58 protein-coding genes (2 of these 58 only partly in view) are annotated in these 55782 nt (G+C 68.3%); 26 read left to right on the plus strand and 32 right to left on the minus strand.

Features of this window, described 5'->3' with window-relative positions; all coding sequences use genetic code 11:
- Positions 1-268, plus strand: partial view of a molybdopterin-dependent oxidoreductase gene (locus GC106_RS01490; protein ID WP_173123506.1) — the end only. It extends 1946 nt beyond the left edge of the window; the window shows 268 of its 2214 coding nt (coding positions 1947-2214); its start codon lies beyond the left edge, outside the window; its stop codon occupies positions 266-268.
- 45 nt (positions 269-313) lie between these two features.
- The gene (locus tag GC106_RS01495) at positions 314-745 is read left to right on the plus strand and encodes a hypothetical protein (RefSeq protein ID WP_173123508.1); all 432 of its coding nucleotides are present in this window, start codon (positions 314-316) and stop codon (positions 743-745) included.
- A 140-nt stretch (positions 746-885) separates the two neighbouring features.
- Here GC106_RS01495 and GC106_RS01500 read toward each other — a convergent pair whose 3' ends face one another.
- The 5 genes from GC106_RS01500 to GC106_RS01520 form a co-directional block, all read right to left on the minus strand.
- Entirely contained in the window at positions 886-1635 is a 750-nt protein-coding gene (locus GC106_RS01500; protein ID WP_173123510.1) for an SDR family NAD(P)-dependent oxidoreductase, read from the minus strand.
- Between the two features lie 63 nt (positions 1636-1698).
- Positions 1699-2565 carry an RNA polymerase subunit sigma-70 gene (locus GC106_RS01505; RefSeq protein WP_173123512.1) on the minus strand — a complete coding sequence of 289 codons (867 nt, stop codon included), beginning with the start codon at positions 2563-2565 and terminating at the stop codon, positions 1699-1701.
- Between the two features lie 9 nt (positions 2566-2574).
- Positions 2575-3612 (minus strand): NAD-dependent epimerase/dehydratase family protein, encoded by a 1038-nt coding sequence (locus GC106_RS01510; protein WP_173123514.1) that lies wholly within the window; start codon positions 3610-3612, stop codon positions 2575-2577.
- A gap of 81 nt (positions 3613-3693) precedes the next feature.
- Positions 3694-4941 carry an MFS transporter gene (locus GC106_RS01515; protein ID WP_173123516.1) on the minus strand — a complete coding sequence of 416 codons (1248 nt, stop codon included), beginning with the start codon at positions 4939-4941 and terminating at the stop codon, positions 3694-3696.
- Positions 4938-5477: a TetR/AcrR family transcriptional regulator gene (locus GC106_RS01520; RefSeq protein WP_173123518.1), complete on the minus strand. Its 540-nt coding sequence runs from the start codon at positions 5475-5477 to the stop codon at positions 4938-4940. Before GC106_RS01520 ends, GC106_RS01515 begins: the two co-directional genes overlap by 4 nt.
- Positions 5478-5556: 79 nt before the next feature.
- On the opposite strand from GC106_RS01520, the gene GC106_RS01525 reads away from it, so the two are divergent.
- Both GC106_RS01525 and GC106_RS01530 read left to right on the plus strand, forming a co-directional pair.
- Entirely contained in the window at positions 5557-6402 is an 846-nt protein-coding gene (locus GC106_RS01525; protein ID WP_312872340.1) for a helix-turn-helix domain-containing protein, read from the plus strand.
- 18 nt (positions 6403-6420) lie between these two features.
- Positions 6421-6654, plus strand: a complete 234-nt coding sequence (locus tag GC106_RS01530) for a DUF397 domain-containing protein (RefSeq protein WP_173123522.1) — start codon at positions 6421-6423, stop codon at positions 6652-6654.
- Here GC106_RS01530 and GC106_RS01535 read toward each other — a convergent pair.
- Both GC106_RS01535 and GC106_RS01540 read right to left on the minus strand, forming a co-directional pair.
- Positions 6649-7551 (minus strand): NAD(P)H-binding protein, encoded by a 903-nt coding sequence (locus GC106_RS01535; RefSeq protein ID WP_173123524.1) that lies wholly within the window; start codon positions 7549-7551, stop codon positions 6649-6651. The two genes, GC106_RS01530 and GC106_RS01535, sit on opposite strands and share 6 nt — an antisense overlap.
- A complete protein-coding gene (locus GC106_RS01540; RefSeq protein WP_173123526.1) occupies positions 7548-9137 on the minus strand; it encodes a metallophosphoesterase in 1590 nt (529 codons plus the stop codon). The genes GC106_RS01535 and GC106_RS01540 overlap by 4 nt, the downstream gene beginning before the upstream one ends.
- 78 nt (positions 9138-9215) lie before the next feature.
- On the opposite strand from GC106_RS01540, the gene GC106_RS01545 reads away from it, so the two are divergent.
- Positions 9216-9677, plus strand: coding sequence for a GtrA family protein (locus GC106_RS01545; RefSeq protein WP_312872341.1), 462 nt, complete (start codon positions 9216-9218; stop codon positions 9675-9677).
- A gap of 79 nt (positions 9678-9756) precedes the next feature.
- Here the strand turns inward: GC106_RS01545 and GC106_RS01550 are convergent, their stop codons facing one another.
- From GC106_RS01550 to GC106_RS01570, 5 genes are read right to left on the minus strand one after another with little or no spacing between them, the layout of a single operon-like run.
- Positions 9757-10551 carry an SDR family oxidoreductase gene (locus GC106_RS01550; protein ID WP_173123528.1) on the minus strand — a complete coding sequence of 265 codons (795 nt, stop codon included), beginning with the start codon at positions 10549-10551 and terminating at the stop codon, positions 9757-9759.
- Between the two features lie 58 nt (positions 10552-10609).
- Positions 10610-12205, minus strand: a complete 1596-nt coding sequence (locus tag GC106_RS01555; RefSeq protein WP_173123530.1) for a thiamine pyrophosphate-binding protein — start codon at positions 12203-12205, stop codon at positions 10610-10612.
- Complete coding sequence (locus tag GC106_RS01560; protein WP_173123532.1) at positions 12202-12963, minus strand: cyclase family protein; 762 nt, start codon at positions 12961-12963, stop codon at positions 12202-12204. Before GC106_RS01560 ends, GC106_RS01555 begins: the two co-directional genes overlap by 4 nt.
- Entirely contained in the window at positions 12950-13543 is a 594-nt protein-coding gene (locus tag GC106_RS01565) for a GNAT family N-acetyltransferase (protein WP_173123534.1), read from the minus strand. Before GC106_RS01565 ends, GC106_RS01560 begins: the two co-directional genes overlap by 14 nt.
- A 3-nt stretch (positions 13544-13546) precedes the next feature.
- A complete protein-coding gene (locus GC106_RS01570; RefSeq protein WP_312872342.1) occupies positions 13547-14350 on the minus strand; it encodes a PaaX family transcriptional regulator in 804 nt (267 codons plus the stop codon).
- An 86-nt stretch (positions 14351-14436) separates the two neighbouring features.
- Here GC106_RS01570 and GC106_RS01575 point away from each other — a divergent pair, with 86 nt between their 5' ends.
- From GC106_RS01575 to GC106_RS01605, 7 genes are all read left to right on the plus strand, one after another.
- On the plus strand, positions 14437-15318 hold the full coding sequence (locus tag GC106_RS01575) for an SDR family NAD(P)-dependent oxidoreductase (RefSeq protein ID WP_173123536.1): 882 nt from the start codon (positions 14437-14439) through the stop codon (positions 15316-15318).
- Positions 15315-16187, plus strand: coding sequence for an amidohydrolase family protein (locus GC106_RS01580; protein WP_173123538.1), 873 nt, complete (start codon positions 15315-15317; stop codon positions 16185-16187). The genes GC106_RS01575 and GC106_RS01580 overlap by 4 nt, the downstream gene beginning before the upstream one ends.
- Positions 16184-16642: a MaoC family dehydratase gene (locus GC106_RS01585; RefSeq protein ID WP_173123540.1), complete on the plus strand. Its 459-nt coding sequence runs from the start codon at positions 16184-16186 to the stop codon at positions 16640-16642. Before GC106_RS01580 ends, GC106_RS01585 begins: the two co-directional genes overlap by 4 nt.
- 10 nt (positions 16643-16652) lie before the next feature.
- Positions 16653-17933, plus strand: coding sequence for an MFS transporter (locus GC106_RS01590; protein ID WP_173123542.1), 1281 nt, complete (start codon positions 16653-16655; stop codon positions 17931-17933).
- The gene (locus GC106_RS01595) at positions 17930-19369 is read left to right on the plus strand and encodes an acyl-CoA synthetase (protein ID WP_173123544.1); all 1440 of its coding nucleotides are present in this window, start codon (positions 17930-17932) and stop codon (positions 19367-19369) included. Before GC106_RS01590 ends, GC106_RS01595 begins: the two co-directional genes overlap by 4 nt.
- 145 nt (positions 19370-19514) lie before the next feature.
- Positions 19515-20327 (plus strand): class I SAM-dependent methyltransferase, encoded by an 813-nt coding sequence (locus GC106_RS01600; protein ID WP_173123546.1) that lies wholly within the window; start codon positions 19515-19517, stop codon positions 20325-20327.
- Positions 20327-20899, plus strand: coding sequence for a TetR/AcrR family transcriptional regulator (locus GC106_RS01605; protein WP_173123548.1), 573 nt, complete (start codon positions 20327-20329; stop codon positions 20897-20899). The genes GC106_RS01600 and GC106_RS01605 overlap by 1 nt, the downstream gene beginning before the upstream one ends.
- On the opposite strand, the gene GC106_RS01610 is transcribed toward GC106_RS01605, so the two are convergent.
- A complete protein-coding gene (locus GC106_RS01610; protein ID WP_312872343.1) occupies positions 20892-21881 on the minus strand; it encodes an alpha/beta fold hydrolase in 990 nt (329 codons plus the stop codon). The genes GC106_RS01605 and GC106_RS01610 overlap by 8 nt on opposite strands.
- Positions 21882-21976: 95 nt before the next feature.
- On the opposite strand from GC106_RS01610, the gene GC106_RS01615 reads away from it, so the two are divergent.
- Positions 21977-22585 carry a class I SAM-dependent methyltransferase gene (locus tag GC106_RS01615; protein ID WP_173123550.1) on the plus strand — a complete coding sequence of 203 codons (609 nt, stop codon included), beginning with the start codon at positions 21977-21979 and terminating at the stop codon, positions 22583-22585.
- Between the two features lie 96 nt (positions 22586-22681).
- On the plus strand, positions 22682-23524 hold the full coding sequence (locus GC106_RS01620; protein WP_173123551.1) for a spermidine synthase: 843 nt from the start codon (positions 22682-22684) through the stop codon (positions 23522-23524).
- 89 nt (positions 23525-23613) lie between these two features.
- Here the strand turns inward: GC106_RS01620 and GC106_RS01625 are convergent, their stop codons facing one another.
- From GC106_RS01625 to GC106_RS01635, 3 genes are all read right to left on the minus strand, one after another.
- Complete coding sequence (locus GC106_RS01625; RefSeq protein WP_173123553.1) at positions 23614-24300, minus strand: SDR family NAD(P)-dependent oxidoreductase; 687 nt, start codon at positions 24298-24300, stop codon at positions 23614-23616.
- 63 nt (positions 24301-24363) lie between these two features.
- Positions 24364-24756, minus strand: a complete 393-nt coding sequence (locus GC106_RS01630) for an ester cyclase (protein WP_173123555.1) — start codon at positions 24754-24756, stop codon at positions 24364-24366.
- 127 nt (positions 24757-24883) lie between these two features.
- A complete protein-coding gene (locus GC106_RS01635) occupies positions 24884-25492 on the minus strand; it encodes a TetR/AcrR family transcriptional regulator (protein ID WP_173123557.1) in 609 nt (202 codons plus the stop codon).
- A gap of 186 nt (positions 25493-25678) precedes the next feature.
- On the opposite strand from GC106_RS01635, the gene GC106_RS01640 reads away from it, so the two are divergent.
- The 4 genes from GC106_RS01640 to GC106_RS01655 all read left to right on the plus strand — a co-directional run bounded on the left by GC106_RS01640 (position 25679) and on the right by GC106_RS01655 (position 29275).
- Entirely contained in the window at positions 25679-26131 is a 453-nt protein-coding gene (locus GC106_RS01640; RefSeq protein WP_312872344.1) for a L,D-transpeptidase, read from the plus strand.
- 206 nt (positions 26132-26337) lie between these two features.
- Complete coding sequence (locus tag GC106_RS01645; RefSeq protein ID WP_312872345.1) at positions 26338-27333, plus strand: FecCD family ABC transporter permease; 996 nt, start codon at positions 26338-26340, stop codon at positions 27331-27333.
- Positions 27330-28334 (plus strand): FecCD family ABC transporter permease, encoded by a 1005-nt coding sequence (locus GC106_RS01650; protein ID WP_173123561.1) that lies wholly within the window; start codon positions 27330-27332, stop codon positions 28332-28334. Before GC106_RS01645 ends, GC106_RS01650 begins: the two co-directional genes overlap by 4 nt.
- Before the next feature lie 14 nt (positions 28335-28348).
- Positions 28349-29275: an ABC transporter substrate-binding protein gene (locus GC106_RS01655; protein WP_173123563.1), complete on the plus strand. Its 927-nt coding sequence runs from the start codon at positions 28349-28351 to the stop codon at positions 29273-29275.
- Between the two features lie 25 nt (positions 29276-29300).
- On the opposite strand, the gene GC106_RS01660 is transcribed toward GC106_RS01655, so the two are convergent.
- On the minus strand, positions 29301-30200 hold the full coding sequence (locus GC106_RS01660; protein WP_312872346.1) for a Rossmann-fold NAD(P)-binding domain-containing protein: 900 nt from the start codon (positions 30198-30200) through the stop codon (positions 29301-29303).
- Positions 30201-30208: 8 nt separating this feature from the next.
- Positions 30209-30556 carry an AfsR/SARP family transcriptional regulator gene (locus GC106_RS01665; protein WP_173123565.1) on the minus strand — a complete coding sequence of 116 codons (348 nt, stop codon included), beginning with the start codon at positions 30554-30556 and terminating at the stop codon, positions 30209-30211.
- Between the two features lie 39 nt (positions 30557-30595).
- Here GC106_RS01665 and GC106_RS01670 point away from each other — a divergent pair, with 39 nt between their 5' ends.
- Positions 30596-31105, plus strand: coding sequence for a transcriptional regulator (locus tag GC106_RS01670; protein WP_173123567.1), 510 nt, complete (start codon positions 30596-30598; stop codon positions 31103-31105).
- A gap of 47 nt (positions 31106-31152) precedes the next feature.
- Here GC106_RS01670 and GC106_RS01675 read toward each other — a convergent pair whose 3' ends face one another.
- Complete coding sequence (locus tag GC106_RS01675; RefSeq protein WP_173123569.1) at positions 31153-31719, minus strand: snapalysin family zinc-dependent metalloprotease; 567 nt, start codon at positions 31717-31719, stop codon at positions 31153-31155.
- Positions 31720-31859: 140 nt separating this feature from the next.
- On the opposite strand from GC106_RS01675, the gene GC106_RS01680 reads away from it, so the two are divergent.
- Entirely contained in the window at positions 31860-32705 is an 846-nt protein-coding gene (locus GC106_RS01680; RefSeq protein ID WP_173123571.1) for an ADP-ribosylglycohydrolase family protein, read from the plus strand.
- Here the strand turns inward: GC106_RS01680 and GC106_RS01685 are convergent.
- Positions 32700-33281: a LuxR C-terminal-related transcriptional regulator gene (locus GC106_RS01685; protein WP_173123573.1), complete on the minus strand. Its 582-nt coding sequence runs from the start codon at positions 33279-33281 to the stop codon at positions 32700-32702. The two genes, GC106_RS01680 and GC106_RS01685, sit on opposite strands and share 6 nt — an antisense overlap.
- Before the next feature lie 22 nt (positions 33282-33303).
- Between GC106_RS01685 and GC106_RS47465 the strand changes: the two genes are divergently transcribed.
- On the plus strand, positions 33304-34251 hold the full coding sequence (locus GC106_RS47465) for a sensor histidine kinase (RefSeq protein WP_173123575.1): 948 nt from the start codon (positions 33304-33306) through the stop codon (positions 34249-34251).
- Here GC106_RS47465 and GC106_RS01695 read toward each other — a convergent pair.
- The 8 genes from GC106_RS01695 to GC106_RS01730 are packed head-to-tail and all read right to left on the minus strand — an operon-like array spanning position 34239 to position 43622.
- Positions 34239-34985 carry a polysaccharide deacetylase family protein gene (locus GC106_RS01695; RefSeq protein WP_173123577.1) on the minus strand — a complete coding sequence of 249 codons (747 nt, stop codon included), beginning with the start codon at positions 34983-34985 and terminating at the stop codon, positions 34239-34241. The genes GC106_RS47465 and GC106_RS01695 overlap by 13 nt on opposite strands.
- Positions 34986-35032: 47 nt before the next feature.
- The gene (locus GC106_RS01700) at positions 35033-36373 is read right to left on the minus strand and encodes an alpha-amylase family glycosyl hydrolase (protein ID WP_173123579.1); all 1341 of its coding nucleotides are present in this window, start codon (positions 36371-36373) and stop codon (positions 35033-35035) included.
- Positions 36370-38118 (minus strand): GH39 family glycosyl hydrolase, encoded by a 1749-nt coding sequence (locus GC106_RS01705; protein ID WP_173123581.1) that lies wholly within the window; start codon positions 38116-38118, stop codon positions 36370-36372. The genes GC106_RS01700 and GC106_RS01705 overlap by 4 nt, the downstream gene beginning before the upstream one ends.
- The gene (locus GC106_RS01710) at positions 38115-39617 is read right to left on the minus strand and encodes a glucoamylase family protein (protein WP_173123583.1); all 1503 of its coding nucleotides are present in this window, start codon (positions 39615-39617) and stop codon (positions 38115-38117) included. The genes GC106_RS01705 and GC106_RS01710 overlap by 4 nt, the downstream gene beginning before the upstream one ends.
- Positions 39618-39621: 4 nt before the next feature.
- Positions 39622-40440, minus strand: coding sequence for a carbohydrate ABC transporter permease (locus GC106_RS01715; RefSeq protein WP_173123585.1), 819 nt, complete (start codon positions 40438-40440; stop codon positions 39622-39624).
- Positions 40437-41324, minus strand: a complete 888-nt coding sequence (locus GC106_RS01720) for a carbohydrate ABC transporter permease (RefSeq protein ID WP_312872347.1) — start codon at positions 41322-41324, stop codon at positions 40437-40439. The genes GC106_RS01715 and GC106_RS01720 overlap by 4 nt, the downstream gene beginning before the upstream one ends.
- Position 41325: 1 nt before the next feature.
- Positions 41326-42561: a sugar ABC transporter substrate-binding protein gene (locus GC106_RS01725; protein ID WP_173123587.1), complete on the minus strand. Its 1236-nt coding sequence runs from the start codon at positions 42559-42561 to the stop codon at positions 41326-41328.
- Positions 42562-42602: 41 nt separating this feature from the next.
- Positions 42603-43622 (minus strand): LacI family DNA-binding transcriptional regulator, encoded by a 1020-nt coding sequence (locus tag GC106_RS01730; protein ID WP_173123589.1) that lies wholly within the window; start codon positions 43620-43622, stop codon positions 42603-42605.
- A gap of 281 nt (positions 43623-43903) precedes the next feature.
- Between GC106_RS01730 and GC106_RS01735 the strand changes: the two genes are divergently transcribed.
- The 3 genes from GC106_RS01735 to GC106_RS01745 are packed head-to-tail and all read left to right on the plus strand — an operon-like array spanning position 43904 to position 48620.
- Positions 43904-44890 (plus strand): hypothetical protein, encoded by a 987-nt coding sequence (locus GC106_RS01735; protein ID WP_173123591.1) that lies wholly within the window; start codon positions 43904-43906, stop codon positions 44888-44890.
- On the plus strand, positions 44887-48111 hold the full coding sequence (locus tag GC106_RS01740; protein WP_173123593.1) for a LamG-like jellyroll fold domain-containing protein: 3225 nt from the start codon (positions 44887-44889) through the stop codon (positions 48109-48111). Before GC106_RS01735 ends, GC106_RS01740 begins: the two co-directional genes overlap by 4 nt.
- A complete protein-coding gene (locus tag GC106_RS01745; protein ID WP_173123595.1) occupies positions 48111-48620 on the plus strand; it encodes a hypothetical protein in 510 nt (169 codons plus the stop codon). Before GC106_RS01740 ends, GC106_RS01745 begins: the two co-directional genes overlap by 1 nt.
- 6 nt (positions 48621-48626) lie before the next feature.
- Here GC106_RS01745 and GC106_RS01750 read toward each other — a convergent pair whose 3' ends face one another.
- Positions 48627-49886: an extracellular solute-binding protein gene (locus GC106_RS01750; protein ID WP_173123597.1), complete on the minus strand. Its 1260-nt coding sequence runs from the start codon at positions 49884-49886 to the stop codon at positions 48627-48629.
- Between the two features lie 6 nt (positions 49887-49892).
- Positions 49893-51827 carry a vWA domain-containing protein gene (locus GC106_RS01755; protein WP_173123599.1) on the minus strand — a complete coding sequence of 645 codons (1935 nt, stop codon included), beginning with the start codon at positions 51825-51827 and terminating at the stop codon, positions 49893-49895.
- A gap of 135 nt (positions 51828-51962) precedes the next feature.
- Here GC106_RS01755 and GC106_RS01760 point away from each other — a divergent pair, with 135 nt between their 5' ends.
- The gene (locus GC106_RS01760; RefSeq protein ID WP_173123601.1) at positions 51963-53375 is read left to right on the plus strand and encodes a flavin monoamine oxidase family protein; all 1413 of its coding nucleotides are present in this window, start codon (positions 51963-51965) and stop codon (positions 53373-53375) included.
- Here GC106_RS01760 and GC106_RS01765 read toward each other — a convergent pair.
- Both GC106_RS01765 and GC106_RS01770 read right to left on the minus strand, forming a co-directional pair.
- Complete coding sequence (locus GC106_RS01765; protein ID WP_173123603.1) at positions 53372-54376, minus strand: lysyl oxidase family protein; 1005 nt, start codon at positions 54374-54376, stop codon at positions 53372-53374. The two genes, GC106_RS01760 and GC106_RS01765, sit on opposite strands and share 4 nt — an antisense overlap.
- Before the next feature lie 202 nt (positions 54377-54578).
- Positions 54579-55385, minus strand: coding sequence for an NADP-dependent oxidoreductase (locus GC106_RS01770; protein WP_173123605.1), 807 nt, complete (start codon positions 55383-55385; stop codon positions 54579-54581).
- A 77-nt stretch (positions 55386-55462) separates the two neighbouring features.
- On the opposite strand from GC106_RS01770, the gene GC106_RS01775 reads away from it, so the two are divergent.
- Positions 55463-55782, plus strand: partial view of an AraC family transcriptional regulator gene (locus GC106_RS01775; protein ID WP_173124626.1) — the 5' portion only. The gene runs 547 nt beyond the window's last position; 320 of the gene's 867 nt are visible here — the first part of the coding sequence; its start codon is at positions 55463-55465; its stop codon lies off the right edge, out of view.

Below are 55782 nucleotides of genomic sequence, written 5' to 3' on the forward strand. Positions count from 1 at the left end.
GAAACTGTCGGTGACCACCGGCCAGCGAGTGCTCGTGATGTCGCGGACCGGCTCGATCGAGGTGGACGCCGAGCCGACCGACAAGATCATGCCGGGCGTGGTGAGCCTGCCGCACGGCTGGGGCCACGACCAGCCCGGCATCAGGCTGTCCGTCGCCACGAGGACCAACGGCGCGAACGTCAACACCGTGACCGACGAGTCCATCCTGGACGTCCTGTCCGGCACGGCGGTGTTCAACGGCGTCCCGGTCGAGGTCAAGGCGATCTGACCGGTGCCGGGAGGGCTCCCGGCACCGCACGGTTATCGTCCGCGTATGTCCGAACTGGAGGACTTCCTGGCCGCTCTGGTGCCCGGCGAACCCGTGACCTTCGACGGTCCTGGACGTGAGCGGCACCATGCGGCGGCGCGCCTGGCCGCGTCCGCCTTGCGCGACGACCACGAGGCGCTGGCCGTGGAGCTGGCCGGCGCGATGGAACGCCGCCGCCGCTGGCGGACCACCCGGCAGCAGCTCACCCGGTCCATCCGGCAGATGGGCAAGCGTCTCGGTGCCGAAGGCGGCGGCTTCCTGATGGTGCTCGTCGCCCAACGCGCGCAGTACGTGCACGACCCGGAGTGGAAGGCCAAGCAGGACGAGTACATCGCCAAGGTTCGAGCGATCGGCGCCGCGGCCATCGTCAGCGCGGGCGGACCGCTGGTCGGTCAGATCGAGAAGGTGTGGGCCGGGATCTGCGGCTGGGAAGCCTGACTGACGGCCGCCCAGCCGCGAGCGTTCCGGCTACGGCGTCCCCACGATGTGCGCGCGGGGAATTTCATGGTGCCGGAATGGTGGACACGGCGTGCCGGAATGGTGGACACGGCGTGCCGGAATGGTGGACACGGCGGGGGTCAGTCGAGGGCGGCGCCCGCGGTCATGTTGATCTCGGTGCCGGTGATCGTGCGGGCCTGGTCGGAGGCCGCGAACGCCGCCACGTTGCCGACGTCCTCCAGCGTGGCGGCCTTGCCGGTGAGGGTCTGTACGAGGATGCTCCGGGCGATCTTGTCCCGGTTCTCGTAGCCCTCGGGGATGGTGTCGATGATGCCGCTGGTGCGGAGGCTGAGCACCCGGATGCCGTACCGGCCCAGTTCGATCGCGAGCTGGCGGCGCATGGACTCCACGGCGTCGAACGTGACCTGGATGCCGCCGAAGTTGTAGTCGTGCATCAGCGGGCTGCGTTCGACCGAGCCGCCGAAGGCCAGGATCACGCCGCCGCCTTGCTTCATCATGTGCCGCGCGGCCGCGCGGGACGTGAGGAACTTCGAGCTCAGCGCGGTGATCACCGGGCGGATGTAGTCGTCCAGCGTCATCTCGACCATCGGTGTGCCCTGGACGTCGGTGTCCGAGATGACGTTCATCGAGATGTCGATGCTGCCTGCCTGCGCCACCACGGCGTCGGCGTGCGCGTTGACCTGGTCCTCGTCGAGGGCGTCGACCTGGGCGGCGTGCCCGTCGATCTGCACGGCGACCTTCTCCAGCGTGGCCATGGTCCGCCCGGCCAGGAAGACCCGGGCGCCCTCGCGGGCGAAAGCCCTGGCCACGGCGCTGCCGACCGAGCCACCGCCGCCGTAGATGATCGCGTTCTTGCCTTCGAGCAACATCGTCGTGCCTCCTGCTAGGGGTTTTGCCCCTGTAACCCGGCAGGCGGCGCGAACTCATCGCGGTCAGGCGGGAATTTTCTCCGGCAGTCCGTAGCGGCTGAAATCGGCGGTCAGGAACGAGACGACCTCGGCGATCCTGGTGCCCTCGAACCGCAGCAGGTCCAGGCCGGTCGGGACGTACAGGCCGGCTTCGAGGCGGTACGTGCCGAACGCCAGCTGGCCGTTCACCCGGGCGGGCACGAACTTCCAGCGGAAACGCATCGGCGTCGCCAGGAACTCGCGGATGGCGTCGTGGCCCTGGTACCACTCAGGCAGCGGCGGCATGGCGTACCTCGCGTCTTCGGTCAGCATGGCCACGATCGCGTCCACGTCACCGAGTTCCCAGGCCGTCGCGTACTGGTCGGCCACTTTCCGCAGCTCAGGGCCGGGCGTGACGTACTTGCGCGGCGTCACGACCTTGCGTGCTCGTTGCAGCGCGCTGTTCACTGCCGCGACCGTCGTGTCGAGTTGCTCCGCGACCTCCTGCGCGGAGAACCCGAGGACCTCACGTAACACGAGCACAGCCCGTTGCACGGCGGAAAGGTTCTGCAAGGCCGCGACAAAGGCCAGCTCGATGCCTTCCCGCGCCAGGTAACCGGCCTCGGGATCGTCCGGGTAGGGCTCCAGCCAGGCCGGGTCGCCGGTGCCGGTGAGGTCGGTGGGCAGTTCCCGTTTCGCCCGGTTCTCCAGCACCGTCAGGCATCTGTTCGTGGCGATCTTGTACAGCCAGGCCCGGACGTTGGTCCCGTCGAACCGGTCGATCGCGCGCCACGCCCGGATCAGGGTCTCCTGCGTCGCGTCCTCGGCGTCGTGCACCGAGCCGAGCATGCGGTAGCAGTGCGCTTGCAGTTCCCCTCGCAACGGGTCGACCAGGCGCCCGAAATCCTGCACCCGGCCAGCCTAGTCCTTGGTGCCGACGCCGGTCGCGACCTCTTTGGCCCGCCCGCCCGGGACGTCCGCCTGAAGCGGTGGCGTGTCCTCGCCCGCGCGGTGCTCGATGCCTTCGAGCAACTCGCTGATCGCCTCCTTCGCGGTTCGCTGGGCGCGCCAGCCGAGTTCGGTCCGTGCCCTGGTGGTGTCCATGATCGGCACTCGCAGGACGGTCTCGAACAGGCCGGGAGTCGCGGGCAGCAGGTGCAGCTTCCACGCCGCGGCGACCGCGGCCTTGACCGGCCACGCGGGGATCTTCACGACGCGCGCGTCCATCAGGTCGGCGAGCAGGTCCGGCCCGACGACCGGGTCCGCGGCGATGTTGAACGCACCGCTGACGTCCCGCATCGCGGCACGGTGGAACGCGTCGGCCGCGTCCTCGGTGTGCAGCGCCTGGAACCGCAGCCCAGGCAGGTCGGGGACGATGCCCGGCCGGAGGGGAACGTTCGGCAGGAACGGACCGGCGAACAGGCGCCGCTGATGGCCGGCCGCCGACCGCTTGAAGATGAACCCGGGCCGCATCCGGACGACCCGCACGGACGGGTTGTTCGCTTCGAACGTGTCCAGCACCCGCTCGACATACGCCTTCTCGACGGGGTAGGCGGCCTTCGGGTAGCCGTGGGTCGGCCAGGTCTCGTCGACGGGCGTCTTCTTGTCGGCGGAGGAGTACGCGCCGACCGAGGACGAGTACACCAGCGCGGGCACGCCGGCCTGCGCGACCGCCTCGAAGACCCTGATGCTGCCCTTGACGTTGTTCTCCCAGGTGACGACCGGGCTGTGGGTCGGCTGGAACAGCCAGCCCAGGTGGATGACGACGTCCGCGTCCTTGAAAAGGCTGACGAGGTCGTCCGTTCTGATGTCGGCCGACGCCCAGGACGTGCCTGGCGGCGTCTCCTCCGGCGCTCGCCTCGCGACGCCCAGCACCGACGTGACCTCGGGGTCCTCGGTGAGGCGACGGACCAGGCTGGTTCCGATGTTTCCGGTGGCTCCGATGACTACTGCTCTCATGTAGTACCGCCTACCCAGCGGCAGCGCGTCCCATGCAGGCGTGTGTGCTGGAGTCGCACGGCTTCGCCGCCCGCGCGATGCTCAGGCCCGGCGCGTCCGAACAGGACATTGCGGGTCCGGATGCGCCTGGTCGTCCGGGACGAACTCGTTGCCGGGCAGGCCGGTTCGCGCCTCGATGTCCCGCAGCGCGTAGGCCGCGTACACCGCCGCGAGCACACAGCCCGCGCCCATCACAACGAACGCCACGCTTGTGCTGGTGCCTTCAAGCAGGGTGCCGACGAGCGAGACGCCAATCGGTCCGGCGATGAGGGCGAGCGACGACACGCTGCCGATCACCCTGCCGCGAAGGCGTTCCGGCGTACGCTCCTGGATGAGCACGGCCGTGATCGGGTTGATCGGCGCGGCCGCGACGCCCACGAACGCCGCCAGCACGGCCATACTGATCCCGGCAGGGAACAGCATGATCCCGATTCCGCAGATCACGAGTCCCCACACCAGGACTGGCCGGCGACGCAGCTTGGTCGCGACGGCGCCGTAGGCGACCGCCCCGAGGACACCGCCGACGCCGAACATGGTCATCACCAAGCCGAGCAGGCCGGGGTTGCCGAGGCTTTGCGCCTGAGCCGTCAGTACGATCGTGAACGGTGCCACGAACATGATCAGCAACATGGCGGTCAGCCCGGCGCCCCGCAGGACCGGTTCGCGCCAGACGTACCGGAAGCCTTCGACCACGGACCGGAAGTAGTGGTCCGGGGCGGCATGGCGGGTGTCACGCGGGACCGTCAGCCACGTCAGCAGGACGGCCCCGAAGAACATGCCGACCGTGACCCACAGCGTGCTGGTCGCGCCCGCGAGGGCGATGAAGATGGCGGCGATGCCCGGCGCGACGAGATTTCCGAGTCCTTCGAGTGCCTCGCCCCACGCGTTCACCCGTTCGAGCGGAATCTTGGCGTGCCGCGCGACGTCCGGCCGGAGCGCTTCCCGCGCCGCCATGCCCGGACCGTCGAACAGGGCGCCCAACGCGACCAGAACGGCGATCAGGGCAGTGTTCAGGCCGGCCGTACTGTCCAGAATGGGCAACGCGGCCACGGCGAGCGCACTGAGGATGTCCGCGATGATGCTCAGCCTCCGACGACCCCAGCGGTCGATCAGCGCGCCGCCGAAGAACGTGGAGAGCGCGAGCGGACCGAGCGCCGCCGCGGCCAGCAACCCGGCGAGAGCGGGGCTGCCGGTGCGTTCGAGGACGAGCCACGGGATGGCGATGGCGGTGATCGCGTTGCCCGCCACCGACAGCCCGGTCGCGCCGAGCAGGCCGATGACCGCGATCATGTCCCGATGCCCCGCATGACGGTGGTCATCACCAGTTTCGGTGCGTCGAGCGGCGCGAGCCTGCCGAACGAGATGGCTTCCCACGCGGTGTAGAACGACCCTTCCAGGGTGGCCAGAATCCACCAGTCCGGGAGGTCTGCCCGCAGCTTGCCCGCCTCCTGGCCGCGCTGGATGAGCCGGAGAAGGTGTTCGCCGGACTGCTCGTAGCGCGTCACCAGGTCGGGCACGTCGTCCAGGCCGATCTGCCGGTACATGAACTCGATGCGCGGGCCGAGCGGGATGAGAGCGGTGATCGCCCGCTCAAGCCCCGCGACCACGTCTTCGCCAGGCACATCGAGTTGCGCGTCGGTCATCGCCTTGTCGACACGGTCGTAGGCATCGTGCGCCAACGCGACCAGGAGGTCATGCCGGGTCGCGTAGCGTTTGTGCAGCGTCGTACGGCTGACTCCGGCCGCCTTCGCCACGTCCCCCAGGGAGGCACTCGGGTCGGCCAGCAGCACCTTGATGGCCACATCCAAGATCGAGTGAACACTCATGTTCAGAAGTGTACAGGGATGTTCACGCGGGTTCCGGGATTCCCAAGTTTGTGGTCCCTGCCTGTAAGGATGACGCGCTGTGAGGACTCCGATACGGCCCCCGTTCCTGCGGAGACGGCTGGGCGCGAAGTTGCGGCGGATGCGCGAACAAGCAGGACTCACCCTCGACGAGGCCGCCGCCAAACTGGACAAGGCGCGAAGTGCGCTGAACCGGATCGAGACCGGGGAGACGAAGGCGGACGTCCACCTGGCCCGCTCGATCATGGACATCTACGACATCTTCGACGCGAACCTCCTGGACGAAGTGCGGGAGGCAGCGAAGACACCCTGGTTCCGCGCCTATGGGTTCAAAGACCTGGGGTATGTCGATGTCGAGACCGCTGCCGCACGAGTCAGCGAGTTCTCGACCTCGGTGATTCCTGGCCTCCTGCAGACCGAGGCTTACATCCGCGCGCTGTTCCGCTTGCGGCCCAACCAGGACCCGATTCGGCTGAAGAACGACACGAGAGTCAGGATCATTCGCCAGGCCCGGTTGACCGATCAGAACTGGCCGCTGGAGTTGAGTGCTGTGGTGGATGAGGGAGCCTTGCGCCGAGAAGTCGGCGGTGTGGCAGTGATGCGGGAACAGCTGAGACATCTCATCGCAGTAGCGGAGCTGCCAACGGTCACCCTTCAAGTGCTCCCACTGAAGCGCGGAGTACACCACTCAATGGATGGCGCCTTCGCCATCCTGCGGTTTCCCGACCCAGAGGACCCCGAACTGCTCTATGTCGAGTATCCGGGTGGAGCTCTTCACATCGAGGAACCGGAGAAGGTTGAGGAGGCTAAACTTTCGTTTGACTGCTTGCGGTCTGATGATGCGCTGAGCCCGGCCGACTCAGTGGCGTTGCTCGACCGGATGGCGAGCGAGTTGCATGGCCCCTAACGAGCGAGGGCGTTCACGGTGGATGGACTGGTCTGGCGAAAGAGCAGCCGCAGCGGAACCGGAACCAACGGAAACTGCGTCGAGGTGGCTCCCTGGCGGAAGAGCAGCTTCAGCGGCGGCAACGACAACGCCGCCTGTGTCGAGGTGGCGAAGATGCCTCCGGCGTTCGCGGTCCGTGACTCCAAGAACCCCGCCGCAGGCATCCTCACCTTTCCCCCTCTGACCTGGCGTGAGTTCTGCGACCGGCTATGACCCTGCCGACACCGTCTCGGCGATCTCCGCGTCGAGCGACCTCGGTGTCTTCGGCTCCAGGTACATCTCGTGCATGTACAGGTCGTCCATGTGGCCGATGTCGATCATCTCGGGTGGTCTGCGGGTCAGGCGCATCAGCGCACCACTGAACTGCGCCAGTTTCCGGAGCACGGGAGCCGGGATCTCACGCACCTTCCGTGGCTTGCCGGCCGCCGCGGCCATCCGGCTGACCATGTCCTTCCACGTCAGGTTCTCTTCCGCTACAGGGATGTTGGCGTTCGAGCCGTCCTCCAAGGCCGTCACCGTCGTCTCCGCGACGGCTCGGGCGCTGGTCACGGCCGTGCCACCAGTGGGAACAACCAGGGGGACAGGGGAGCGGACCCACTTCACGTACGGCGTCGACCAGTTTGGCACGCGGCCGGGTGCCACGCCGACCACGTAAGGGATCTCGACGATGGCCAACGGCAGGTCGGGCCCGACGGCCTCGCGTGCCAACGACGCCTGCTCCAACCGCGCACGCACATACGGATGCCGCGCGGACAACTTCCACTCCGGTCGGACCCGCTCGAAGTACGCGTAATACGACCCCAGCATCGCCGCCCGGCTGCAACCCGCTTCCCGAGCCGCACGCATCACCGCCACCGCGGGATCGACGTACCCGTTACGCAAGCGCGTTTCCATGCTGCCTGAGGCTGTGCGGTCGTACACGCCACCGGCGAACACCACGCCGTCGTAACCCTTCAGCAGCTCGGAGGTTACGTCCGTACCTTCAATGGCGTGGTCCACGCCAGGACGGTGAGTCCGTGCCACGACGGCGACTTCGTGTCCTCGGGCTCGTGCCTGTTCCACCACGTGGTACCCCAGGAGGCCAGTGCCGCCGACCACCATGATCCTCATATCGACACCCTGATCACGTCTTCGATCAACTCCGCTGTCAGTTCTTCGTCCGGCACCAGGCGTGGCGTCCCTGGGTTCGGCCGCCAGGAACGGCAGATCCGTGGCACCTTCACCGGGTAGATCTCCAGCTCACCGGTCCGCGTGATGTGCATCCGGAGGAAGCTCTTGTAGTCCTCGATGCCCTGCCCGGCGAACGCCTCGTTCGTGTTGATGTCCCAGCGGCTGGCCACCAGCAGGTACAACGCCACCAACTCCGCGTCCAGGAACCCGATCAACATCGGCGTCACCAGCAGAGCCATCCATACCGCAGCCGCACCGCCCATCCACAGCAAGACCGCCGCCCACAACGCGGCCAAAGCCAGGTGAGCCACCGTATGCAGCACACTGGCCAAGGCCCGGCCTGGTCGCGGCGGGCCCAACCGGGCGAAGGCGAATGCGGCGAACGCCACCAGCACGACCATGAACGCCGTGGGCGCCCACGTCGCCAGTTCACCGAAGGCGCCGTCCAACTCCACTGTCAGTCCGAATTGGAGGAACACGGCGAGTATTGTCTGCAGTACCCCTGTCAGGCCCCAGAGGCCCGGGTTGGTGAACGGCAGCCGAAAGATCCCCGCGGCGAGCTTCGCGGACTCCGTGCGCGAGGGGTAAGTCGCCTCCAGCGAGAACGTCTCCACAGGGGCAGGGATGCGGGCTTCCTGCGGGGGAAGGTCAAGTTCCTCAGGCAACAGGTGCGTAGCCGAGGTGTACGCGCCGCCACCGCCGCACGTGATGCGTTCGTCAGACCCCGAATACCGGGCGTAGTGATGTGAGTCGCCGGAGAGCATCACACGGATACGGGCACCCGTGGGGCGGATGATTTCGCGGTCGAAGAACTGGATGACGTCGTAGCCACGGTGGTCGTCCGGCGCGTAGGCCCAGGCAGGTGTGGGCGTGCACAGGATCACCGCGTCGCCGCCCGCGAGGCGTTCGGCGGCTGCGCGGAAGTACTCCAACTGCGGCGTGTCGATGTACTCGCCGAACTGGGTGTCGACGGCGAACAGCCACCAGCGGTGCGGCAGTTCGACCGCGAAGTAGCTGCGGGCCTGCTCGGTCCGCCAGCCGCCGATCGCGCGTTGCTGCGCGAAAGTCCGTAAGAACGAGGTCAGCCCGTCGTACCAGTCGTGGTTGCCGGGTAAGGCGAACAACAGCGGGGGATCGTCCGCCGAGGGCAACGCCGTTCGGTACGGTCCTTTGGTGTGGTCCTCGTAGGCCTGGTACGTCGCCGCGGGATAGACCTCGTCACCGCCCATTACCAGCATTTGGCCGCGGGGCAACGTGTGCCCGTCGATCTCCAGGTGCGGTGCGGCGAGCAGGAACGCGACCGAGTACGTGGCGTCGAAGCCGTCGCCGAGATCGGCGACGAAGTCGAACCACACCTCGTCGTCGCCGCAGGCGTGCACCGGTGACGGCAGGCTTTGTTGCAGTTCGCGCTTGTCGGCATAGGATCCGAAGATCCCCGCGAGCATCGACTTGATCCCGGTGCTGATCAGGACCCTCGGGGTGAGCCAGCGCACCGGGCGCCGGCGCTGGAAACCCAGCTGAGACATTCGGGCAGTTTACCGAGTTTTCCCGGCACGTTGATCGGCAGTCGCCTGGCGTACACCTGTCCTTGCCAGGCTGCGGCCGTGCAGACGACTGCGGCCGAGCGGGGCCGCAAATTCAACGCCGCCATGGCCACGATCGCCGCCCGGCTGCCGTTCGGGCTCAACAGGATCGTGCCGCCGAGCCTGCTGGGCTTCGCCGTGATCAACAGCTTCACCTTCGGCGTCGACCTCGTGCTGCTGAGCATCCTGCATGGGCTGCTCGACGTCGTGCTGTGGCTGAGCATCACGATCGCCTACGCGTGCGCGTTCGCGTTGAGCTACTTCCTCAACCGGGCGTTCAACTTCCGGTCGCACGCTCCTGTCGGCCCGCAGTTCGGCATCTACGTGGTCGTCGTGATCGTCAACTACCTCGCGTGGATCCTCGGTGTCGGCAGTGGCCTCGCCGCACTCGGCGTCGACTACCGCATCGCGCGGCTCGCGGCCGGTGCGTGCGAGGCCGTCTACATGTACGCGGCTATGCGGTGGGTCGTCTTCCGGAAGTGAGCACCGGCAACGAGACCAGTGCAGCTCCACCTCGTGAGTGTTTATCCGTGTTCTAACCCTGATAAACACTCACGAGGGTTTAGCTGCGTTGGGCCGCGAACCACAGCTCCTGCATCGCTTCCAGGTAGACCTCGGGTTCCACGGCGCGCAGCCGGGCGGCCGGGACGATGGCGTCCGGGTGGGTCTGGATCAGGAAGCGTTCCTCGATCAGGCCGCGGACCGCGATGTCGGCCACGACGGTCGGGTCCAGGCCGTGTTCGCCCATGCCCATGCGGACCGCGCGGCCCACCGGGTCGTCGTCCACGGTTTCCATCAGCGGTGTCTCGACCAAGCCCGGGCACAGGCACGAGAAACGGACGCCGGTGTGGCTGTACATCACGGCGTACGACTCCGCGAGCGCCAGTGCGGCGTGCTTGGTCACGGTGTACGGCGCCGCGCCGGGCGTCATGACCAGGCCCGCGGCCGAGGCCGTGTTGACCAGGTAGCCCTCGCCGCGTTCGATCATCGCGGGCAGCAACGCCCGCATCGCCCAGATGTGGGCCATCACGTGCACGTTCCACAGCGACTGCCAGCCGTCGTCCGGCACATCGACGCCGCCGACCGGCAGCGGGACGCCCGCGTTGGAGAAGAACAGGTCGATCGGGCCGGACCGGTGCTCCGCCTCGGCGATCACGCGCCGGATCTCCGACTCCCTGCCGACGTCGGCCTCGATGGCCAGACCGTCCACACGCGACGCTGTCTCCCGCACACCGGAAAAATCCTTGTCCACGACGGTGATCCCGCGGGGACCCTCTTTGGCGAACCGGTCGGCCAGCGCGGCTCCGATCCCGCTGGCGGCGCCGGTGATCAGGACATGCCTGCCGCCGAACTCCATAGCGTAATTCTAGTGACGTCCACTTGTCGTGACCTGTCTACTTCTTGCCAGAATCCGCTCACCCGAACGCTTCGTGCAGCCACCAGGACCCGCCGTCCGAGGCGATCCGCGCGTCGACCACCAACGGCCGGTCACGGCCGGCGGTCAGCCAGGCGGACACGTCAGCCAGGTCGTCGGCGGTCCGGACAGTCACGGCGGCGCATCCGAAACCACGTGCCATCTCGGCGATTCCGGGATCTGGAAAGGACACAGTGGACAAATCGGCGTCCGGTCCGAAGTGGTGGATCTCGGCGCCGTACGCCGAGTCGTTGTACACCACGATCACCATCGGTATCCGCAGCCGGACCGCGGTTTCCAACTCCGCTATGCCCATCAGGAACCCGCCGTCGCCCACCGCGGCGACCGGCAGCCGGTCCGGCCGGGCCAGTGCGGCGCCGATCGCGGTGAACAGCCCGAGCCCGATCGACTGGAACGCCTGGGTGAAACAGAACCCGGACTCGTCCGGCACGGACAGGTAAGCGCTGGGGTAGCCCATGAAGTTGCCGGAGTCCACGGCCACGATCCGCTGGCGGGGCAGTATCCCGTCCAGCCGCGCGCTCAGTTCCCGCGGATCGATGTGGGTGCCGGTCGACAGGTCCGGCACCGGCCAGCCCGGACCGGCGGCGAGCCGTGCCTCGACGTCCGGTGTGCGGTATCCCGTGCGGACAGTGACGAGGCCGGCGACGTCCTTCGCGGTTTCGCCCGCGTCGCCGTACACCGCGAGATCGACGGGCTGATGGGCCTGCCCGCCGATGTCGACGTGGGCGACTTTGCCGGTGAGCAGCTTTCCCCGGCGTGTCGTCCACTTGGTGAACGCGCAACCCCAGCCGACGACCAGGTCCGCGCCCGAGATCAGGCCGGCCGCCAGCGGTGAGGAGAAGCCGCCGGAGATTCCCAGTGACCACGGATCGTCATGGAAAAGGCCGTGCGCCACAGCCGATGTGGCCAGCAGGGCGCCGGTCTTCGCGGCGAGTTCACGGATTTCCTTCGCCGCGCCCCGAGCGCCACGGCCCGCGATGAACACCGGGCGGGTGGACGCGTTGATCAAGGCGGCCAGGTCTTCGACCGCCTTGTGGTTCGGCCGGATCGGCAACAGCGGTCGCACCGATGGCACGGTCGACGGCTCGGCCTCCATTGACTGAACGTCGAGGGGCACGTTGAGCACAACCGTACGGCGCTCGTGCACGGCTGTCCGATACGCCCGAACCGTGTCCGCGACAGCGGTTTCGGCGCTGTGCACGCGTTCCGGCGTCGCGCCGAGAGCCGTGACGGCCGCGTGCTGGTCGATCCGGAAGTTGGCGAACGTCGCCGAACTCGGGGTGTCCCCGGTGAGCACGATCATCGGCGTCCGGCTCTTGGCCGCCTCGGCGATCCCCGTCATCGCGTTCGTCAGGCCGCAGCCCTGGTGTACGGACACCAGGGCGATGCGACCGCTCATCCTGCTGTAGGCGTCGGCCATGGTCACCGCACCGGCCTCGTGCCGAGTCGCGACGAACGGCACTCCGTGCGCACGCAGCGCGTTCGTCATCTCGAAGTTGCCGCTCCCGACCACGCCGAACGCCTGGGCCACACCGAGCCGCGCCAACGTCTGGCCGACCAGTCCGGCGACCCTCATCGTTCGACCAGCGCGAAGACCCTGGCCGGGCTGCCCGATCCGCCGACGATCGGCAACGGTGACACGACCAGCATCGAACCGGTCGCCGGCAGCAGCTCCAGGTTGCGCAGTTGCGTCAACCCGTGCTTGCCCGCGCCCAACATGTAGTTGTGGCACGGGAAAGGCGGGTCGAAGCTGTGCGCCGCACCCGCGTCCGTGCCGACCGTCTCGACGCCGACGCCGGTCAGCGGCGTCTCCTCGGCGAGCCATCGCGCGCATTCCGCCGACATGCCAGGGCTGTGCGACTCGTTCAGGAAACTCGCGGCGTCGTCGGATCGGGCCGACCAGCCGCTGCGGACCAGCAGCCAGCCGCCGTCCGGCAACCGGCCGTGCTCGGCCTCGAAGCGCTTGACGTCCTCGATCTCCAGCAGGTAGTCGTCGTCGCCGGAGACACCGGCGGACACGTCGATCACCACGGCCGGGGCCACCAGAGTCCTGATCGGCACCTGGGACACGTCGTGCCCGTCCTTGCCGGACACCCAGTGCACGGGCACGTCGAGGTGCGTGCCGGTGTGCTCGCCGGTGTGGATGTTGTTCCAGTACCAGGCCGGGCCTTTCTCGTCGTACCGGCTGATCTCTTCGAGCTGGAACGGGATCGTGTTCGAGAACGGCTCAGGCAACCGCAGGATCGGCGTGCTCGACGAGAGCGGCGCGGTCAGGTCGACGACCTCGATCCCGCCGGTCTGGATCGCGTCGCGTACCTGGTCAAGCAGCCCCATGGTCGTTCCCTTCGTTGAGCCGTGCGTGGAAATGCGCGTCGTGCCAGCCGTCGACGTGCAGCATCGACGCCCGGAAGGTGCCTTCGTGGACGAATCCGGCGGTGGTGGCGACGCGGCACGAAGCCATGTTCGCGGTCGAATGCTTCAAGAACAACCTGTGGAATCCGACCGTGTCGAAGCACCACCTCGTCATCACCTCGACGGCTTTCGCCATCACACCGGCGCCGCGTGCTTCGGGCAGCAGCCAGTAGGCCAGTTCCGCCACCGACGAGGCCAGGCTGATGCCGCGCAACCCGACCTGGCCGATGGCCTTGTCGTCGTCCGCGATCGCCCAGTTGACCTCGGTTTCCTCCTGCCAGCCGCGGTCCCATCGGGTGATCCAGGCGAGCGCTTCCCCGTCGGAGTCGATCCGGCGGGTGTGCCAGCGTTGGATGTCCGGGCAGTCGAATGCCGCGCGGACGACCGGAATGTCCCCGTCGCGCCACGGCCGGAGCGTGCGGTGATCGCCGATCTCCAGGACGGGCTGGCGGAGCGCGCTCAGCGATCCCGCGGGCAGGACCGGGTCAACGAGGGACGGCATTCCTCATCCTCGCACGGAGATCTCCTCGATGACCTGCCTGGCGATGTCCGCGGCCGGCTGCTGGTACTGGTTGGCCAGTGCCTGGAACGTCTCCTCGGCACGGATCGCGGGCCAGTCGCCGGCCAGGTGCTCGGCGGGCAGGTGCGGGTCCTGCCGGACGAGGTTCAGCCAGTCGGTGTGCAGGATGAGCTGACGGGCCAGGTCGTCGGGCGCGGACGGCAGCGGCGCCGCGGTGTCCCAGCGGGCCAGGAACTCCTTGTAGCGGGCGGCGATCGCATCCGTGTCGAACGCCTTGTGCACCAGATCCGCCGACTCGGTCGGCTTGGCGTGCTGGGCCGTGAAGACCGTGACGTTCTCGGTCAGGCCGAGCTGTTCGACGATCGCGGCGGCGTCCTTGTGGCCCGGCGCGATCCACAGGCCGTTCTGCAGCAGGCCGAATCCCGCCCAGATCAGCTGCGACCGCAGGTCGTGCCGGTCGCTGCGACGGCCCTCCGGCATCGAGAACGCCACGAGCGTCCAGGTGCCGTCCCAGTCGCGGTTCACCGCTCCGGTCTGCCAGACCCGCCGGGCGCCGTCGGCGAGGACGTCCGTCGCCCGCTGGGTCAGTCCGAAGTAGACGCGACGGCCGCGGCGATGGCGCTCCAGCAGGCCACGACCGGCCATCCGGGTGAGCGTCGAGCGGACGGCCTCTTCGGACACGCCGACCCGTGCGAACACGTCGATGATGCTGCCCGAGTACACCGCTGTATGGCGTTCCAGCAGGTAGATGCCCAGGAAGCTGAGCATGAGCGGTTGCGGGCGTGTCACCGGGTCCTCCACGGCGTCCAGGGTAGACCGCCATGATGTTGGGCAACAGATTGACGGCCGTCACTAATGTGACGTACTTTCGGTTCATGGACCTGACTGGCAAAGTCGCCGTCGTCACGGGTGCCGGACGCGGCCTCGGCCGTGCCTACGCCGTAGCGCTGGCGGCCGCTGGAGCCGCCGTCGTCGTCAACGACGTGGACGCCGAGTCCGCTGTGGACGTCGTCAGAACGATCACCGAATCCGGTGGCCGGGCCGTCGAGGTCGTCGCCCCGGTCGGCGGCACGGAGGTCGCCGACCAGCTCGTGGGCGCGGCCGTGACCGAGTTCGGCCGGCTCGACACCATGGTCACCAACGCGGGCATCCTGCGTGACCGCGTGCTGTGGAAGATGACCGACGAGGACTTCGACGCTGTCGTCAACGTCCATCTGCGCGGGACTTTCACCTGCGCACGGGCCGCCGCGGTGCGGATGCGTGAGCAGGGGACCGGCGGCAGGCTCATCCTGGTCTCCTCACCCGCCGGTCAGCGCGGCAACTTCGGCCAGGGCAACTACGCCGCCGCCAAGGCCGGGATCGTCGCGATGGCCCGGACATGGGCGTTGGAACTGGCCAAGGCGCGGATCACGGTGAACGCGGTCGTGCCGGTCGCCGCGACCGAGATGACCAAGACCATTCCCGCGTTCGGCCCCGCCATCGAGGACGCGGAACGCACCGGCACACCGTTTCCGGACTGGCTGCGCAAGGACGAGGGCCTCGGCACGGTCGAGGACGTGGCACCACTGATCGTGTACCTGGCGTCCGACGCCTCGGCCGGTGTGACCGGGCAGGCGATCGGGATCGGCGGCGACAAGCTCGCGCTGTGGTCGCACCCGGCGGAGAAGGTGAGAACGTACAGCGACGGGGGCTGGACGGCCGCACAGATCGCCGAGGTGTCCTGGCCACTGGAGAGCTACGGGATACCGATGCCATGAACCTTGATTCGCTGGTGGCCATCGATGTCCACACACACGCCGAGGTGTCCAAGGACGGGCACGGCTCGCTGAGCCCGCACCTGCTGGGAGCGTCGGCGGACTACTTCAAGGCGCACGACCACCGCCAGCCGACGATCCCGGAGATGGCGGCGTACTACGCGGAACGCCACATGGCCGCGGTCGTGTTCACAGTGGACGCCGAACACGCCACCGGGCATCCGCGGATCGCCAACGAGGAGATCGCCGAGAGCTGCGCCGAGTTCCCGGACGTGCTCATTCCGTTCGCCAGCGTCGATCCGTGGAAAGGCCGCGCTGGTGCTCACGAAGCCCGCCGGCTGGTGGAGCGGCACGGGGTCCGCGGCTTCAAGTTCCATCCCAGCATCCAGGGCTTCGCGCCCAACGATTCGCTGGCGTACCCGCTCTACGAGGTGATCGAAGAGCTCGGCGTGCCCGCTCTGTTCCACACTGGACAGACCGGCATCGGCGCCGGTGTGCCCGGCGGTGGCGGTATCCGGCTGAAGTACTCCGACCCGATGCTGGTCGACGACGTGGCGGTGGACTTCCCCGAGCTGCGAATCATCCTGGCCCATCCGTCTTTCCCATGGCAGGACGAGGCGTTGGCCGTGGCGACGCACAAGCCGTACGTCTACATCGACCTGTCCGGGTGGTCGCCGAAGTACTTCCCGCCACAACTCGTCCGCTACGCCAACTCCCTGCTGCAGGACAAGGTCCTGTTCGGTTCGGACTACCCGGTGATCACGCCGGACCGCTGGCTGGCCGACTTCGCCAAGCTGGAGATCAAGCCCGAAGTACGGCCGAAGATCCTCAAGCACAACGCGATCCGCCTCCTGGGCCTGGAGGGACCATGACCACACACGCACACGGACTCGCCGAGATCAAGGCGCTGGCCGGCCGGGACCTCGGCCACACCGAGTGGATGCCGATCACCCAGGACCGGGTGAACACGTTCGCCGACGCCACCGACGACCACCAGTGGATCCACGTCGACGCGCGGCGGGCGGCCGACGGCCCGTTCGGCGGGACCATCGCCCACGGCTACCTGACGTTGTCGCTGCTCATCCCGCTGTTCGGGCGGCTGCTGACGATCGAAGGCGTCCGGATGAGCGTCAACTACGGCCTGGACAAGGTCCGGTTCCCCGCTCCGGTGCCGGTCGGCGGCAAGATCCGGCTGGCGGGCAAGGTGGCCGCGGCCGAGGACGTGCCCGGCCCGGGTGTGCAGATGACCATGGATTTCACCGTCGAGATCGACGGCTCGGACAAGCCCGCGTGCGTCGCACGCGCGGTGTACCGGCACTACGCCTAGGAGGCGTGTCATGGCGACTCAGCTACGCCGGGCGGTCACCTCCAGCTACCTCGGCAGCGTGATCGAGTACTACGACTTCCTGCTCTACGGCACGGCTTCGGCCGTGGTGTTCAACAAGGTGTTCTTCGCCAACCTCGACCCGCTGCTCGCCACGGTCGCCAGCTTCGGCACGTTCGCCACCGGGTACCTGGCCCGGCCGATCGGCGGAATCCTCTTCGGACACTTCGGTGACCTGCTCGGCCGCAAACGGATGCTGGTGCTGTCCATGACGTTGATGGGCCTCGCCAGCTTCCTGATCGGCGTGCTGCCGACGTACGCGCAGGTCGGCGGGGTGGCGCCGGTCGGGCTGATCCTGCTGCGGGTGATCCAGGGCATCGCGGTCGGCGGTGAGTGGGGCGGCGCGGTCCTGATGTCCGCCGAGCACGCCAAGTCACGCCGTGGACTGTGGGCCGGGTTCACCAACGCGGGCGCGCCGACCGGAATGGTCCTGTCCACCGCCGTGCTGACCGGAACGTCGGCCGCCGTGGGTGAGCAGGCGTTTCTGGACTGGGGCTGGCGGATTCCGTTCCTGCTGAGTCTGGTTCTGCTCGCGATCGGGTTGTTCGTGCGGCTCAAGGTCGAGGAGACGCCCGCGTTCCAGGCCGCGCGCACTGAACGGCGCCGGATTCCGGTGCTGGAGGTGTTGCGTGAGCACCCGAAGACGCTGCTGCTGGGTGTCGGTGTCGGGTTCGCCGCGTTCGTCGCACAGTCCACTTTGACCACGTTCGTGATCTCCTATGCCGTGCAGGCCGGGCACACCCGTCAGGGCGTGCTGAACGTCCTGACGATCTCGTCGGTGTGCGCGGTGTTCGGCATCCTCGGTTTCTCGGCGATGTCCGACCGGTTCGGCAGGCGGCCGATCGTGCTCGCCGGGACGGTGTCGATGGCGGTCTGGGCGTTCGTGTTGTTCCCGATGATCGACGCCCGCAGCGCCGGGCTGCTGGTGCTGGCTCTGGTGGTCGGGCAGGGAATCCTGCATGCCGCGATGTACGGGCCGCTCGCCGCGCTGTACTCGGAGATGTTCACCACGCGGAACCGGTACACCGGCGCTTCGCTCGTCTACCAGATCGGAGGCCTGGGCGCCGGGATCGCGCCGCTGCTGTTCGCCGAGGTGCAACGAGCCGGCGGCGGGACACTGGCCATTTCCGGTACGGTCGCGGCTTTCTGTTTGCTGGCGGCCGGATGTGTGCTTGCCTTGACCGAGACCAGTGATCGGGACCTGATGCCGAGGCCGGTGGGAGACGCGCGATGAGTGACGCGGGCTTGGGTGGCTGGCCGGCTCGCCGGGCGATGCTGTCGCCGGAGCGTACGGCGATCGTCTACCAGGGGCAGGCAGTCACGTACGGCTCGCTCTACCGGCGGGCGACACAAGTGGCCTGGCAACTGCGGGCCAGTGGTATCGAGGCCGGCGACCGGGTTGGCTACCTCGGTCCCAACCACCCCGCCTTCGTCGAGACGATGTTCGCCACGCACATGCTCGGCGCGATCTTCGTCCCGCTGAACTTCCGCCTGACCGCACCGGAGATCGCGTACATGGTCACCGACGCCGGGATCAAACTGGTGGTGCGCGATCCGTCCACCGCCGCCGTCACCGACACCAAGACAATCTCGTTGGATGCCTACGAGGAGTGGCTTTCACTCGGCTCGACGTCACCCGTCGAAGTCCCGGTCTCCTCGGACGACATCGCGCTGATCCTCTACACCTCGGGGACGACCGGGCGGCCCAAGGGCGCGATGCTGAGCCACGCCAACATGATCTGGAACACCTACAACCTCCTCGTCGCGGTCGACGTGGCAGGCGACGAGGTGACACTGATCGCCGCGCCGCTGTTCCACGTCGCCGCCCTCGGCCAGACGCTGTTGCCGACGTTCATCAAAGGCGGTTGTTCGGTGATCACGCCGAACTGGGACGTGGATCTGTGCTTCGACCTGATCGCGGGCCACCGTGTCACGCTGATGTTCGGAGTGACGACGATGTTCGCTTCGCTGACCCAATCGCCCCGATGGGCGGACGCGGACCTGTCGTCCCTGCGCACCCTGATGTCCGGCGGCGCGCCGATCCCCGTTTCGCTGATCCGGACGTACCAGGACCGCGGTCTCGTGTTCTGCCAGGGCTACGGCCTGACCGAGACCGCGCCGGGCGCCACGTTCCTGGAGGCCGCGCAGAGCGTCGCCAAGGCCGGTTCGGCTGGTGTGCCGATGTTCTTCACCTCCGTCCGTGTGGACGCCCCTGTGGGCACACCAGGCGAGGTGCTGATCAAGGGGCCGAACGTGACGCCCGGCTACTGGCGGAATCCCTCGGCCACCTCGACCGCCTTCGAGGACGGCTGGTTCCGGTCCGGCGACGTGGCCTATGCCGATGAGGACGGCTACCTGTACATCGTGGACCGCGTGAAGGACATGTTCATCTCCGGCGGCGAGAACGTCTACCCGGCCGAGGTGGAGAGCGCCATCTACGCCCACCCTTCGGTGGCCATGGCGGCAGTGATCGGCGTACCCGACCCTCGGTGGAACGAGGTCGGCAAGGCCTTCGTGGTCCTGCGTCCCGATGCTTCGCTGAGCCTGGCGGAGCTGCGCGAGTTCCTGCTGCCGAAGCTGGCCAAGTACAAGATCCCCGCCCACCTGGAGATCGTGGCCGACTTGCCGCGTACCGCGTCCGGCAAAATCCAGAAGTCCCACCTGCGGTGACCCCAGCCTCCCCTCGTGAGTGTTTATCCGTGTTCTAACACGCATAAACACTCACGAGGGGGAGTTGGGGGCGGTGGGGTGCTTGACGTCCGGGTGGTCGTGAACGTATGTTCATGAACAAGCGTTCATGACCGATGGGGCGACGATGAGCATTGTGAACACCGGGCAGGCGGAAGCGTGGAACGGCTACGAGGGGCAGCACTGGGCCGCGCATGATTCGCGGTACGACGCGATGAACGGCGGGTTCAACAGGTTTGTGCTCGAGTGCCTCAGGGCTGAGGATCGGGTTCTTGACATCGGGTGTGGCAACGGGCAGCTCACCAGGCTGGCCGCGCGGGCCGCCAGGTCGGCGACCGGGGTCGACCTGTCGGCTCCGATGCTGTCGGTGGCCCGGTTGCGTGCCGCGGACGTGCCCCATGTGAGGTTCGAGCAGGGGGACGCGCAGGTGTTCCCGTTCGAACCGGGTCAGTTCGACATCGCCGTCAGCAGGTTCGGGATCATGTTCTTCGCTGACCCCGTGGCCGCGTTCGGCAACATCCGCCGAGCGTTGACCCCGAGGGGACGGTTGGCCTTCCTGTGCATGACTTCGTTGAAGGGCACGGATCTTGGCTCGCTCTTCGACGCGATGGCGCCGTTCCTGCCGTGGCCGACGGGTGGTGACGGGACTGGTCCGACGTCGTTCGCGGACCCGACGCGGACCGAGGAAGTCCTGTCCGGTGCGGGTTTCCGCGACATCACGTGCACACGGGTCGAGGCTGACCAGATCTGGGGCCGGGACGTCGCCGACGCAGCCGGCTTCATCAGCGACTGGGGCCCGGTGAAGTACCACATGGACCTGGCCGGCCACGAGAACGCCGGCAAGGCCAGACAAGCACTTGCCAAAGCCCTGGAGCCCTTCGAGACACCTGACGCGGTAAGGCTTCGTGGCCACGCGTGGCTCGTGCAGGCCAACGCCTGATGCCGCCACGCAGAACGGACCTGCGAGAGCACTTGGTCACGACGGCGGCGGACATGATCGCCGAGAACCCGGCCGGGCTCACCGTGCGGGCGATCGCCAAGCGGGCAGGAGTCGCGGATGGCCTGCTGTACAACCACTTCACCGACAAAGAGGAGTTGCTGGCCGCCGCGCTGACCATGCACGTGCGCAATGTCGAGAGCGGCCTCCACGAGCTGCCCGAGCCGGGAACGAAGACTCTCGAAGAGAACCTCGCGTCGCATCTCGAGTACGGCTTGGCTCTGCACAAGGCGATCCTGCCCGGTTTCGCCGCGTTCCTCGGTCAACCGGCGGTCCTGGAGCGACTGGAACGCACCGGGCACGGCGGCCACTGGCGTGATCGGCTGGCCGCCTACCTCAAGGCCGAGCAGGACTTGGGCAGAGTGAAGGACCATGCCGACACAGCAACGGCGACCGCGCTGATCGTCGGGATCTGCCACGAGACCGTGCTGTCCGGGTTGCTGTCGCATTCGCCGACCACGAAGCACCCCGACGTGGACAAGATCGTCCAGACGGTACTCGACGGAATCAGATGAGGCCCGACCGCACCGCGTGCGCCGCCGCCGCGGTGCGGGAAGGCAAGCCCAGCTTGGTACGGATGTTGGCGACGTGCCGGTGCACAGTGTGCGCGCTCAACGTGAGACGGGCCGCGATCTCCTGGTCGCTCAGGCCCGCCGCCACCAGCCGTAGCACGTCGATCTCCCGCGCGGACAGGTCGCCCTTGTCCGAGGAGGGCGGTGGCGCGAGATTGAGGAACCGGAACGTGTGCTCGACGATCGCGGCCGAGTCCCCGACCCACGGCATGTGGTTCGTCCCGTCGAGCGCGACGAAGGCGGCACCCGGGATCGTCTCGGCGATCGAGCGGCCGAGACGCAGCGGGATCACCCGGTCGCCGCGGCGATGCAGGACGAGGGTCGGCGCCTGGATCCGCGGCAGATACGGCCGGACGTCGAACGAGTAAACCGCCTGCAACGCGGCCGCCGCGTCGGCCGGGTCCATCGCGGCGCGTTGGTACCGCACGAACTCAAGGCGTTGCTCCGCGGTGGTGTCCGGCAGGAACAGGTCGGCCAGCAACCGCGAACCGACGCCCCAGTGCCGGCCGATGATGTCCACAAAGGAGGATTGCGCCGCGGGACTGGTGATCTCGGCACCGTAAGCGTAGGTCCCGTAGAGCACGAGTCGGTCCACCTGATCGGGATGCGAAGCCGCGTAGGCGCACGAAACGCATCCGCCGGACGACGCGCCGAACAACGACACAGGCTCGCCCACCTGGGACACGACCGCGGCGAGCGTGGCCAGTTCATCATCCAACGACAACGCGCCCGCGCGGTCGTAGCGGATCAGGGTGACGCCGGTGCCGAACAACGTCACCAGCTCCCGGAACGCCGCCATCCGCCATTCCTGGTCCAGGTCACGGCACCACCAACCGCCCGCGATGAGCGGCGGGCCCGACCCGGCGGACGCCCATGCCACGTCGCGGCCGCGCACCGAGGCGAAACGGACCAGCGGCTCTGCCACGCCGGCCAGCGTATCCGGCTGGCCCGGATCGGCCAGTAGCCAGAATGGCCTGTTCCGGCGATGTGACCGGGCGCGGACAGGACGAGGCTGGCGCCATGAAAGAGAGTTTCTTCGCCGCGGTCTACGACCCGTTCCTCTGGCTGGGGGAACGACGCGGCATGCGGGCACGCAGGGCGGACCTGCTGCGGGAAGCACGTGGCCGGGTGCTGGAAATCGGTGCCGGGACCGGACTGAACGTGCCGCACTACACCAGCGAGGTGAGCGAGCTGATCCTCACCGAACCGGTCGCCCCGATGTACGAACGTCTGCGCGGAAGGGCGGCCGGAAGGACGGGAGTCGTTGTCCGGCAGGCGACTGGCGAGGAACTGCCGGTGCCCGACGACAGCGTGGACACGGTCGTCTCGACCCTGGTGCTCTGCACGGTGCCGGACGTCGAGGCCGTGCTGGACGAGATCGCCCGTGTCCTCCGGCCCGGCGGCGTCTTCCTGTTCTGCGAACACGTGCTCGCGCAGGACACGAAGGCAGCTCGAGGCCAACGGCGGATCGCACCGCACTGGGCGAAGTTCGCGGGTGGGTGTCATACCGACCGGGACACCGCGACCGCGCTGGCCGGCAGGTTCGAGATCAAACGCATGCAGGACGAGCGCTGGCGCGGTATGCCGAGCTGGGTGCGGCCGTTGATCACGGGCGTCGCGGTGGCCTGATCGTCACCGGGGGAAACGGCCTTCATGCCTATGACCCTCGTCCAACTGGCAGCCCCCTTGGGGACAGGCCATGTGCGGCGGACATAGGCTGGCGGCATGTCGAAAGGCCACAAGGTACGCGGTGGGCGCCGTGAGGTGCGCTTCGGCACTGCCGAGGTGATCCGCGACCTGGACCGGCCGGACGGCTGGCTGCTGAGCGTGGACGGCGTCGCCCAGTCCTACGTCGACCTGGACGACCCCACACACCTGGAGTTCGACTACGTCCGCCGGATCGGCGATGTGATCGACTGTCTGCCCGCGGGGCCGCTGACGACCGTGCACATCGGCGGCGGCGCCTGCACGTTGCCGCGCTATGTCGCCGCGACCAGGCCCGGCTCGCGTCAGCTCGTCCTCGATCCTGACGAGGAACTGATCGACCTGGTCCGCGAACGGCTGGACCTGCGCAGCGTCCCGGCGCTGCGGGTGCGGATCTCCGACGGCCGCGAGGGGATCGCGACCCGGGGTGAGGACTCCGCGGACCTGGTCGTGCTGGACGCGTTCGTGTCCGCCGAGATGCCCGGGGGATTGGCCACGGTCGAGTTCGCCCGTGACGTCAACCGGGTGCTGCGACCCGCGGGCACGTACGTGCTGAACGTCACCGACGGCCCGAAGTGGCAGTTCGCGCGCCGGGTCGTCGCCTCGGTCGCCGAGGTCTTCGACGAGGTGCTGCTGCTGGCCGACCCCGGTGTGTTGCGGGGCAGGCGATTCGGCAACATGGTCGTGGCGGCGTCCATGTCGGGACTGCCGGTGGCGGAACTGACTCGTCGCGCGGCTTCGGCGGCGTTTCCGGCGCGGTTGGTGACAGGGGAGAAGCTGCGCGAGTTCCATCGCGGCGCCAAGCCCATCACCGACGCGGAAGGCGTGACCGCCCCCACCCCACCGGACACCGCCTTCACCTGAGCCCCCAAACCCCCTCGTGAGTGTTTATCAGGGTTAGAACACCGATAAACACTCACGAGGGGTGAGCTGGGGTTTTGGGCTGGCGGCGGCTACCAGGGCAGTGGTCCGGTTTCGTCCTGGTAGGTCCCGGTCGGGCCGTTCTCGTCGAGAGTGGCCAGGCGCACGACGGTTTTGGCGCTCTCCTCCGGAGATCGTCCGATTCCGAAGGCCGCGGTCATGTCGGTGGCTGTGGTCCCGGGCTCCAGTGCGTTGAACTTGATGCCGGGGTAGGCCTTGGCGTACTGGACCGTCAGCATGGTCGCCGCCGCCTTGGACGCGGAGTACAACGGCACCGGCAGGTGGAATTCGGGCCGGTCGGGATTGGTCACCGCCCAGAACGATCCGGCGCTGCTCGACACGGTGACCACGGTGGGGTTCGAGGACTTGCGCAGCAAGGGGAGTGCCGCTTCGGTGACGCGGACGATCCCCACCGCGTTCGTGTCGAACACCCGCAGGGCCGTCGGGCCGTCGAGGGGTTCGTTGCCGAGGACGCCGGCGTTGTGCACCAGGACGTCGAGCCGTCCCTCCTCCGCGCTGATCGTCGCCAGCGCGGCGCTCACCGAGGCGTCGTCGGTCACGTCGAGCTGAACGAACCGTGCGCCGAGTGCCGCCGCGGCCTTCTCGCCTCGCCCGGTGTCGCGCGCTCCGATGTAGACGGTGTGCCCCAGTTCCTGAAGTTGTTTGGCTGTCTCGAAACCGATGCCCTTGTTGGCTCCGGTGATCAGCGTGACGGTCATGATTTCCTTCCGAAGTGTGTGGCCCCAGTGGACCGTGGGGTGCGAGTGCCTGGCTCGAAACGGTCAGCCGGTCAGCTGCCGGCGCAGTTCACCCGCGTCATGCAGGGCCGTCATGTGCACGAACCGTCCGTCGCGCACCTGGTAGATGGCGTACTCGGTGATCTCGAACGAGGCGCCGGTCGCGGGCACACCGAGCCACTCCCGCACCGGCGTGCCCGTGTTGACCAGCCGCGCGGCCAGACGATCACCGTCGAGGAGCAGTTCCTTGAGCTCCCAGTGCAGGTCCGGAACCGCGGCCACGTCGGCCTTCTGCACGGCGATGAGGTCGTCCCGGGTGGCAGGCTCCCCGTTCAACGTGGTCCGGTCGGCGATGAACTCGTGCATTCGGTCGACCCGGTGGGCGTTCATCTCGTCCATGTAACGCAGGTAGAACCCGCGCAGATCGCTGTCGGACATCGGAGGCCCTTTCCTGGTGCTGTGCTGACCTGGTCGAACTTCTGCATCGATTGATACAGAACTCACCGTAGCACATTCTGTATCGATCGCTGCGGAAGTGGGAGCCGGGTGACGAAGGAGACGAACCTCAGCAGGGCGGCCAGGTGAGCAGGGCGGCGTCGACCATGTCCTGGAGTTCGTCACGGCCGACGCCGCTGGCGGCTTGCACGGCGATGCCGTAGGCCAAGGTGGTGACGTAGCGGGCGAGCAGGGCCGGGTCGGTCTCCGGCGGCAGGTCACCGTCGTCGACGGCTCGTCCGAACCGTTCCCGGACGCGGGAATAGCCGCTGTCGCGCCACGTGACGAGCAGGTCGCGGGCCGCGTGGCTCGCGTCGCTGGTGGCCAGGGCGCCCTGGACGCCCAGGCATCCATGGGGACCGGTCGGGCGGGTGGTGGTGCGGATCGTTCCGGTCAGGATCGCGGTGGCGACGCCGAGGGCGGTGGGCTCTTCCAGTGCTCGGGCCAGGTAGGCGCTCGGGCCCTCGGTGTAGCGCTCCAGGGCCTTGCGGAACAGCTCCTCCTTGTTGCCGAAGGCCGCGTACATGCTGGTGCTGGAGATGCCCATCGCGTCGGTCAGGGTGGTGAGACTGGCTCCTTCGTAGCCGTGCTCCCAGAAGACCCGCATGGCACGATCGAGCGCTTCGTCGGCGTCGAATCCGCGAGGCCGGCCGGTGGGGCGGCGCTGTCTGGTTCCCATTCCGCCCACTCTACCCCTTTCTGTGTCGATCGATACGGAAATCCACGTCCAGACTTCTCCACTGTGGACAGTCGGCGGCGAAGTGGTCCGCTTGAGGGAAAACGCGCACGATCGTGTGTGCATTAGCGAATCGGGGGTAGTCAGAGAGTAACGGCCAACCCACTAAACGCCCCGGAGGTGGTAACAGTGCGAGTACGTCGGCTGACGACCGCGATCGCGAGTGTCCCCCTTGGACTGGCGCTCGGGCTCGGAACGGCCGTCGTGATGCCGCAGGAAGCGCAGGCCGCCGCGAACGCACCGTGTGCGAAGACAGCGAAGGCATGCCTTGACCTTTCCTCGAACCAGGCGTGGCTGATGAGCAACGGGACTGTCACCTACGGCCCGGTTCCGGTCACGCATGGCAAGCCCGGGTGGGAAACGCCTCCCGGGACGTTCAAGGTGACGCGTAAGTATCGCCACTACCAGAGCAAGCAGTTCGACGCGCCGATGCCGTACTCGGTGTTCTTCAACGGTGGCATCGCGTTCCATCAGGGCAGCCTGCGTGAGAAGTCGCACGGCTGTGTGCACCTCGCCAAGTCCGCCGCTGCGAAGTTCTTCGCCACCTTGAAGGTCGGCGACCAGGTACAGGTAGTGACGTAACCGAAGAGCGTAGGGCGAGGCTGTGATCGTGCCGAAACCGTTGGCACGCCTCGCTCTACATCCATCTCACGTCGTCGTGGTCACGCTCGCGGTCGGGTCCGTCGCTTGGCGTGTCGTCGAGCGGGTCCGATGTGGATGGCTGCGGTCCCATGCTTACACTGCGCTGACGATTTAGGCTTGGCTTTCCTAATAGCAGCGAGGTGGCGGTGGGATGGCGGCGCGTGCTGGTGCTTGTCGGCGCCAGTGTGTCGGCGGTGCTGGCGGTCCTCGCCAGCCTCGCCGTCGGCAACCTCGGCATCCCGCTCGGCGACGTGTGGCGTGCCCTGGTCAGTCCGGACGATTCGGCGCACAGCCTGATCGTCCAGACGCAGCGGATCCCGCGGACCCTGCTCGGTGTGGCGGCCGGTGCGGCGCTCGCCGTCGCGGGCGTGCTGATGCAAAGCCTGACCCGCAACCCACTCGCCGATCCACGGATCATGGGCGTGAGCTCGGGAGCGTCGCTGGGTGTCGTCATCGCGATCACGCTCTTCGGTGTCGACACGTTGCCCGGATATGTCTGGTTCGGCGTTTTCGGGGCGTTCGTGACCGGCATGCTCGTCTACACGCTGGCCGCCAGGACCCGCACCGGATCGAGCCCGGTCACGCTCGCCTTGGTCGGCGCGGCGCTGGACGCGTCGTTCAGCGCGGTCGTGGTCGCGGTGCTCACGCTGGACGCGCAGACCTTCGAGCAGTACCGGTTCTGGGTGATCGGGTCGCTGGCCGGGCGGCCCGCCGACGTGACCTTCACCGTGCTGCCGTTCATCGTGGCCGGTCTGCTGCTCGCGGTGATCTCCGCCCGCGGCCTGGACGCGTTGGCGCTGGGGGAGGAGGTCGCGGTCGGCCTCGGGAGCCGGATCGCGGTCACCCGGTTCGGCGCGGCGGCCGGATCGGTTCTGCTCACGGGTGCCGCGGTGGCCGCGGCGGGGCCGATCGGGTTCGTCGGCCTGGCCGTGCCGCATTTCGCCCGCGCTCTCGTCGGCAGTGATCACCGGTGGCTGCTGGCGGTCAGTGTGCCGCTGGGAATCGTTTTCCTGCTGGGCGCGGACGTGATCGGCCGCGTCATCCTGCTGCCCGACGAGGTCCGCGCGGGTGTGATCACAGCCGTGCTCGGTGCCCCGATCCTGCTCCTGCTCGTCCGGCGGCCGAGGTTGGTGACGGCATGACCCGGCTGGTCGTACGGCCCGCTGCGGCCGTCTCGTTCACGCTGCACCGGCGCGGTCTCCTCGCTGGTGCCGGTCTGATCGTCGCGATCGTCGTCGCCGTGCTGGCGTCGCTGAGCATCGGCTCGACGTTCGTGCAGCCCGGCGACGTGGTGCGGGCGATCTTCGACATCCCGACGTGGGCCGAGAAGGTCGTCGAACTGCGCACGCCCCGGATCGTCCTCGCGCTGGTCGTCGGGGCCGCGTTGGGCCTGGCGGGCGCGCTGCTGCAGGGCGTCAGCCGCAACCCGCTGGCCAGCCCGGACGTCATCGGCGTGTCCCAGGGCGCCGGGCTCGCCGCGAGCATCGTGATCGTCGCGGGCGCGCCGATCGCCGTGCTGCCGCCGCTGGCGTTGCTCGGCGGTCTCGGTGCCGCCGCCGTGGTGCTGTTGTTCGGGTCGGTTCGCGGGAACCGCTTCGTGCTGGCCGGAATCGCGGTCGCGGTGGCGCTGCGGGCGCTGACCGAGATCGTGATCGTCGGCGCGGCACCCGTCGACGGACAGCGTGCGCAGGTCTGGATCGTGGGCACGCTCGCGGGCTGGGGTTATGACGAGGCACTGGTGGTCGCGATCGTGATCGCGGTCCTGACTCCCGTGCTGTTCTGGGCGGGCCGCGCGCTGGACACGTCGGCCCTGTCGGACGACGTCGCCCGGGCGATCGGGGTCCGGGTCGGCCCTCGACGGCTGGTGATGGCGGTGTCCGGTGTCATCCTCGCGGCCTTCGCGACCGCGCAGGTCGGTGCCGTGGACTTCGTCGCGCTCGCCGCGCCGCAGATCGCCCGCAGGCTGGCGAAGGCCGAGCGGCCGCCGCTGTTCTGCGCCGCGCTGACCGGCGCGCTGCTGACCGTCGTCGCCGACACCGCCGCGCGGACGTTGTTCGCGCCCACTCAACTCCCGGTCGGCGTGCTGACCGCCGCGCTCGGCGGTCCGTACCTGATCTGGTTGCTGGTGCGCGGAAAGCGCTGAAGGAAAGGAACACCATGCGGAAGATCGCGACGCTGCTCGCCGCCGCGCTCGTGCTGAGCGCGTGCGGGACGGGCACGACCCCGCCCGGCGGCGCGCCCGCTGCGGAAACCGGCCAGACCCGGACCGTCAAGCACGCCATGGGCGAGACCCAGGTGCCCGCCTCGCCCCAGCGCGTGATCGTGCTCGACACCGACAAGCTGGACACGATGTTCAGCCTCGGCCTGACGCCGGTCGGGGCCGCGCAGGCCGCGCAGAACACCAAGATGCTGTCCTACCTGGGCTCCGGCTTCGCTTCGGTCAAGCCGGTCGGCACGCTGCAGGAGCTGGACCTGGACGCGATCCGCGCGCTGCAGCCGGACCTGATCCTCGGTTCGAAGTTCCGCCAGGAGAAGTTCTACGACGAGCTGACCTCGATCGCCCCGACGGTGTTCACCGAGAAGGTCGGCATCACCTGGAAGGACAACTTCCTGCTGGACGCGGACGCGCTGGGCAAGAAGAGCGAGGCGCAGGCGTTGCTCGACAAGTACACGCAGCGGGCCGCCGGGCTCAAGCGCACCTCGCAGAAGGTGTCGCTCGTGCGGTTCATGCCCGACGAGATCCGCGTGTACGGGCCGGAATCGTTCTCCGGCATCGTGCTGAAGGACGCGGGCGTGCCGCGGACCGCCCGGCAGGAGCTGGCCGACAAGTCGGACAAGCGCTTCGACAAGGTCTCGCCCGAGCGCGTGCAGGAGGTCGACGGCGACGTCATCTTCGTCTCCGCCTACGGCGAGAAGGCCGCGCAACGCCAGGCCGAGGTGACCGCCGGTCCACTGTGGACGAAGCTGTCCGCGGTGGCCGCGGGCCGGTCGTACGTGGTCGACGACGAGGTCTGGATGCTCGGTATCGGGGTGACCGCGGCGAACAAGATCCTGGACGACCTGGAGAAGCACCTGGCTGCGTGACAGCCTGACGACGGCTCCCGGCCGCTCAGTACTCGGGCAGATCGATGCTCGTGGCGAAGCGGTCGGTGAGCCACATCATCGCGCCGAACAGGGCGGCGCGTCGGAACACCAGGTTGCGCATGCGGATTCCTCGTTTTGTCCTGGGCGCGAGGAAAGCACCGGCGTTGCCGTTCTTGTTGACTTTCGCGTAGCCGCGCATGAGCTCGGTGTACCGGCGGAACGCCGCCAGGTGGTCGTTCCCGGCTCGGTGCAGCTCCCCGGCGAGCACATACGCGCCCACGACCGCCAGGCCAGTGCCGAACCCGCCGAGCGTGTTGCCGTAGGCGGCGTCGCCGAGCAGTACCACCCGGCCCTTGGCGTAGTCGTCTATGTGGACACGGCTGATCGAATCCAGGTAGAAGTCGGGGGACGGCGGCACCTTCGCGAGGATCTCGGGGATGCGCCAGCCACCGCCCCGGTAGGCGTCGATCAGCAGCTTTTTCTGCTGGTCCGCGTCGTAACGGTCGTAGCTGAGCTCGGGCGAGGCGAACACGAAGAACGTCTGCGCCTTCGGCCCGCCGACCGCGACCATCCGGCCGGGTTCGTTGTACGTCACGCCTTCGCCGTCGATGTCAAGGTCGGCCAGCGCGTAGTAGTGGCCGAGGAAACGGACGTGACCGGGCCCGAACGCGAGCCGACGGACGTTCGAGTGGATTCCGTCCGCGCCGACGACCAGGTCGAACGTGCGCGGCGCGGTACCGGCGAACGTCACGTGCACGCCGGCGCGGAGCGTGGGTGCCTTTTCGACGACTGTGACGCTGGCGCCGTACCGGGCGAGCCAGAGGGCGAGGGCGGGACCGGCGATGCTGGCTCCGGAAACGAGGATCTTCAAGCCGCTTACGTTCGCGGGCGCGGCGCTCGCCAACCCCTCCACGGCCGCGGCCACCGTCGCGATCATCGGCGACGTGCGGGCAAGCGCGACTGCCGCCCTTCCGCGGCAAGCCGCTCGAAGCGCAGGGCGTCGACGTCGCCGGGATCGAGGGCGAGCCGGTAGCCGCCGCCTTCGAAGGTCACTTCTTTGACCACTTTGCGAAGCCGCGACACATGCGCCTGCACGGCACCTGCCGCATCGGCGGGCGGGACCTCGCCGTACTGGGCGCTGATGATCCCGTCGACCGTGACCACCCGGTTGGCGTTGTAGGCCAGCAGGACCAGCAATGCACGCGGCCTCGGCCCACCGACGGTGATCGGCGCGCCGTCGTCCGCCCACACCTCGAGTGACCCGAGAATCCCGATCCGCACGCCGCCGATTGTCCACGATGGCCGCCTACCATGGCGGACGTGGACGAACGCCAGGTCCGACGCTACACAACTTCATCTGCCGGCCCCCGAATCGCCCGTGCGACAAAAATCCCCATCGACGAATTGGCTGGATCGACAACTCGGCACCGTGAGCTGTCCGGCGAATGGTGGGCTTGCTGGCAGACGTGGAACGAAGGCGACGAAACCCTCAACACGCACAAGATTCGTATGCGTCAACAAGGCGATACGGTCGAAGTGACAACTCCCATGAGAGGCGTCGCCCCTCTCGGGGCAGGCGGGCATCTCTGGCACGCGGAAATGCGGCTCTGGGACAACGAAATCCTCATGGGCTGGCACATCGCCGACCAGGAGCCGATACGTTCCAAAGGAACCGTGTACTTCGTGATCGACCCGCTCGGGACGTACATGACAGGCCGCTGGGTCGGTCGTGACCACGGCGGCTCCATCGTCACCGGCTGGGGCGCGATCGCCAAGACCGGGGACGACGCGCTTGATCTCGTCATCGAACTCATGGAGAACGAACGGTAGAGCGAAGGCCGGAGGACGCAGGCGCGCCCGCCGGCCTTCTGGTTCTCCTAGTAGGCGGCGTCCTCGAGGACGATGCCGGTGTCCACGTGCGGGGCCTTCGCGGTGCCCGCGTAGTTGCGCTCCACCCGGGCCGCCTCGGCGGCGTTCGGGCGGACGTTGTTGCAGCTCACGCCACCCGTGGAGCCCGACATCAGCGACGAACACGGGCCGGGCTTGACGTCCGGCAGGCCGAGGCTGTGGCCGAGTTCGTGGGAGGCGATCCGGACCACGTTGTAGCCCTGGTTCACCGCCTGGCGGCCCATCCACACCGTGACCGTCCCGGTCGGACGGACTGGGCCGAGGGTGGCGCGTGGCCAGCCGTTGTCCGCGATCACCCGGATGTTCACGCGCTGGCCAGCGGTGGCCTTCACGATCCGGACGTTGGACACACTGGTGTTCCAGACGTTGACGCCTTCCGCGACCGCGGCTTTGAACTCGCCGGCCTGGCTGTCGTCGTAGGTCAGTGTGGTGGCCAGGACCTCGGGCGCCGCGGCGGCCGGGGCCGCGGTGGCCACCGTGACCGGCATCGCCAGTGCGGCGCTGATCATGACACCGGTGAATGTGCGTCGAAGCACGATCTACTCCTCGCGTTCCGTGTGTGCAGGGGGTGGGAACGACGTGGCGCCGGGGGTTCATGCCGACGCCATAGCCCGATGTTATGGCCGTGTTCAGGGCGGACGGAACCCGCCGATGGTTGCCTGACACCATCTTCGGTATGGATTCAGCCGAGGTTTCGTTGCGCGGGCTGGCGTTGGGCGACGCGTTCGGTGAGACGTGGTTCCGCGCCGCCCGCGACCCGTCGACGCGTGTACTCGCGCCTGGTCAGTGGCAGTGGACCGACGACACCGCGATGGCGTTGGGCGTGTTCCGCGTGCTCAGGACGCACGGCCGGATCGATCAGGACGAGCTGGCCAACCAGTTCGCGGCCGAGTACGCCCGGGATCCGAACAGGAACTACGGGTCGGCGATGCACGACGTGCTCACGGCGATTCGCAACGGCGAATCCTGGCGTTCGGCGGCGCAGCGGCAGTTCGGCGGCCTAGGGTCGTGGGGCAACGGTGCCGCGATGCGAGTCGCGCCTGTCGGGGCGTGGTTTGCCCTGGATGAGGCCGTTGAGCAGGCCGTCAGGTCAGCGGAGGTCACGCACGCGCACCCGGAGGCGATCGCTGGAGCCGTTGCTGTCGCGGTGGCGACGGCGCTGTCCATCAGCGGTGTGACCAGCGCGGATCTGCTGGACGAGGTGCTCGCGCGGGTGCCGTCCGGGCAGGTCAGGGACGGTCTGCGGCAGGCGCGGCAGATCGGTTTCGACGTGGATCCACGGGACGCGGCGGCGACGCTGGGCAACGGCAGCAGGCTGTCGGCGCCCGACACCGTGCCCTACGTGGTGTGGAGCGCGGCAAGGAACCTTGATGATCTCGTCGAGGCGTTGTGGGACACGGTCCTCGGCGGCGGCGACACCGACACGAACTGCGCGATGGTCGGCGGCATCATCGCCCCGCGTACCGGGCTTGACGCGGTCCCCGACGAGTGGTGGCAGGCGGTCGAACCGCTCCCGCTATGACCTGAGAACGGCCTCGGCGCGAAGGGCGGCCTGAGTCCGGCTCGGCACACCGAGTTTCGCCAAGACGTTGCCGACGTGCACCTTCACCGTCCGCTCGGCCAGCCCGAGCCGCGTCGCGATGTCCCGGTTGGACAGTCCCTGGCCGAGCATGGCCAGTACGTCCCGTTCCCGCGGGGTCAACGCGGGACGGCCGGACAACGTGGTCGCCGCGGCCGGGCTGATCACCGTCATTCCGGAGTGGACCGCACGGACGGCGGCGGCGAGTTCGGCGCCGGTGGAGTCCTTGAGCACGAACCCCGCCGCGCCGAGCGCCAACGCCTGACGGATGTCCCGGTCCCGGCCGATCGTGGTGAGCAGCAAAGCCTTCACCGAAAGCTGACGCAGGACCTCGAAACCGTCCATCCCCGGCATGTACAGGTCGAGCAGGACCACGTCCACGTCGTCCAGCGCACGGGCGAGCAGCTGCTCGCCGGACGCGCACTGCGCCACCACCGAGATGTCCGGCTGGGCGCCCAGAACCATGGCCAGTCCCTCCCGGACCAGAGCCTGATCGTCCACCACCACGACCCGGATCATGCGGTCACTCTAGTCTCGGCACGTGCGAGCGAGTGATGCCGGGATAGCGCTGCTGGTGGCCGTGTTGTTCTGGGGCAGCGGAATCTGGACCGACGGGCAGGCGATCGCGCTGGGCGCGGCCCAGATCGTGCCGCTGGTGGCCAGGCGGCGTGCGCCCGGGACTGTGCTGGTGATCGTCACCGTCGCCACACTGGCGCACGTGCTGTACGGCCTGTCCAAGAACATCGGGTACGTCCCGGTGCTGGTCGGCTTGTACAGCGCGTCGAACACGGTCTGGCTGTGCTCGGGCGCGGCCATGGCGCTCGGTCTGGCGATGTCGATGGTCAGGGGACCGGTCAACGGCGGACTGCTGGCGCTCGCGATCTCGGCCGTGGCCTGGACACTCGGTGTCGAGCGGCAGCGGCATCTGGCTGACCGGGCGCGTTTGGCCGAACTGGAAGCCGCGCAACGACGTGAGCGCACGGCGATGCACCTGCACGACACCCTGGGCCAGACGACGACCGTGATGCTGGTGCAAGCCGAGGCGTTGCGCGCGGTGGGCACGTTGGCCGAAGCCGACCTGCGGCGCGTGGACGCGATCCTGGCCGCGGGCCGGGAGGCGATGACCGAAGTCCGCCGTGCCTTGCGGGACCTGCGCGACGACGTGACACCGGACCGTGACACCGACCTGCCTCACCTGGTGGAACGACTGCGAGAGGCGGGATTGGTTGTCGACCTGCCGGAAATCCCGCACTGGGCGGAACGTGTGGTCGCGGAAGCACTGACCAACGTGCTGCGGCACGCCGGACCCGGTACCACCGCGACCGTCACGGTCACCGACGCCTACGTTGAGATCCGCAACCGCATACCCGTGCTCAGCAGGCCGCGCGGCGCCGGATTCGGACTGTCCAGTTTGGAGCGTGAGCTCGGTTCCCGGCTGGTCTGCGGCCGTCGTGGCCGGTACTGGGTGGTCAGGGCTTACTTTCCCTGATACGTCAGCAGTTCCCCGACCGTGACGAAGCGGTACCCCTCCGCCTTCAACCGGTTGACGATCGGCCCGACCGCCCGGCGCGTCTCCGCACGACCGGCGTACATGCCGTGCAACAGGATGATCGAGCCCGGGCGCACGTTCGACACCGTGAAGTCGGCGATCCGCGACGCGCTCGCGTCCACCTCGGGATCGGTGTTCGGTTCGACGTCCCACATGATCGTCCTGCGGTCGTGGTCGTCCAGGTAGGACGGCAGGGTCAGCAGTTTCTTGCCGTTCGGCGGGCGGAACGTGATCTCGCCCCGGTAACCGGCGTCCCTGATCAGCTGGTCGGTCCGCTCGATCTCCCCGGCCACGAACGCGGGCGTCACGAACACCATCCGCTCGTGGGAGTACGTGTGGTTGCCCAGTTCGTGGCCTGCCGCGACGATCGCCTTCGTCAGCTCCGGGTGTTTGGCCATGTCCTGGCCGATCAGGTAGAACGTGGCGGGCACCTGGGCGCGGGCGAGCTCGTCGAGCAGGGGCCGGGTGCCCGCGGGGTGCGGGCCGTCGTCGAACGTCAACGCGACCACCTTGGCCGACGTGTCCACCCGGTCGGTCAGGCCGCCGAAGAACTGGAAGGTCCGGGCGCTGGTCAGCGCCTGCACCCCGAACGTGCCCGCGACCAGCACGATCACCAGGACCACCGCGACGATCGTCCACCTGCGGGCACGACGGGATGAAGGAAGGACTCGCACGCCGACACCCTGGCCGTCCACCGCAAGGAAGGGAAGCGGCGGAGGTACTAGTACCTAGGTGTCACGAGCTCCGCCCACACCGCCGTGTCGGGTGGCAGCAGGCCGCCGTCGAGCGGTCCACTGTGGTGCAGGGGGCGACCGGGGAACGTCACCGGCCGTTGCCCGGTGTTCAGCACGCAGGCCACGTCCCCGCGGCGGAACTCCAGGACACCCGGCCTCTCCGGCAGCCACTCGAACGGGCGGCCGACGATGAACCGCTTGCGCAGCGCGATCGCCTTGCGGTACATCAGGAGTGTCGAGTTGGTCCCGGTGGCGTGCCAGGGCATCGGCGCCCGGACACCGTCACGGCCGCCTGGATCACCGTTGTCCACCTCGACGTTCTCCATGCCCAGCTCGTCACCCTGATAAATCCACGCCGCACCGGGCAACGCGAACATCACCAGGGCCTTCGCCTTCGCGCGGCGCGGTCCGTACCGGGTCGCGACCCGCATGAGGTCATGGCTGCCGAGCACCCATGTCGGCAGCGCACCGGCCTTCCCGAGTTCCTCGATCGCCTGAGCCGCGGTGTCGCGCAGCGATTCCCACGGCGCGACCGCCCAGTCGAACTGGAACACCTGGTGCAACCGGCCAGGTCCGACCCGCTCGGCGATCCGGTCCGGGGTGCCCCAGAGTTCGCCGATCGCGACCCGGTCGCCGTACGAGTCCAGCAGGTCCCGCCACCGGCGGTGGATCGCGGCCGTCTCGGGCCGGTCCCAGTGCGGGTGAACCGGCTGCTCGCCGACCTCGGCGTAGTCCGGGTCCTTGGCCAGACCGCCCGCGACATCGATCCGCACTCCCGCGAAGCCACGGTCGAGCCAGAACCGCAACGTGGCGTCGAAGTCGTCGGCGACGTCGGTGTTCGTCCAGTTCAGGTCGGGTTGCTGGGGCGTGAACAGGTGCAGGTACCACTGGCCGTCCGGAGCCCGTGTCCACGCCGGACCGCCGAACATCGACTCCCAGCCGTTGGGCTCGGCACGGAAGTGGTAGCGGGCCCGTTCGGGCCCGCCCCGCAACGCCGCACGAAACCACGGGTGCTCGGCTGACGTGTGGTTCGGCACGACATCGGCGATCAGCCGCAACCCCATCCGGCGCGCTGCCTGAACGATCGCGTCCACATCGGACAGTGACCCGAAGAGCGGGTCCACGGCACGGTGATCGGTGATGTCGTAGCCGGAGTCGGCCTGCGGCGACGGGTAGAACGGCGAGATCCAGACCGCGTCCACGCCCAGATCACGGGGATGGTCCAGCCGGGACAGCAAACCCGGCAGATCCCCGATCCCGTCACCGTCGGAATCACGGTAACCACGCAGGTAGACGTGATACCCGACCGCCTCCCGCCACCACGTCATCGTGGAACCAGCTCGATCAAGGAGATCGACGGCATCGGCAGCGTGAACGTCAGTTCCACGTCCGCCTCCACGTCACGGTCCTCGCCGATCCGCTCCAGTTCGTTGGCCTCGCGTAACTGGGCCCACTGCTCTTCGGTGGGCCACGGATCGCCGCTCATGCCGCGCCAGACCGCGGCGATGTTGGAGTGGTGTTCGTCCACCCGGTGGTGCCGCAGGACATAACCACCGGACAGGCCGGTGAACCGCAGCCGCACGGTCCGGTTCAACGGCGCATGACCGTCTGCCTTGGACTGGTCGAGTGTGCCGTTCCAGACCGCGACGGCGACGCTGCCGTCCGGATCGCGCCCGGCCCACGTCTCGACCAGTGACCCGGCGCCGTCGCCGTGGGCCGTGACCCGCAGTTCCCGCTCACCGAGGCGTTCCAGCATCGCCAGCGCCCAGAACCTGGGTTTGGCCAGGTCTCCGACCGCCCGCAGGCCGAAGCCGCCGTGCAGCAGGGACGGCGGACGGCCCAGCTCCTCGAAGTGGTCGGACGCCACCCAGTACGACAACGCCTCCACCCGACCGGCCGCCGACCGCATCCCCCTGGCCAGGAAGGCCGCGGCCAGCACGGAATCGTTGACCGGGTGGAAGTGCCGCGGGCTGACACCCCACTCGGTCCACCAGATCGGCAGGCCCGGCCGGCCGTGCCGGGCCAGTTGTGGCCGGATGTCCAACGGCGGACTGCCGTAGGTGTGCGTCGACACGAAGTCCACCGGCGTGCTTGAGTCTATTGTGGACAGCATCTCGTCGATCTGGCCTGCCGCGGCCGAGGCCGGGCCGCCGACCTTCAGCGCCGGGTCGACGTCCTTGACGGCCTTGGCCGTCACTTCGTACAGCCGCCAGAACTCGGCAGGCGTTCCGCTCCAGAACACCTCGAGATTGGCCTCGTTCCAGACCTCGAAGGCCCAGCCCAGCACCTCGGCCCGGCCGTACCGGCCGACCAGGTGCCGGACCAGGGCACGGATCAGCCCGGCCCACCTGTCCCAGTCCTTCGGCGGGGACACGACCGCCTGGTAGTGGAACACTGTCGCGGCCGGATCGGCCGCCAGGTCGCGGGGCATGAAGGACAGTTCGACGACAGGCCGTAAGCCCAGCCCCAGCAACCGGTCGTAGACCCGGTCGACACCGGTGAAGTCGTACACCGGAGAGCCGTCGACCTCCCGGTAGACGCGGAGGTCGTCACCGAGGATCCCGTGTGCCCGGACGCTGCGGACGTTGAAGTGGCCGCGTGCCGCGGCCAACGCGGACGCCAGTTCGGAGCCGATCGGACGGCCGCCGGTGGTCTCGGTGCTCAGCAGGTGCGACAGGTGCTCCGAGCCGATCATCGGCCGCCACGGCCGGGGGAGCGGCCCCGCGTCCGAGTCCGCCGCGACCACGATGTCCACCTGGGCGGTCGCATCGGTCAACGGCGTGCACGCGACCGGAGCGCACAGCGAGCCGGGCATGTCGACCGCGCTGAGTGCCGCGACCGAATACCAGTACTGGTGCCCCGGTTCACCGGTCGTGTCACAGTACGGCGGGTGCGGGACCGCCAGCACGTCGAGTCCCAGGTGGTCGACCGGCTCGAAGGAACCGTCCGCGCGGTCGGCGCGGTAGACCTGGTAACCGCAGGCGCCGTCGACGGGTTCCCAGGACAGGGTGACCTGCGCCCGCCCGCCTGTCGCGACGAGGTTGGCGGGCGGGCGCAGCGGCTCCGGATTCACTCGTCGTCCTTTCGGATGCCGAACTCCTCGATGGCCAGCAAAGGCCGGATGCCGCGCTCGACCTCGCCGCGGGTGAAGGCGGTGCGGATCATGTCGTGGCGCAGCGAATTGCCGATCGCGCCGAGGATCATGGCCTGGTCGAGCGAGAGGTACCTGTCGGCGATCTTGCCGCTGCGCACCGCGATGGAGTCCTTGAACCCGCCAGGGCCGTAGCCGTCGGTGAAGTTCTTGCGCAGCTTGGCCAGGTTCGCCAGTGCCGCGTCCTTGGCGTACGGCAGGGCCAGGAACACCGCGTGCGGCGTCACGACGCCGTCGCCCCATTTCTCCGGTGCCGGTCCGGGCGGACGGCAGTCACCGAAGCCGTAGTCCACTTTGGTGCCTTCGACGTCCGACGGATACCCGCCGGGATCCATGCCGAGAGGCGGTGCGCCGTACGCCGCGTAACCGCCGAACGGATTGCTGGCGGGGGAGAAGCCCCAGTAGCCGTACTTCGCTTCGATCAGGCCGTGGTCGATCTGGCCCTGCACGTAGATCGGGTGGTTCAGGCCCCAGCTGCGAGGTCCCCAGCGCTCCTCGGGCACGAACAGCGCGGGCATCAGGGCTTCGAACATGTCGCCGCCCCACGTCGGCACGAACCGCTTGCCGCGATAGGTGTACGTGCCCTCGAACACGGGCACACCGAGGTAGGTCCGGTGCACGCCGACCGGTTTCTGCTTGAGCCAGGACCAGTCGCAGGTGTCCGGGAAGGTGCGGTACGTGCCGAAGTAGTGCTCACGCGGGATCTGGCCGAGCGCGATGCCGATGTAACTGGCGATCCGGGGTTCGGTGTTGAGGATGTCGTAATGGTTGCACGTGTAGTACACGTCCTTCTCGGACACCGAGCAGCCCGGCGGTTTCTCCGGCCAGAAACCGCCACGCAACTGGCCCGCGGGAAAGCCCTCGCCACGGGACTTCGGGTTGTAGTAGAAGCCGAAGTCCATGCCGTACAGCAGCTTCTCGGCCTTGCGCCGGGCCGGCGGCTCCGCGGTCCGGACGACCATCAGCGCCGCCGCGAGCCAGCCGTTGTCCACACTGGACAGAAACGGGTACACGGGACTGTCGTCCTCCGGCCAGATCCGCAGGACTTCGCCGGTGGCCGGGTCGTACCAGTTGAAGTACATCCCGGTCGGCTCGTGCCGTTTCAGGACGGCCAGCGTGTCGAGCGTGGCGTCGATCCGGGTGCTCGCCTCCCGGCGGCCGATGATGCCCAGGTCACGGGCGACGATCGTGCTCCACAGGTATCCGCCGATGTTGGTCGGTGACGTGTACTCGCTGCGGGTGGCGGGATTCAGGTCGCCGCCGATGTTGTCCGCCACCAGATTCGTGCGCGGATCGAGCATCGCGGTGAACGACCGCCAGGTGTCGACCGCGTAGTCGTACAAGGGGTTTCGTGGTTCTGCCGTGGCCGCGGGAGCGGTGCCCGCCAGGAGCGCGGCCGCCAGGATCGTGACGAGTTTCATGGGCTCACCTGAATCCGGTTGTGGCGATGCCTTGGGTGAAATGCCTCTGCAGGAACGTGAAGAGCAACAGGACAGGCACGACAACGACGACCGCGCCCGCCAGCAGCAGGCCGTAGTCGATGCTGTTCTGGCCGACGGAGTACAGCGCCAGCGCGACGGGCATGGTGTACATGTCCTCCGTCTGCGCGACCACCAACGGCCACAGGAAGTTGTTCCACGAAGCGAGGAACGTGATGATGCCCAGCGTTGCCAGTGCTGGGCCGCACAGTGGCAGCACGATCCGGGCGAAGATCCGTGCCTCGCCGGCGCCGTCGACCCGGGCCGCGTCGATCAGCTCGTCCGGCAGCTCCCCGATGAACTGCCGCATCAGGAACACCCCGACCGGCTGCACCAGGTACGGCAGGATCAGGCCGGAGTACGTGTTGGCCAGGCCCACGTTGCTGACCAGGATGAACAACGGGACGAACGTGACCATGCCCGGCACCATCAGCATGCCCATGACCAGGCCGAACAACAGCCTCCGGCCCCGGAAGGACAGCTTCGCCAGGACATAGCCGAGCATCGAACAGAACACCATGTTGCCCACGGTCACCGCGACCGCGACGGCGACCGAGTTCGTCAGATACGTGGCCAGGTCCAGCCGCTCGAACAACGACCGGTAGTGCTCACCGGTGACGTGTCCGGGCAGCCAGGTCGGCGGCGTGCCGAGGATCTCCCCGGCCGGTTTGACCGAGCTCAGCAGCATCCACACGAACGGGGAGATCACCGCCAGCAGGCCGGCCGTCAGGACGACGTAGACCCACCAGCGGCCCTTCGCCGTCATGTCTTCGGCCTCAGCAGCCGGAACTGCACCACGGTCAGCCCGACGATGACGGTGAACAGCACGTAGCTCATCGCGGCGGCGTACCCGTAGTTGCCGAAACCGAACTGGTTGTAGATGTAGTACGAGACCGTCAGCGTGCGGTCCAGGGGAGTGCCCTGGGTCATCACGAACGGTTCCTCGAACACCTGGAGGTATCCGATACCGGTGATCACCGCGGCGAACAGCAACGCGGGACGCAGCATCGGCAGGGTGATGTCACGCAGCCGCTGCCACGGACCGGCGCCGTCGATCGCCGCGGCCTCGTACAGCGTCCGCGGGATGCTTTGCAGCCCGGCCAGGAAGATCACCATCAGCGTGCCCATCCCGCGCCACGCCGCCATCACGATCAGGCTCGGCAGGGCCAGATCCGGGTCGGTCAGCCAGTTCGGCCCGTCGATGCCGGCCAGGCCGAGCAGGCCGTTGACCATCCCGCTGTCCGGGTGCAGCAGGAACCGCCACACCACGGCGACCGCGACGATGCTCGTCACGACCGGCAGGTAGTAGCCGACCCGGAACACCGTGCGGAACTTCGTGACGCCCCGGTCGATTCCGAGGGCCACGGCCAGCGCCAGCACGATCGTCAACGGCACGCCCAGCACCACGAACAGCACGGTGTTCCACGCCGCCCGCAGGAAACGCGTGTCGGAGAACAGTCGCGCGTAGTTCTCCAGGCCGATGACGCCGACGTTGAGCGGTGTCCGCAGGTCCGTGCCCCGGATGTCGGTGAAGCTCATGCCCAGCGAGGCGATCACCGGCCCGGCCATGAACACCACGAACAGCACCGCGAACGGCAGGGCGAACGTCCACCCGACGATCGTCCGGTGGGTGGCGCGGGACAACGCCACGTCAGTTCCCCGTGCCGATGGACGCCGCCGACGCCTGCATGGTCCGTAGCACGTCGGAGACGGATGCGGTTCCCCGGGCCGCCTGTTCGATGCCGCCGTCGATCACCGCGGCGACCTGCTCCCACGTCGGGATGGCCGGCGGTGCCTTGGCGACCTTGAGCTGACGGCCGAACACCTGCAGGAAGTCGTCCTTGGCCAGGGCCGGGTCCTGCCATGCGGACTGCACCGCGGGCGGGTCGGCCTGGATCGTGAACCACTCCGCCTGGACGTCCGGCCTGCTCAGATACCTGATGAACTTCCACGCGCCGTCGGCGTTCCTGGCGTTCTTGAACACCACCAGGTCACCGCCGCCCGCGAAACTCGCCGCCCGCTCGCCCTTGGGCAGTTCGACCACGCCGTACTTCGAGGCGAACTCCGGCCCGCCCTGCTTGAGGATCACCGAACGGTCGTAGGCGCCGGAGACGAACGCGCCGATCTTGCCGCTGACGAAGTCCGCCACCTGCGCGCCCGGCACCAGGCGGTCCGAAGAGGACAGTCCGGACCGGTGGAAGGACGTGTAGTACTCCAGAGCTGTCCGCATCCGCGGCGTGTCCAGGGTGAACTTCCCCTCGCCGTCCACCAGCTCGGCGCCTGCCTGCCAGCCGAACGGCATGAACGTCTGCCACGCGCCGGTTCCGCCGGCCTGCAGGTTGATGCCCTGCGCCGCGCCGCCCTTGTCCTTCAACGCCTGGGCGAACGACTTCAGCTCGTCCCAGGTGGCCGGTGGCCGGACACCCGCCTTCTCGGCGAGGTCCTTGCGGTAGTAGAGCGACCGGGTGTCGGCGTACCACGGGACTCCGTAGGACGTGCCGCCGACTTCGGTGGTGGCCCACAGGCCGGGGAAGAAAGCGGCGCGGTCGAAGGAGGACGGCGTCGGCTGCAGTGCCCCGGTCTTGGCGAACTCGCCCATCCAGGTCGTGCCGATCAGGCTGACGTCCGGCGTCTGGCCCGCCGCGATGGAGCTCGCGAGCTTGTTGTGCGCGCCGTCCCAGGGCACCGGCGTGACCTTGACCGTGGCTCCGGGGTTCTCGCGTTCGAACCCGGCGGCCAGTCTGCCGAGGTTCTCGCCCTCACCGCCCATCGCCCAGACGGTGATCTCGCCGGTCGCCTTGCCTTCGCCGACGCTGCTCGGTTGTTGTGGTGCCGCGCCGGTCTGCGTCTCGCGACCGCACGCGGCGACGGCTAAGAGGCTTGTCATCAGGACTACGAACGGGATTCGACACCTCACTGTGTTCCTCCTTAAGTCCTATGTCCCCCACAGCTGTCCCGGATCAGTACCTCGGTCGGCAGCACCCGGTGGATCAGCCCGGCCCGGGCGCCGGTGATCCGTTCGTCCAGTGCCGCCGCTGCCTGTGCGCCCAGTTCCCGCATGGGCTGGCGGACCGTGGTCAACGCGGGCCTGGCGAACCGCGCGGCCATCACGTCGTCCCAGCCCGTGATCGCGACGTCCGCCCCTGGGCGCAGGCCGAGTTCCTCGGCCGCGAGCATCGCGCCCAACGCCACCTCGTCGTTGAAACACACCAGGGCGTCCGGTCTGGTGCGGGATCGCAGCAGTTCCTTCGCTGTCGCACGGCCCGCGCTCTCGTCGGCCCCGCACGTGGCGATGAACCTCCGTCTCCTGGCTTCTTTCAGCGCCTTGGACACGCCGGCCCACCGGCCCGCCGCGTCAGCCGACGCGGTCGGGTCGCCCAGGTAGACCACCCGGCGATGGCCGTGGTCGAGCAGATGCCGGGTCAACTGGCAGGCACTGCGCTCGTTCTCGGTGTTGATCACGTCCGTGCCCGGCACTTCCGGCCTGCCCAGCAGGACCACCGGAACGCCGGTGGCGGCGACCTCCTGGACCACGTCGTCACTGACGGTCCGGCCGAACAACACCATCCCGTCCACCCGGTCGGCCAGCGACAACACCGCCTGCGCGGCGTCCGCTCTGTCCCGGGTGGACAGAATCAGGACGGACCGGCCGCGCTGGGCAGCCATCTCCTCGTAGCCCAGCACGACCTCGGTGTAGAACGGCCCGGACAGGTCGGGGAAGACGATCCCGTTCGCCGCGTGTTTGCGTTCCGCGAGCGCGACGCCGAGCCTGCTCGGCCGGAACCTGAGGGCTGCCACCGCCTTCCGGACACGTTCCTCGGTCGCCGGGGCCACCGGCTGTGTCCCGCGCAGCACCCGCGACACCGTCGCGGGGGACACGTTCGCCCGCTCCGCGACGTCGTAGATGGTCGCCGGAACCTCGGAAACCGGTTTCACAACCGCTTTCATGGGTCGGACACTGCCACAGAAGGCAGGTGACGTAAAGAGTTCCGCTCACAGTGAGCGCGTTCGGAGGTACGCAGAAGCCATCATCGGTGACATCACTAGCTGTAGCAAAGGAGTACTGTACGTGTTTGACGGGCTGGTGGATGTCATGGTGGCGACCCGGCGGTGAGAGTCCCTTGGCCGGTTTGTGCGGCGGTATCGATCGAGTGTCGTCGTTGGACCGTTCAGGTCTGACTCTCGCATGTGACTGGTGTCACAGGGGATGCCGTGTTTAGCTCCGGCATGTGGCTACCTTCGATGGTTTCCTGATTCGTGATTCGCTGAATGATGACGGCAGAGTACCGTCGCCGGGCTATCCGTACTCTTCGCCGGATGTCATTTCGCACGCTCAGGTCGCGGACCCGAGCGGTTTCTTCTCCGGCAACTACTCGACCGACCCGAGTCAGCCGATCCACCTGGGCAGCCGGCTGAATCCGATCTACGTGCGGGCGAAGAACCTCAGTGCGAACCCGCTGTCCGGCCACTACGTGTCGGTCTATCGAGCCTCTCCCTCGCTGTTCCTGCGACCGAGCCTGTGGAGCGGGAATCCGTTGACGACCCGCGCGGGCGAAACGTCGGTCGCCCTGCCGGCGACCGTGCCGTCCGGTGGCATCGGAGTCGGACAGGACTGCTTCCTGCTGGACGCGGTCAACAGCAATCTTTTCTGCCTGGTCGGGATTGTGAGCGCGACCAAGCACCCGGTCATTCCCGCGGATTTCGCCACCTATTCGGATTACATCGAGTGGGTGCGCGCCAGCCAGAACGTCTGCGGCCGGAACCTGAACAAGGTGCAGGACTTCCCGAACCGGTCGTGGGAGGAACCGAAGACGTTCTCCAACCCGTCCGCGGACTCCGTGCCGACGCTGTTCAAGGTCACCACCTCCGGCCTGCCTGCCGGCTCCAGTTTCGGCCTCCAGTGCGTCCCGCTCGGCGTGAGCACGAACTGGCCGATCAGCGCGGGACCGGTGCAGACCGCGTCCGGGATGACCCCGGCGCACTTCAACGGCTATGTCGTCACCTGGGGATTGCTGCCGGCCGGGGTGAAGTGGCCGCCCGGCGCCAGCATCGAGACCAAGGTGTACGTCGGCGAGGACCGCGACGGACCGGTCGCGCACCTGGCGGTTTCGTTGGACGAGCTGGGTTTGACGCGCTACGACGAGGTGGAAGGCCTGCCTGAGGACGGCATCCTGGTTCTGCTGGGCAGTTGCAAGACCGAATTCGTCCGCTCATGAGCGGTGTCCCGGACCACGCCGGCTACGACGTGCTGGAACTGGCCGCGATGTCGTACGCGCAGACGGCGGTGAATCTCGGCGTCAAACTCGACGCGACCGCTCCCTTCACCATCGACGCGTGGATCAAACTCGACGGGCTGTGTGCGAGCGCGTCGATCCTGTCCCAGGACCGTGCCTTCTCCTTCGGCGTCTCCGGCGAGTCACTCGTGCTGTCGATCACCGGCCGCCCCGTCGTCCGTTCCGACCCGCGACAGCGGGCGCTCACCAGCACCGACTGGCACCACGTCGCGGTGACCTTCACCGGTGACACCACCCGGATGTTCATCGACGGCACGTTCAACGTGATGGCCGCCGCCTCCGGCACAGGGACGGCGACCAACGAGCCGTTTCTGATCGGCAAGGACCTCCAGGCACACGTCAGATCGCTGCGGGTGTTCAACGCGGCCATACCGGGCGACGACCTCAGGAACATGATGTTCCAGCCGCCGGTGCGGCCTCCCGTGGCCGACTTCGACTTCTCGGTGGCCCCGCCGGTGGACCGCGGGCCGGGTCATCTGCCGGTCGCCCTGGCGTCCGGTGCGCGGATGTTGCGGCGCACACCGGCGCTGGAGCTGGCGGGCACCGCGTTCGCCCAGCCGCTGAGCGACCAGGAGGTCAACCCCGGCGGCCGGCAGACCGATCCGTACACCGTGCAGGCATGGGTGCGGCCCCAGATCAGCGCGCAGCCCCGGCAGTTCTTGTTCGTCAACGGCGATCCGCTCAGTGCCACAGGCATGGCCCTGTATCTGACCTGGGACAGCACGGCCCCCGGGTACCGGGTGGTGTCCCGGCGGGGCGGGGGCACTGGGAGCACGGAACTGGTCTCGACGGCCGTGCTGGCGACCGACGCGTGGACCAACATCGCCACCACGTTCGACGGCGTGACGTCGACCATCTACCTCGACGGGCAGCCGGCCGGCACGGGCCGGTTCGGGCCGGTGCCGCTGGCCAGCGAATTCGGCCGGCTGCTGATCGGCGCCGCGCCCACTCCTGGCCACCCGTTCGGCCTGACCACCTTCCAGGGTCACCTGGCGGGCCTGCAGGTCTGGTCCCGGGCGCTGACCGCCGACGAGATCCGCACCTACCAGGCGAACTGCCCACCGGCGGGCGCCGCGGGCCTGGCCGCCGACTACGACTTCACCACGCGGCAAGCCCGCAACCTGGTGGACGCGCATCCGGTCGGCCTCGCCGACGGCGCGCTGCTGGCCGCGCAGGTCCAGCCCGCTGCTTTTGACAACGTGTTCCCGGCCGGCCGGGCCGGGCATGCGGTGCCGGCTTTCGACATTCCCGCCGAGCAGGTGGACCAGCTGTGCGCGTCGATCGATGCGGCGGCGCTGCTTCGTGCGCTCGAGCCCCGTTTCCGCGAAGCGATGGAGACGGATCTGGCCGCGTACGCCGGTGACGCCGACGGCCGCAGGCAAGTGGGCGCGGCTTGGCAGGAGGTGCTCGACCGGATCGGTACCGACCCGAGGTCGTTGCCGTTCTTCGTGACCGCGCACGTGATCGACGGCGAGCACGTTCTGCTGTGCCACCGCCGGGGCCGCACGCATGTGGCCTATCGGGTTGCCGTCGCGGACATCGACGAGTGCACACTGTGGAAGGTCCAGCTGATCTTCGTCGTCGTCGGCGGGGTGCTGGACGCGTTCTTCGGGCTGACCACCCGGCTGTCCGACGCCGCGATCGCGAAGATCGCGAGCATCCTGCGCCGGCCGCGGATCGCCACCTTGCTGACCCCCGGTGCGGGCATGACCGCGTCCGGCGTCTTCGCCCTCGCCACAGCGCTCTACCAACAGGGCTTCCTGATGGAACTGCTCGGCATGGTCGTCGAGCTCGGTTTCTGGGCGGTGCTGCGCGTCGCCGGGAAGCTCGCGCTGAAACTGCTCGGGGTGGGCGCCGCGGACACCATCGCGTCGCTGGTCGCGACCGCGGCCACGTTCATCGTGACCTACCTGCGCAAGCCGACGTCCTGCACCGCGTTGCCGACTGTGGACCTGTCCGGAATCGCCTTCGACTACGACCCCACTTCCACCGCGACCGACGCGTTGAGCATCCGGCGCAACCTGATGACCGAGGTGCCGAAGGTGCAGTGGACCAAGGCGAACACGACCGCGGAGCAGTCGCCTGCCGCGTACGCGATCTCGAAGGTGACCGGCAAGACCGTCACCATCCAGGCCCGCTTCCTCGCGTCGAACACCGTGACCACCGCGGAGATCAAGGCCGACGGCGGCGGCGCGCTCGGCGCGGTCGACCCGATCACCGTGAAGTTCCGCGACGGCAGATCCGACCCGGCCGCCGTGACCATTTCGCTGCCACACCACAAGCTTGCCCAGGGCGGAGTGCGTCGTGAGGACATCCAGTGGTCGTGGTCGTACCGGTTGCCCGGCGGTGACTGGCAGCCGCTGACCACGACGGCGCACCGGATCTATGTGCTGCTTGACCTGCCGACGCTGCCGTGGCAGTTGCCGCCCGGCGGGGCGACCAACCAACAGCCGTGGACGGAGGTGCTCGACTACGCCTGCGCCTGGGCGCAGGGCACCACCACCGCGACCGCGGCGGCCACCGCGATCACCCAGCGAGTCAACAGCGGGCTCGGGTTGAGCTACGAGACCGACGCGGGCGCGACGAAATACGTCGAGCCGAACCAGGTGTTCCTGTGTTCGCAGTTCCTCGACCTGCTCCGCGGCGGCATTGGGCTGGGCCGGAAGGTCAACTGCACTGACTGCGCCACGATCGTCACCGCGTTCGCCAACATCCTCGGCTGCCACCTGCTCGCGTCCATGATGTACTCCCGGGGCAGCTTCACGTGCAACAAGATCAAGGCGATCGGTGACGACAAGTGGGCGTTCCCGTTCGGCACGGACAGCGGCGAATTCAGCTACCACGAGGTGGCCTGGACCGGCGCCGGAAGCTACGGCGACCCGTTGTTCGACGCCTGCCTGAAGGTGGACATCGGCCCGAATCCCTGGGACTGGACCAACCTCTCGGTCGTCCACGAGCCCGGATTGCCGGCCGAGATGCCGTTCACCACCCTCGGCATGACCCCCACGCTGCCGATCACCACCCCGTTCACCGCCCAGTCGTACCGTGAACGCCTGGCCACCAACGACGCGACTGGCATCGGACGTTGCGTGCCACGCGGACAACAGCCCTACAGCCAGGGTGGCCGCAGGAGGATGGCCTGATGAGCGAGCCGTCCGCAGCTGAGGACCTCCGCCGGGGCACGGTGAAACGCGTGCACGGCTTCGACGACTGGCCGGGCCGCGACGGCCCGCCGCTCGCCGCGGAGTTCCTGCCCGACCACAGCGAGTTGCGCCCGTTGACCTTCATCCGCCGTGACGCGCTGCCCGACGCCGGCCGCGCGTTCATCGATCACCTGAGCGGGCCGCCGGGCACGAGCGTGGCCGTCCGGCTACGCCAGTACCCGACCGCGGCCGACGCCCACGAAGCCCTGGTCGACGTGTTGACGATGGTGATGGCCCCGCGCTTGCCCCATTGCGCCGAACGCGGCGCCGAACCCGTCGGCGACGTCTGCTTCTGCGGCCTGGCCGAGCCCATCGAGACCACGTTTTTCGTCCGCGCCAACGTGCTTGTCCGCATCCACAACACCGGCGAACGACCAGTCGCCGTCACCGCGCTGGCCGCCGCGCTGGATCGACAGATCCAACGCGTCCCCCGAAGCGCCACGTCGTGACGGTCCTCAGCACTTCAGGGCCGCGGTCAGGCGTTCCTTGGCATTCGGCGGCACTTTGCCTTCGGAATCCAGCATCTGGTTGATGACGTCCCGGAACGCCCGGGAGAACTGGACGTAGCACTTGGTGACCGGACGGTGTTTGGCCCGCGTGATCGAGTCGCGCAGGACCTTCCAGTACGGGTGCCGACGCTGTACCTCAGCGTCCTCGTAGACGATGCTCCTGGTCGCGGCGAAACCACCGCGTTCGAACAGGATCTGCTGGCTGCGCGGGCTGGTGAGGAACTCGATCAGCGCCTGCGCGGCCTGCTTGCGCGGGGATCCGCTGGAGATCGCCAGGTTCTGGCCGCCGAGCACGCTCGGGCCGGGCAGCGGAGCGACCTCGAAGAACAGTTGCCGCTTGGCGTCCTCCGCATCCGGATTGTCCATGTTGCGGAAGGCCACGGGCCAGTTGCGCATGTACGCCACTTTGCCCTCGCCGAAGGCGATCATGCTCGCCGTCTCGTCCTGTGAGCGCGCCTCCGGCGGGATGATCTGCGGTGGGCCGCTGTTCAGCCCGTCCGCGAGCCTGCGCAACCCGGCTTTCGCCTTCGGCGAGTCGATCCGCACCTCGCCGTCCTCGTCGACGACCTCGCCGCCCGCGCCCCAGACCATCTCGAAGCCGTTGACGGCCAGGCCCTCGTAGTCGGCGAGTTGGGTGGTGTAGCCGGCCCTCAGCCGGCTGTCGTGCGGCCCGGAGAACAACGACCGTGTCCCGTCGACCATCTCGTCCCAGGTGGACGGTGCCTTGACGTCCGGGCTGCGGTAGTACATCAGCCCCGCGTCGGTGTTGAACGGCAACGCCCACAGTTTGCCGTCGTACCTGCACGTCGCCAGCGGGTTCTCGATGAACCCCGAAGTGTCCAGTTCGGACTCGTCCAGCGGACTGATGTAGCCGCGCTCGGCGAACTCGGCGGTCCACGTGACGTCCAGGTTGTAGATGTCCGGCATCCGGCCGTTGCCCTGGGCCCGGCCCACCATCTCGAAGTACTGGTCGTCCGCGCCGAGCGCCAGTTCCTCGATCTGGGCCGGGGTGTCCGGATTCGTCCTGTTCCACTGGTCGACCAGTTGCTGGCGCTGCCTGCCGTTGCTCTGGTCCGCGCCGGAGATGATCAGCAGCGGTCCGGCTTCGAGCCCGTTGTCCTCCAGCGCGGGCAGTCCACAGCTGACGAAGACGACGGCGACCAGTGCGCCCGCCACCGCACCGATTCCGAACGACGACCACTTCACCGGTGATCACACTCCTCGCAGCAGCTCGGCCAGTTCGAAGGACAACGTGTCGACGCTCGCCTGACGGCAACTGCCACCGGTTCTGTTCGTCACATCGTTCAGGACCTGTGCCCCGCACGTGGCCTCGCCGAACGCCAGCACCAGCACCCGCGCGCCGGACTGCTCGGCCACTTGCTGCGGGGTCACGTCAGGGACGTTGTTGCTGCCGTCGGTCACGAGGACCAGCACGCCGCCCCGCCCCGCTGCCCGCATCCCTTCGAGGATCGCCCGGTGCTGGGGGGTGTTCCCGGCAGGCTGGACCTGTCCGATCGAGGTCAGGTCGACCGGCCGCACCCCGATCGTGGCGGAGAAGACGTTCAGCGTCACCTCGGCCCGTCGCGCGAGATTCGCGTGCGCGTCCTGGATCGCCTTGACCGCCAGGCCGTAGCGGGTCTGGCCGCCGACTCGTTCCCGCATCGACCCGGACGCGTCCAGCGAGATCAGCACCCGGCTGGTCCGGCGGACCTGGTCCTTGATCGAGACCATCTCGTCCCTGATGTTGGTCGGCAGCCTGCCGTGCTGCTTGATGTGGTTCGGCGGTCCGCCGGGGATGATGCCGCTGACGGCGGACAACGGCGACTGCAGGGGAGTGCCCGGGGGCGGGCGGATTCCCTCCAGCACCATGGCTTCGCGACCGGCGTCGCCGCCCAGCCAGGCCTTGAAGGCATCGATGGCCCGCCGCTGCCCGGCGCCGCGGTCCAAGCCGGGCCAGTTCAGCACCGCCAAAGGAAGATCGAAGGAGTACGTGTCCGACGGGTAGACCGCGTGCAGGCACCCCGGCGGTTCGTCGAGGAAGTCGCAGCCCGGGCCGTACGGGCCGCCGCGCACATCCTCGTTGTGCCGGATCATGTCCAGCTCGGAGAGGACCATCGCGGCCCCGGCGTCACCGAGTTCACGGTGCCTGCCCAGCAGGGCCGTGTGGTTCCCGCCTGCCGGATAGCGGCCCGCCTGGAACGAACTGTCCACCCAGGACTCGAACTGGCGGGCCGGTTCGGCGTTCTCGCGCAGGCGCGTGGCCCCGCCGGCGCTCGAGTAGATCGCCACCGTGGCGAACTCGCCGACGGTCGACTTACCGGGACGGATCAGGCCGATTCCGTTGTCCCGCAGCTTGTCCACCAGATCCTGCCACGTCTTTCCCTGCCACTCCGGATCTTCCGGCCGCAGCCCGGCCCGCGCGGGCAGGGCGAGCACGATCGGGATGGTGCCGACCGACTCCGTGACGTCCATCGGCGGGCCGGACTTGTCGATGTCACGCCGCCTGACGACCTGTTCGACGTGCATTCCCGTTTCCGGCAACCAGACGTCCGGCGTGGGTGCCTTGCGCAGGTACTCCGCGCTCCACCCGGCATGCAGGCCCGCCTTCGCCTCTTCCGCCGGCAGGGCGTAGACGTAGACCTCGAACGGCCTGCAGGAGCCGTCTTTCGCGGCCTCGTCGTCCGCGAACTCGGCCGCCAGTTCGCGATACGGTTCGAGCAGTTCGGGTGTCGTCAGGGCGCGGACGAGAACGGGCGGCGGGCACGGCTCGAACAGTTTGGCGGTCCAGTCCACCGCAGGCCTGCCCCACGACACCCCCATGACGCAGAACAGCGTCGCCACGACGACAGTCACCGCGATCCGCTGCGGCCGAAACCGCTCCAACAGACGTCGCAGCAGCCACAGGAGCCACTCGATGAGCCCGGCGCCCACCACCGCCAGGATCACCACGCCGACACCGAAGATGATCGTCCGGAGCGTTCCGTCCAGCGGTTGGACGGCGAGTTGGGAGACCGCGGTGCCGACCGCGATGAGCACGGCGGTCAGCGACAGCCTCTTCCAGTCGGATTCAGGCCTGTTGGCTTCGCGGTGCGGTTGGGGCTCGTTGGCTTCACCGCCCGGTTCGGGCTCGTTGGTTTCACCGTGCATCGTCGCAGGGCACCTCCCCGGCGACACACCTTAGATCCCGGCGGGAACGACCGCCGGGGTTTCGGCCGGTTCCGGCCGGACAATCACTCAGCAGGACTAATGGAACCCACCCACCCGTTCGTGCCTCTGCCTGACATGGATCGAAGAACTCTGCTGCGCGGTGCCGCCGCCTTGCCAGTGGCTTCCGCTGTCGGTGTATCGCCCGCGGCGGCGGGCGGTAAACGTGTCGTGGTGCTGGGCGCGGGCTTGGCCGGACTGACCGCCGCGTACAACTTGATGCGGCACGGGTACGACGTGGTCGTCCTCGAAGCGCAGAACCGGCCTGGCGGGCGGGTACGGACGGTTCGCGACGGCTTCCAGCGCGGCGGGCACGCGGAGCTCGGCGCGATCCGGATCTTCGAGACGCACGAGTACACCCTGAAGTACGTCAAGGAGTTCGATCTCGCGTTGACGCCGTACGACTCCGGCGAGCGGGCGTACTTCATGCAGGGCGAACGGTTCCGGCAACCCGCTCAGGGAACTCCTTGGCCGCTGGCGGGTTTCGCGCCGGGCGAGGAACTCGACCCCGGCGGTCAGATCCTGCGGCTGCTCGGTTCGGGCATCGCCCAGTTGGGCGACGTGTTCGATCCGGACTGGCCACGAAGTGTCCCGTCCGCCCTCGCTCTCGACCGGCACACGATCGACTCCTTCGCTCAGGCAGGCGGTGCCTCGGAAACCTTGCGGCAGGTGTTCTACGCGCAGGAAGGCCGGTGCGGCAACTGGAACGCGGCCGCGGTGCTGGCGATGGAGGCGATCGGCTTCGGCACGACACCGCAGAGCATCAAGGGCGGCAACGACAAACTGCCGTACGCGTTCGCGAAGGCGCTCGGCGGGCGGATCAAGTACACCAGCCAGGTCGTCCGGATCAGCCAGGACGAGCGTTCGGTCACCGTGGGGTACGTCGACCGGACCGGCAGGCACGAGATCCGCGCGGACCGTTGCGTGTGCGCCCTGCCGTTCGCGCCACTCCGTCGCGTTTCGACAGACTTCACCGGCGCGAAGGCTGACGTCATCAGGCAGTTGCGGTACTTTCCTGTCGCACGTTGCTATTTCCAGACGCGCAGCCGGTTCTGGGAGCGGGAGTCGCTCGGCGGCATCACCCTCGTCAGCACCGACACGATGGCCGGACGGATCTGGAACACCAGCTCCCAGCAGGCCGATCCGGAGTTCGGCATGATCCAGAGTTACATGTTCGAGACCGACGCGTTGACCTACGCCGGATACGGCCATCGTCGGGTCGCCAGGATGCGCGGCCTGATGGACACGTTGCTGCCGGGAATCCGCGGGCAGATCGTGGGATGCGTCGAGAAGGTGTGGCAGGAGGACCCGTGGGCGGGCGGCGGCTGGGGCTGGGCGGGTCCCGGTGAACTGGCGTGGATGCTCCCGGCCATGCGCCAGGCCGCGGGCCGCGTGCACTTCGCGGGCGAGCACACATCGCTGTGGATCGCCTGGATGAACGGCGCGATCGAGTCAGGCGAGCGCGTGACACGGGAGATCCTCGCTGCCTAGTGGTGCCCGGTGTGGCGCTTCGGGTGGTGGATCCGGTCGCTGCTCACCCTGGGGCGGAAGCCCTGCTTGACCGCGCACTGCTGCTCGCCTGGGCAACCGCGCAGCAACGTGACCACCGGCGGCCGGGTGATGATGGCGGGCGCGTGGTTCGCGCCGCCCGGCCACTGGATCGAGATCGCCATCGACGAGGAGTTGTTGTCGTAGCGCGTCTCCTGCAGGGACCGGTTCGCGTTCACCGTGTTGACCAGGTCGTACGTGCCGGACGGGACGCGGGTGATGTCCAGCCACTGGAAGTCCACATCGTACTTGTAGTCGTCGCCGCTGCCGACCGAGATGCCGATCCGCACGTCCGTGACCCCCGGCTCCTTGAAAGCACACTTGTTGTGCCGCAAGTACTTCGCCAGCCGGTTCTCGGGCGTGTCGGCCTCCTGTACTGCATTGGGCAACGTGTGCGCGTCGGCGGTCAGGTACCGGTCGCCGAGGCAGAAGCCGTTCTTGCGGTCACGGACCACGGTCGCGCCGTCGGGTGTGCGCAGCTGCATCTGCTCGAAGCCCAGCAGGTGCCAGTGCTGGTGCATCGGCGCGGGCTCGTAGTACATCGTGGTGTCCGTCTGGTGGCGCGCCTCGGTGTAGGAAGCCGGGATCTGACCGTGTTTGCCCGCCTGGAACGCCTGGCGGACCCGCATCGTGGCCGCACCGGCGTCCTTGTGCCCGAAGAGCAGCAACGGTCCGTCGCCGACGTTCTCCTCCGAGGTGGTGAACCGCAGCCGCACGGCCTTGACCAGGCCAGTCTGGACACAGTCGCCGCTGGGTGCAGCCGCGTCCGCGACCATGCAGACGTCCCAGTCGGTGCACTCGACCGGATCGCCCGAGTAGCCGCCGGAGCAGCCGGGCAACGCCTGCCGCAGGTCCGGCAACAGAAGTTGCTCACCCGCACTCGCTGGGGGAATGACCACAACCACCGCCAACACCGCCGTCACACCGGCGACCCATGACCTCATGCGGCCACACATTAGTGATCGCGACGTCCGGAATGTCCATCCGGGACGCTAATGCACCCGGTCGAGTGACACCTGATCGTGACCGTGCCCGTTTCGCTCGGGCCAGCCCCAGCGCCGATCACGGCCACAGCACCGCTTACGCTGAGCAGCGTTTCCGTGCCGGTTGTCGCTGTTGTGGAGTGCGGCATCCGCCGTTCGGTGGTCACGGCATCACGATCGTGACCTTGCCGTGGAACGCGGCCGCTTCGCCTTTCCTGTGCACTTCGGCCATGGCTGCCAAGGGGTACGACTCTGTCACGTCCACTGTGATCACTCCGGCTTCAACGAGGCTGACCAAAGTAGACAGATGGTCTTCGCTGTAACGCATGACGATGTGCCGTGCGCCGGGGAACTGGGCGGCCGCGGTGATGACTTCCGGTGCCGGGGGAGTCCACGGCGGCGGGGTGCCGACGAGGTGGATCATCACGTCGGCCGGTTTTGTGGGGACCTGCTTGGTGTAGTCGATGATCTCGTCGGCACCGTAGCGCTGGACGCTGTCGATGCCGCGCGGGCTCGCGGTCGCGATGACGTGTGCCCCTTTGTGCTTGGCGAGCTGGACGGCGAAACTGCCGATGCCGCCGCCCGCGCCGTTGATCAGCACTCGCTGTCCGGCTTCGACGTCCTGCACCACTTGGTACGCCGTCAAGCCCGCCAACGGGATGGCGGCGGCGTGGTGGAGCGGGATGTTCTTCGGCGCCGGGACGATCCTGTCCGCCGGTGCGGTGGCGAACTCGGCGGCGGCGCCGCTGTCGACGAACCCGATCACCGGATCACCGTCGACCTCGCCCGCCAGATCCCACCCGAGCGTGTGCGGCAGGTCGATGCGGAACATCCCCGCCCGGACTGCCAGTTCCGTCGGGTTGTAGGAAGTCGCTGCGACCTTGATCAGCGTGTCCCCGCTCGGGATCGGGACGTCGTCGATCCGGATGACTTCGGGACCACCGTGGGCGTGGATTCGTGCGGCTTTCACAAAAGACGACCCTAAAGCCGCGAAATGAGACGAACCATGGGTTGACGTCCCGCTTTTATATGAGATCGTCTCTGGCTGTGGACCTGCTCAGCGACGTGATCGCCGTGACCCGGACCGGGGAGCCGCGCTCGGCGAAGATCACGTGGACCACCCCGTGGAGCCACTGGTTCGGGCCGGTACCCGCAGCGGCGGGCTTCCAAGTGATCCTGCACGGCAGATGCTGGCTGCTGCGACCCGGCCACGCACCCCTTGAGCTGCGGGAAGGCGACATCCTCTTCCTGGCCCACGGCCAGGGCCACACTCTGGCCGACAGTCCGCCGGGCGCGGAACCGCGCGCCACCGCGACCCGGACAGTGACGCTGTGCGGCGCCTACGAGCTGGACCCCGCGAGAGCCCA

It is taken from the genome of Kibdelosporangium persicum, assembly GCF_013280595.1.
GTDB lineage: Bacteria > Actinomycetota > Actinomycetes > Mycobacteriales > Pseudonocardiaceae > Kibdelosporangium > Kibdelosporangium persicum.

Coding starts and splice junctions, on each gene's coding strand:
- GC106_RS01495 (WP_173123508.1), top strand. CDS start 314: ATGTCCGAACTGGAGGACTTCCTGGCCGCTCTGGTGCCCGGCGAACCC.
- GC106_RS01500 (WP_173123510.1), bottom strand. CDS start 1,635: ATGTTGCTCGAAGGCAAGAACGCGATCATCTACGGCGGCGGTGGCTCG.
- GC106_RS01510 (WP_173123514.1), bottom strand. CDS start 3,612: ATGAGAGCAGTAGTCATCGGAGCCACCGGAAACATCGGAACCAGCCTG.
- GC106_RS01515 (WP_173123516.1), bottom strand. CDS start 4,941: ATGATCGCGGTCATCGGCCTGCTCGGCGCGACCGGGCTGTCGGTGGCG.
- GC106_RS01520 (WP_173123518.1), bottom strand. CDS start 5,477: ATGAGTGTTCACTCGATCTTGGATGTGGCCATCAAGGTGCTGCTGGCC.
- GC106_RS01535 (WP_173123524.1), bottom strand. CDS start 7,551: ATGAGGATCATGGTGGTCGGCGGCACTGGCCTCCTGGGGTACCACGTG.
- GC106_RS01540 (WP_173123526.1), bottom strand. CDS start 9,137: ATGTCTCAGCTGGGTTTCCAGCGCCGGCGCCCGGTGCGCTGGCTCACC.
- GC106_RS01550 (WP_173123528.1), bottom strand. CDS start 10,551: ATGGAGTTCGGCGGCAGGCATGTCCTGATCACCGGCGCCGCCAGCGGG.
- GC106_RS01555 (WP_173123530.1), bottom strand. CDS start 12,205: ATGAGGGTCGCCGGACTGGTCGGCCAGACGTTGGCGCGGCTCGGTGTG.
- GC106_RS01560 (WP_173123532.1), bottom strand. CDS start 12,963: ATGGGGCTGCTTGACCAGGTACGCGACGCGATCCAGACCGGCGGGATC.
- GC106_RS01565 (WP_173123534.1), bottom strand. CDS start 13,543: ATGCCGTCCCTCGTTGACCCGGTCCTGCCCGCGGGATCGCTGAGCGCG.
- GC106_RS01575 (WP_173123536.1), top strand. CDS start 14,437: ATGGACCTGACTGGCAAAGTCGCCGTCGTCACGGGTGCCGGACGCGGC.
- GC106_RS01580 (WP_173123538.1), top strand. CDS start 15,315: ATGAACCTTGATTCGCTGGTGGCCATCGATGTCCACACACACGCCGAG.
- GC106_RS01585 (WP_173123540.1), top strand. CDS start 16,184: ATGACCACACACGCACACGGACTCGCCGAGATCAAGGCGCTGGCCGGC.
- GC106_RS01590 (WP_173123542.1), top strand. CDS start 16,653: ATGGCGACTCAGCTACGCCGGGCGGTCACCTCCAGCTACCTCGGCAGC.
- GC106_RS01595 (WP_173123544.1), top strand. CDS start 17,930: ATGAGTGACGCGGGCTTGGGTGGCTGGCCGGCTCGCCGGGCGATGCTG.
- GC106_RS01600 (WP_173123546.1), top strand. CDS start 19,515: ATGAGCATTGTGAACACCGGGCAGGCGGAAGCGTGGAACGGCTACGAG.
- GC106_RS01605 (WP_173123548.1), top strand. CDS start 20,327: ATGCCGCCACGCAGAACGGACCTGCGAGAGCACTTGGTCACGACGGCG.
- GC106_RS01615 (WP_173123550.1), top strand. CDS start 21,977: ATGAAAGAGAGTTTCTTCGCCGCGGTCTACGACCCGTTCCTCTGGCTG.
- GC106_RS01620 (WP_173123551.1), top strand. CDS start 22,682: ATGTCGAAAGGCCACAAGGTACGCGGTGGGCGCCGTGAGGTGCGCTTC.
- GC106_RS01625 (WP_173123553.1), bottom strand. CDS start 24,300: ATGACCGTCACGCTGATCACCGGAGCCAACAAGGGCATCGGTTTCGAG.
- GC106_RS01630 (WP_173123555.1), bottom strand. CDS start 24,756: ATGTCCGACAGCGATCTGCGCGGGTTCTACCTGCGTTACATGGACGAG.
- GC106_RS01635 (WP_173123557.1), bottom strand. CDS start 25,492: ATGGGAACCAGACAGCGCCGCCCCACCGGCCGGCCTCGCGGATTCGAC.
- GC106_RS01650 (WP_173123561.1), top strand. CDS start 27,330: ATGACCCGGCTGGTCGTACGGCCCGCTGCGGCCGTCTCGTTCACGCTG.
- GC106_RS01655 (WP_173123563.1), top strand. CDS start 28,349: ATGCGGAAGATCGCGACGCTGCTCGCCGCCGCGCTCGTGCTGAGCGCG.
- GC106_RS01680 (WP_173123571.1), top strand. CDS start 31,860: ATGGATTCAGCCGAGGTTTCGTTGCGCGGGCTGGCGTTGGGCGACGCG.
- GC106_RS01685 (WP_173123573.1), bottom strand. CDS start 33,281: ATGATCCGGGTCGTGGTGGTGGACGATCAGGCTCTGGTCCGGGAGGGA.
- GC106_RS01700 (WP_173123579.1), bottom strand. CDS start 36,373: ATGACGTGGTGGCGGGAGGCGGTCGGGTATCACGTCTACCTGCGTGGT.
- GC106_RS01710 (WP_173123583.1), bottom strand. CDS start 39,617: ATGAAACTCGTCACGATCCTGGCGGCCGCGCTCCTGGCGGGCACCGCT.
- GC106_RS01715 (WP_173123585.1), bottom strand. CDS start 40,440: ATGACGGCGAAGGGCCGCTGGTGGGTCTACGTCGTCCTGACGGCCGGC.
- GC106_RS01725 (WP_173123587.1), bottom strand. CDS start 42,561: ATGACAAGCCTCTTAGCCGTCGCCGCGTGCGGTCGCGAGACGCAGACC.
- GC106_RS01730 (WP_173123589.1), bottom strand. CDS start 43,622: ATGAAAGCGGTTGTGAAACCGGTTTCCGAGGTTCCGGCGACCATCTAC.
- GC106_RS01740 (WP_173123593.1), top strand. CDS start 44,887: ATGAGCGGTGTCCCGGACCACGCCGGCTACGACGTGCTGGAACTGGCC.
- GC106_RS01745 (WP_173123595.1), top strand. CDS start 48,111: ATGAGCGAGCCGTCCGCAGCTGAGGACCTCCGCCGGGGCACGGTGAAA.
- GC106_RS01755 (WP_173123599.1), bottom strand. CDS start 51,827: ATGCACGGTGAAACCAACGAGCCCGAACCGGGCGGTGAAGCCAACGAG.
- GC106_RS01760 (WP_173123601.1), top strand. CDS start 51,963: ATGGATCGAAGAACTCTGCTGCGCGGTGCCGCCGCCTTGCCAGTGGCT.
- GC106_RS01765 (WP_173123603.1), bottom strand. CDS start 54,376: ATGAGGTCATGGGTCGCCGGTGTGACGGCGGTGTTGGCGGTGGTTGTG.